Source organism: Nocardiopsis listeri (genome assembly GCF_020741345.1).
Taxonomy (GTDB): domain Bacteria; phylum Actinomycetota; class Actinomycetes; order Streptosporangiales; family Streptosporangiaceae; genus Nocardiopsis; species Nocardiopsis listeri_A.
This window is the reverse complement of record NZ_DYZD01000060.1, coordinates 1-57,671: the sequence shown is the minus strand read 5'-3', so window position 1 is coordinate 57,671 and position 57,671 is coordinate 1. Positions and strand designations below refer to the sequence as shown.

The 57,671-nt window shown below is 70.4% G+C and carries 47 protein-coding genes (1 of these 47 running past the window's edge); 19 read left to right on the top strand and 28 right to left on the bottom strand.

The features are described 5' to 3' along the window. Positions 1–256, top strand: partial view of a winged helix-turn-helix domain-containing protein gene (locus tag K8V84_RS03905; RefSeq protein ID WP_304070449.1) — the final stretch only. Its footprint begins 299 nt before the window's first position; the window shows 256 of its 555 coding nt (coding positions 300–555); its start codon lies beyond the left edge, outside the window; it ends in the stop codon at positions 254–256. Between the two features lie 30 nt (positions 257–286). Here the strand turns inward: K8V84_RS03905 and K8V84_RS03900 are convergent, their stop codons facing one another. The 3 genes from K8V84_RS03900 to K8V84_RS03890 form a co-directional block, all read right to left on the bottom strand. After that, positions 287–1,057, bottom strand: coding sequence for a hypothetical protein (locus K8V84_RS03900; RefSeq protein WP_304070447.1), 771 nt, complete (start codon positions 1,055–1,057; stop codon positions 287–289). 99 nt (positions 1,058–1,156) lie between these two features. Then, complete coding sequence (locus K8V84_RS03895) at positions 1,157–3,415, bottom strand: DUF6351 family protein (RefSeq protein ID WP_304070444.1); 2,259 nt, start codon at positions 3,413–3,415, stop codon at positions 1,157–1,159. A gap of 249 nt (positions 3,416–3,664) precedes the next feature. After that, entirely contained in the window at positions 3,665–4,237 is a 573-nt protein-coding gene (locus tag K8V84_RS03890) for a pyridoxamine 5'-phosphate oxidase family protein (protein WP_304070441.1), read from the bottom strand. Positions 4,238–4,581: 344 nt separating this feature from the next. On the opposite strand from K8V84_RS03890, the gene K8V84_RS03885 reads away from it, so the two are divergent. Then, a complete protein-coding gene (locus K8V84_RS03885) occupies positions 4,582–5,238 on the top strand; it encodes a response regulator transcription factor (RefSeq protein ID WP_304070438.1) in 657 nt (218 codons plus the stop codon). 119 nt (positions 5,239–5,357) lie between these two features. Here the strand turns inward: K8V84_RS03885 and K8V84_RS03880 are convergent, their stop codons facing one another. From K8V84_RS03880 to K8V84_RS03865, 4 genes are all read right to left on the bottom strand, one after another. Then, positions 5,358–7,130, bottom strand: coding sequence for a GAF domain-containing sensor histidine kinase (locus K8V84_RS03880; protein ID WP_304070436.1), 1,773 nt, complete (start codon positions 7,128–7,130; stop codon positions 5,358–5,360). Positions 7,131–7,503: 373 nt separating this feature from the next. Beyond that, positions 7,504–7,827: a hypothetical protein gene (locus tag K8V84_RS03875; protein WP_369696600.1), complete on the bottom strand. Its 324-nt coding sequence runs from the start codon at positions 7,825–7,827 to the stop codon at positions 7,504–7,506. Positions 7,828–7,885: 58 nt separating this feature from the next. Further along, positions 7,886–9,232 (bottom strand): VCBS repeat-containing protein, encoded by a 1,347-nt coding sequence (locus K8V84_RS03870; RefSeq protein WP_304070434.1) that lies wholly within the window; start codon positions 9,230–9,232, stop codon positions 7,886–7,888. A 202-nt stretch (positions 9,233–9,434) separates the two neighbouring features. Then, on the bottom strand, positions 9,435–10,796 hold the full coding sequence (locus tag K8V84_RS03865; protein ID WP_304070431.1) for an MFS transporter: 1,362 nt from the start codon (positions 10,794–10,796) through the stop codon (positions 9,435–9,437). 257 nt (positions 10,797–11,053) lie between these two features. Here K8V84_RS03865 and K8V84_RS03860 point away from each other — a divergent pair, with 257 nt between their 5' ends. Continuing rightward, entirely contained in the window at positions 11,054–12,289 is a 1,236-nt protein-coding gene (locus K8V84_RS03860) for an NAD(P)/FAD-dependent oxidoreductase (protein ID WP_304070429.1), read from the top strand. A 12-nt stretch (positions 12,290–12,301) separates the two neighbouring features. On the opposite strand, the gene K8V84_RS03855 is transcribed toward K8V84_RS03860, so the two are convergent. From K8V84_RS03855 to K8V84_RS03845, 3 genes are all read right to left on the bottom strand, one after another. Next, positions 12,302–12,991, bottom strand: a complete 690-nt coding sequence (locus K8V84_RS03855; RefSeq protein WP_304070427.1) for a nucleoside/nucleotide kinase family protein — start codon at positions 12,989–12,991, stop codon at positions 12,302–12,304. A 10-nt stretch (positions 12,992–13,001) separates the two neighbouring features. Beyond that, positions 13,002–13,559 (bottom strand): TetR family transcriptional regulator C-terminal domain-containing protein, encoded by a 558-nt coding sequence (locus K8V84_RS03850; protein ID WP_304070425.1) that lies wholly within the window; start codon positions 13,557–13,559, stop codon positions 13,002–13,004. A gap of 106 nt (positions 13,560–13,665) precedes the next feature. Then, positions 13,666–14,202, bottom strand: coding sequence for an NUDIX hydrolase family protein (locus K8V84_RS03845; RefSeq protein ID WP_304070422.1), 537 nt, complete (start codon positions 14,200–14,202; stop codon positions 13,666–13,668). Positions 14,203–14,662: 460 nt separating this feature from the next. On the opposite strand from K8V84_RS03845, the gene K8V84_RS03840 reads away from it, so the two are divergent. Beyond that, complete coding sequence (locus tag K8V84_RS03840; RefSeq protein ID WP_304070479.1) at positions 14,663–15,016, top strand: STAS domain-containing protein; 354 nt, start codon at positions 14,663–14,665, stop codon at positions 15,014–15,016. Between the two features lie 127 nt (positions 15,017–15,143). On the opposite strand, the gene K8V84_RS03835 is transcribed toward K8V84_RS03840, so the two are convergent. Both K8V84_RS03835 and K8V84_RS03830 read right to left on the bottom strand, forming a co-directional pair. Beyond that, complete coding sequence (locus tag K8V84_RS03835; RefSeq protein ID WP_304070419.1) at positions 15,144–16,961, bottom strand: PH domain-containing protein; 1,818 nt, start codon at positions 16,959–16,961, stop codon at positions 15,144–15,146. After that, complete coding sequence (locus tag K8V84_RS03830; RefSeq protein ID WP_304070417.1) at positions 16,958–17,455, bottom strand: PH domain-containing protein; 498 nt, start codon at positions 17,453–17,455, stop codon at positions 16,958–16,960. The genes K8V84_RS03835 and K8V84_RS03830 overlap by 4 nt, the downstream gene beginning before the upstream one ends. A gap of 103 nt (positions 17,456–17,558) precedes the next feature. On the opposite strand from K8V84_RS03830, the gene K8V84_RS03825 reads away from it, so the two are divergent. Both K8V84_RS03825 and K8V84_RS03820 read left to right on the top strand, forming a co-directional pair. After that, entirely contained in the window at positions 17,559–18,467 is a 909-nt protein-coding gene (locus tag K8V84_RS03825; protein WP_304070415.1) for an SPFH domain-containing protein, read from the top strand. A 16-nt stretch (positions 18,468–18,483) separates the two neighbouring features. After that, the gene (locus K8V84_RS03820) at positions 18,484–18,732 is read left to right on the top strand and encodes a hypothetical protein (RefSeq protein ID WP_304070413.1); all 249 of its coding nucleotides are present in this window, start codon (positions 18,484–18,486) and stop codon (positions 18,730–18,732) included. A 51-nt stretch (positions 18,733–18,783) separates the two neighbouring features. Here the strand turns inward: K8V84_RS03820 and K8V84_RS03815 are convergent, their stop codons facing one another. Then, entirely contained in the window at positions 18,784–19,443 is a 660-nt protein-coding gene (locus tag K8V84_RS03815; RefSeq protein ID WP_304070411.1) for a Uma2 family endonuclease, read from the bottom strand. Between the two features lie 168 nt (positions 19,444–19,611). Further along, entirely contained in the window at positions 19,612–21,270 is a 1,659-nt protein-coding gene (locus K8V84_RS03810; RefSeq protein WP_304070409.1) for an FAD-binding dehydrogenase, read from the bottom strand. A 451-nt stretch (positions 21,271–21,721) separates the two neighbouring features. On the opposite strand from K8V84_RS03810, the gene K8V84_RS03805 reads away from it, so the two are divergent. The 6 genes from K8V84_RS03805 to K8V84_RS03780 all read left to right on the top strand — a co-directional run bounded on the left by K8V84_RS03805 (position 21,722) and on the right by K8V84_RS03780 (position 28,133). Then, complete coding sequence (locus K8V84_RS03805) at positions 21,722–22,390, top strand: GntR family transcriptional regulator (RefSeq protein ID WP_304070407.1); 669 nt, start codon at positions 21,722–21,724, stop codon at positions 22,388–22,390. A gap of 87 nt (positions 22,391–22,477) precedes the next feature. Next, a complete protein-coding gene (locus K8V84_RS03800) occupies positions 22,478–23,449 on the top strand; it encodes a tripartite tricarboxylate transporter substrate binding protein (protein WP_304070405.1) in 972 nt (323 codons plus the stop codon). A gap of 5 nt (positions 23,450–23,454) precedes the next feature. Continuing rightward, positions 23,455–23,958: a tripartite tricarboxylate transporter TctB family protein gene (locus tag K8V84_RS03795; RefSeq protein WP_304070403.1), complete on the top strand. Its 504-nt coding sequence runs from the start codon at positions 23,455–23,457 to the stop codon at positions 23,956–23,958. Continuing rightward, positions 23,955–25,466 (top strand): tripartite tricarboxylate transporter permease, encoded by a 1,512-nt coding sequence (locus tag K8V84_RS03790; protein WP_304070401.1) that lies wholly within the window; start codon positions 23,955–23,957, stop codon positions 25,464–25,466. The genes K8V84_RS03795 and K8V84_RS03790 overlap by 4 nt, the downstream gene beginning before the upstream one ends. Positions 25,467–25,516: 50 nt before the next feature. Continuing rightward, a complete protein-coding gene (locus tag K8V84_RS03785) occupies positions 25,517–26,386 on the top strand; it encodes a dihydrodipicolinate synthase family protein (RefSeq protein WP_304070399.1) in 870 nt (289 codons plus the stop codon). A 37-nt stretch (positions 26,387–26,423) separates the two neighbouring features. Further along, positions 26,424–28,133: a dihydroxyacetone kinase family protein gene (locus K8V84_RS03780; protein ID WP_304070397.1), complete on the top strand. Its 1,710-nt coding sequence runs from the start codon at positions 26,424–26,426 to the stop codon at positions 28,131–28,133. Between the two features lie 99 nt (positions 28,134–28,232). Here the strand turns inward: K8V84_RS03780 and K8V84_RS03775 are convergent, their stop codons facing one another. Beyond that, the gene (locus K8V84_RS03775) at positions 28,233–29,327 is read right to left on the bottom strand and encodes a zinc-binding dehydrogenase (protein WP_304070395.1); all 1,095 of its coding nucleotides are present in this window, start codon (positions 29,325–29,327) and stop codon (positions 28,233–28,235) included. A gap of 262 nt (positions 29,328–29,589) precedes the next feature. Here K8V84_RS03775 and ddaH point away from each other — a divergent pair, with 262 nt between their 5' ends. Continuing rightward, complete coding sequence (ddaH, locus tag K8V84_RS03770) at positions 29,590–30,426, top strand: dimethylargininase (RefSeq protein ID WP_304070393.1); 837 nt, start codon at positions 29,590–29,592, stop codon at positions 30,424–30,426. A gap of 211 nt (positions 30,427–30,637) precedes the next feature. Then, positions 30,638–31,258, top strand: coding sequence for a TetR/AcrR family transcriptional regulator (locus tag K8V84_RS03765; protein WP_304070392.1), 621 nt, complete (start codon positions 30,638–30,640; stop codon positions 31,256–31,258). 46 nt (positions 31,259–31,304) lie between these two features. Here K8V84_RS03765 and K8V84_RS03760 read toward each other — a convergent pair whose 3' ends face one another. The 5 genes from K8V84_RS03760 to K8V84_RS03740 all read right to left on the bottom strand — a co-directional run bounded on the left by K8V84_RS03760 (position 31,305) and on the right by K8V84_RS03740 (position 38,669). Next, positions 31,305–32,738: an aminobutyraldehyde dehydrogenase gene (locus K8V84_RS03760; RefSeq protein WP_304070390.1), complete on the bottom strand. Its 1,434-nt coding sequence runs from the start codon at positions 32,736–32,738 to the stop codon at positions 31,305–31,307. A gap of 31 nt (positions 32,739–32,769) precedes the next feature. Next, positions 32,770–34,275, bottom strand: coding sequence for a cytosine permease (locus K8V84_RS03755; protein WP_304070387.1), 1,506 nt, complete (start codon positions 34,273–34,275; stop codon positions 32,770–32,772). 237 nt (positions 34,276–34,512) lie between these two features. Next, on the bottom strand, positions 34,513–36,153 hold the full coding sequence (locus tag K8V84_RS03750) for a thiamine pyrophosphate-binding protein (RefSeq protein ID WP_304070384.1): 1,641 nt from the start codon (positions 36,151–36,153) through the stop codon (positions 34,513–34,515). Between the two features lie 4 nt (positions 36,154–36,157). Next, positions 36,158–37,117: an agmatinase gene (speB, locus tag K8V84_RS03745; RefSeq protein WP_304070381.1), complete on the bottom strand. Its 960-nt coding sequence runs from the start codon at positions 37,115–37,117 to the stop codon at positions 36,158–36,160. 37 nt (positions 37,118–37,154) lie between these two features. Continuing rightward, positions 37,155–38,669, bottom strand: a complete 1,515-nt coding sequence (locus tag K8V84_RS03740; protein WP_304070377.1) for a sodium:solute symporter — start codon at positions 38,667–38,669, stop codon at positions 37,155–37,157. Between the two features lie 254 nt (positions 38,670–38,923). Here K8V84_RS03740 and K8V84_RS03735 point away from each other — a divergent pair, with 254 nt between their 5' ends. Next, positions 38,924–40,498 carry a PucR family transcriptional regulator gene (locus tag K8V84_RS03735; RefSeq protein WP_304070374.1) on the top strand — a complete coding sequence of 525 codons (1,575 nt, stop codon included), beginning with the start codon at positions 38,924–38,926 and terminating at the stop codon, positions 40,496–40,498. Between the two features lie 489 nt (positions 40,499–40,987). Next, entirely contained in the window at positions 40,988–42,340 is a 1,353-nt protein-coding gene (locus tag K8V84_RS03730; protein WP_304070477.1) for a helix-turn-helix domain-containing protein, read from the top strand. Between the two features lie 295 nt (positions 42,341–42,635). Here the strand turns inward: K8V84_RS03730 and K8V84_RS03725 are convergent, their stop codons facing one another. Continuing rightward, positions 42,636–43,256: a hypothetical protein gene (locus K8V84_RS03725; protein ID WP_304070372.1), complete on the bottom strand. Its 621-nt coding sequence runs from the start codon at positions 43,254–43,256 to the stop codon at positions 42,636–42,638. A 551-nt stretch (positions 43,257–43,807) separates the two neighbouring features. On the opposite strand from K8V84_RS03725, the gene K8V84_RS03720 reads away from it, so the two are divergent. Next, complete coding sequence (locus K8V84_RS03720) at positions 43,808–45,040, top strand: PLP-dependent aminotransferase family protein (RefSeq protein WP_304070475.1); 1,233 nt, start codon at positions 43,808–43,810, stop codon at positions 45,038–45,040. Positions 45,041–45,065: 25 nt separating this feature from the next. Beyond that, complete coding sequence (locus K8V84_RS03715) at positions 45,066–46,046, top strand: D-alanine--D-alanine ligase (RefSeq protein ID WP_304070370.1); 981 nt, start codon at positions 45,066–45,068, stop codon at positions 46,044–46,046. A gap of 87 nt (positions 46,047–46,133) precedes the next feature. Here the strand turns inward: K8V84_RS03715 and K8V84_RS03710 are convergent, their stop codons facing one another. Next, on the bottom strand, positions 46,134–47,120 hold the full coding sequence (locus K8V84_RS03710) for a xanthine dehydrogenase family protein subunit M (protein ID WP_304070367.1): 987 nt from the start codon (positions 47,118–47,120) through the stop codon (positions 46,134–46,136). Then, on the bottom strand, positions 47,117–49,729 hold the full coding sequence (locus K8V84_RS03705) for a molybdopterin-dependent oxidoreductase (protein WP_304070365.1): 2,613 nt from the start codon (positions 49,727–49,729) through the stop codon (positions 47,117–47,119). Before K8V84_RS03705 ends, K8V84_RS03710 begins: the two co-directional genes overlap by 4 nt. A 197-nt stretch (positions 49,730–49,926) precedes the next feature. Between K8V84_RS03705 and K8V84_RS03700 the strand changes: the two genes are divergently transcribed. Continuing rightward, complete coding sequence (locus tag K8V84_RS03700) at positions 49,927–51,132, top strand: serine hydrolase domain-containing protein (protein WP_304070363.1); 1,206 nt, start codon at positions 49,927–49,929, stop codon at positions 51,130–51,132. Between the two features lie 70 nt (positions 51,133–51,202). Here K8V84_RS03700 and K8V84_RS03695 read toward each other — a convergent pair whose 3' ends face one another. From K8V84_RS03695 to K8V84_RS03675, 5 genes are all read right to left on the bottom strand, one after another. Beyond that, the gene (locus tag K8V84_RS03695; RefSeq protein ID WP_304070360.1) at positions 51,203–52,645 is read right to left on the bottom strand and encodes an NCS2 family permease; all 1,443 of its coding nucleotides are present in this window, start codon (positions 52,643–52,645) and stop codon (positions 51,203–51,205) included. A 225-nt stretch (positions 52,646–52,870) separates the two neighbouring features. Continuing rightward, entirely contained in the window at positions 52,871–55,303 is a 2,433-nt protein-coding gene (locus tag K8V84_RS03690) for a xanthine dehydrogenase family protein molybdopterin-binding subunit (protein WP_304070357.1), read from the bottom strand. Beyond that, positions 55,303–56,661 (bottom strand): 8-oxoguanine deaminase, encoded by a 1,359-nt coding sequence (locus K8V84_RS03685; RefSeq protein WP_304070355.1) that lies wholly within the window; start codon positions 56,659–56,661, stop codon positions 55,303–55,305. Before K8V84_RS03685 ends, K8V84_RS03690 begins: the two co-directional genes overlap by 1 nt. After that, positions 56,658–57,173 carry a (2Fe-2S)-binding protein gene (locus K8V84_RS03680; RefSeq protein WP_304070353.1) on the bottom strand — a complete coding sequence of 172 codons (516 nt, stop codon included), beginning with the start codon at positions 57,171–57,173 and terminating at the stop codon, positions 56,658–56,660. Before K8V84_RS03680 ends, K8V84_RS03685 begins: the two co-directional genes overlap by 4 nt. Next, the coding region (locus K8V84_RS03675) for a xanthine dehydrogenase family protein subunit M (RefSeq protein WP_304070350.1) at positions 57,164–57,671 on the bottom strand (508 nt) is incomplete at its 5' end. The genes K8V84_RS03680 and K8V84_RS03675, both read right to left, overlap by 10 nt.

The following is a 57,671-nucleotide window of genomic DNA, read 5'->3' as shown; positions in this document are numbered from 1 at the left end:
GGACGGTCCGCTCGCGCAGGAGGAACCCGTCGTGCGCGGCGCACCGGTTCAGGCGTTTCAGGAGGAACTCGCCCAGGCCGGACCCGAGTCGCTGCGCACCTACGCCCGCTTCGTCCTACACCTGAGCGACGACCAGATCCAGGAACTGGACCGGCGCATCGTGGCCGTCCTGGACGAGTACGTGGCCACCGACGACGAGCGCCTCGACCAGCCCGCCTACGGTGGCATCTTCGTCCTGCATCGCCCCGCGGACTGACCTCCACGGTCATCCGTCCGGTCCCGTGCCTCAGCCGAAGAACACCTGTCTGGTCAGCTCCGCCAGCGCGACCAGCCCCGCGAAGGCCGCCGCGAGCCTGACCCTGCTGTAGGGGTGCTGGCCCTCCACGCGCCCGGTGCGTCCGTTCACCACCACCGGCCACTCCCGGCCCCGGAACCGGTAGGAGGCCGCCCAGACCGGCATCAAGGCCAGGGTGTGGACCGGGTTCGACAGTGTGGTCTCCACCGTCTCCACCCGCTGTTCGTCCCCGCCGATCTCCTCGGCGCACGCCCACTCGATGGACCGGCGCATCACCTGTTCGGCCCGCTCCCACCCGGCCTCTGCGGAGGCGTCCACCGCGGCGACCTCGACCCCCTGGACCGCCTCGGGTGTGTGGGCCACGACCTTGTTCAACAGCCAGGAGTCCAGCCTGTCGGCCCCCTCGGGTCGAGTGGCCGCGCACACCACCACGTCACCGTAGTGGCGTTCCAACGTGCCCCGTACTCGACGCCAGGAGGTCTCCCGCGTCTCGTGCGAACCGGTCAGGTCCGGTCGTCCGTCGGCGTCATGGACGCCCCGCTCCACCCAGTGGTGCTCTCCGTGCCACCCCTCGTAGTGGGAGACGGTGTCGGCCTCGAACACCCGGTAGGGAACGAACACCGGGCGCAGGTTCTCGAAGGCGCCCGGACGCCGGATCCCGCGGGGCACGAACCACAGCCCTTCGACCCAACGGGACAGGGCCGCCTCGGCGGCGACACGGTCGAGCACGAACGGGATCACGGCCCGGGGGATGTCGGACAAGGGGGCTCCGGGGACAGAAGGGAAGGGAGCGATACACCGGCTAGGACGCGCCCAAGCCCCGGCCGGTTGCCCCGGCCCAGGTCACGGTCGTGGTCACGCTCAGAAGAACTGCCAGGGCCCCTTCGGCGGTCGCTGATCCACCCCCGGAACCGACCAGTCGCACACCCCCGCCGCGAAGACCTCCCCGGCACGCTCGGCCTGCTCGGCGTCGAACTCCGCCGGATGCCCGCCCTCGTCGAAAGGGGTGAGCCGGCACTTGACCACGTCCGAAGCGAGAGGGCCGCCCGCCACCGTCCGAGGCGAACCGTGCACGGGGAACGCGTCCGCGCACCGGTCGCCCTGGCCGGCGGGTAGGGGCAGTTGAGGTGAGACCACACGTTCTCCCTCGATCCAACAGGAATCGGTCAGCCACTCCGGACGGGTCCGCTCCACCCGCTCGATGGCGGTGGAGCGCGGGCGCACCCGCGCGTCGTGGGCGGCCGAGCTCACCCAGGAGTCCAGTTCCACCAGGGCGCGCCCGGCGACCGGGCTTTGCGAGTCGAAGACCCCCGCCCGGTGCGGCTCGACCAGCATCACGTGGTTGGCGTCGGTGCCGTTGGCCTGGACCAACCGTTCCCGGGTGGAGAAGGAGTGGTAGCGCATGTGGATGTCGCCGCCCGGTGCGTCGTCCTGGTAGGGACGGTGGTCCACCACGGGGATGTCGGCCAGCCCGCCGCCCCCGTACAACAACCGGCCGCTGTCGTAGGCCGCCGCGATGGCCTCCGGGTCGCCCTCGGTACGTTCGGTCACCACCCGTCCGTCCGGGTCGAGCCCCCCGATGTGCTCGTTCAGGTGTAGGAAGGCGTCCACGTCGATGTCCCCGGCCATCAGCGCCGACAGGCCGTACTGGACGCCGACGTTGTCCAACGGCCGCCGGGGTGGTCCGGTGCCGGGGCCGGTCCCGTAGACGTTCACGGTGTGCGAGTACAGGTCGCAGCGTGCCCCGTCGGGTTCGCCCTCGGGGTGGTAGCGCTCGGACTCGGGCAGCGCGTCCGGGCACACACCCCGTGGATCGATCCGGGACGCGGCCCCGGCCATCGCCTCCACACCCTCCGGGCCACCGAACCCGGAGACCGCGCCCACCTGCTCGGCGGTGAGCGCCTCGGGATGCCTCTCGGCGTAGGAACGCAGCAACAGGGCGTCGGTCGCCGCCGGAGTGGTCGCAAAACCCACGTCCGGATAGCTCTGCGAGACCAGGATCCCGTCCAACAGACCGGGCTGGTTGTCGGCGATCTGGTGGGCCTGGTACGAACCCCCGGAGGATCCCCAACCCAGGGTGTGGTCGGGGGACCCGTAGGCGAGGACGAAGCGCTCCTTGGTGGCCGCCATGGTCTCGGCGGCGAGGAGATCGTTGCAGTTGTTGCCGAACACGTTCAAGGACGCCGAGGCCACCGCGTACCCCCGGGAGAGCATGCCGTGGTCCACCACCCCGGCGGTGTGGTCGCCCTGTGTGTACCAACCCCCGGGACAGCCGCCGCCGAACTTGTACACCAGGCGCCGGTTCCAGCCCTCGGGGGAGGCCCACGGGTCGGGTTCGGGGTCGCGGGGATCGTGCAGCATGGCCGTCTCGTACACGGAACGATTGGCCGTCCCCGTCTCCACCCGCACCGTGTAGGGCACCTCCGCCCCGGTGGAGGTGGTCGTGGTGGCCACGTCGGACGGCAACCGGTCCAGCTCCGGCAACGCCTTGAACTCCCCGTCGGTGGACCGGTACACGTATCCCACGCGGGTGGTCGCCGAGCAGTCCTCGTCCAGGGCGGCGCCCAACGTCCCACCCCAGGCCAGGGCGAAGTCCTCGGTCCGGCACACGAACGGTTCCTGGTGCGGTCCGGAGAACACCGGTCCCGACAGCGGGTGGGCGGTCACGGTCAGTTCCACCGGCTCGGGTGCGGTGCCACCGTCCCGCGCCGTCTCCTCCTCAGTGGCCTCGACGGAGGCCACCAGGGAGTTGGCCCCCTCGGACAGGTCGGACACCGTCCCCTCCAACACCGGGCCCACCCCGGGCAGATGCACCCGCCCCAGCTCCTCGGTGACGTCCTCGCCATCCGCTTCCAGCCGCACCCGGTGGGGTTGGTGGGGGCGGGGCGGCGTCACCCGAACCAGCACGGTGTCGCCCATGACGGTGTCGGGCCGAGAGGACAGCACCTCGACGGCGAACCCGTCCCGCGAGGTCTTCGGGGGGCGCTCCAGCGGCGCCGCCGAGAGGGGTGTGTTCAGCGCGGTGGCGTGTTCGGGCACCGCGGCGCCGGAGACGGTGCACAACGTCGCGACACCGGCCGCACCCGCGCCCAGGGCCACGCGTCGCCAGGTCGACCTCATCACGACGGCCCCGGGCACGGTGGGGCGGCGGCGAGGGCCGGGGGTCGAAGAGGAACGAACCGGTCGATGGCACATGCCGGCATGGTCTCCGCGCCGCGCCCCCGTGGCAGGGGGGCGCACCGCGGTGGGAACCGGCTTTGCACTCCCATGCCGCCATCGATACCCGGAAAGCCGACAGAACGAACAAAGAGGCCGGGTGGTCGGATCCGTCCGGAACCGGACACCCGGCCCACGTGCGTGTTCGGAGGATCAGGAGCGGTGGATCTCTCGACCGCTGATCCGGGCCGGGACGATCTTCAGGACCTGGTCCCGCGGACCGGCCGCCCATGGCTGCGGCATACGGCCCTGCGGGATGCGTTCCAGCTCCCCATCGTCACGAACCCAACGACAACGCCCCGAACACAGCACGCTCCACCCCTCACGACGTTCCTCGTCGAGGTGGTCGACCTGGAAGGCCGCGTACCCGCGCGCGTAACGCATGATGGTGCCCGCCAACGTCGAGCGGAACACGATCGTGTCGTTGACCAGCGAGTAGTTGACGGGCAGCACCGTCGGTGCGGCGTCCCCGTCGATGGTGAAGGCCACCCGCCCGATGTCCCGTGTGGCCAACAGGTTCAGGCAGGTCTGACGCTCCAGGGTGGTGAACGAGACCTGACCTCCGGTGGCCAGGTCCGCGCCCAGTGACCGCCGCTCGCCCTCCTGCAGACGTTCGGTGCCCGCGAACTCCTCCGACGCCGTGCGTTGTTCCGGTGGCGATCCGGGTCCCGTGACCGAACCACCCCGCCCGCTCGCGGACGCCCCGGCATCGCTTGTTCCAACCATCACAAGCCCCCCGAAATCCGATGCCTTCCGTATATACCCGCCCTCTTCATCGTCGCCTGTCCACGAACACCGGAAAAGGGGCCGGGATCCCCCTGATCCACGGCGAAGGTCCTCCTTCGCGCACTACCCGTCGGGACACAGGCCTCAAACAGAAAGGGACGTTCGCCCCCTCTGGTGACGGACGCCCCCGGATAGGGTGGTCACGCCTGGTCCGAGCTCTCGGGCCGAGGGCGAACACACGGCTGGGAACCGCCCGACGGTGCACCACAACGGACGGTGAAAAGCCCACAACCCAAGGCGGCACCGCCGCCTCGGGTCACCAGTGCTATGGAGGTGCGCACCTGATGGGCGGCGACAGATCGATCCGGGTGTTCCTGGTCGACGACCACGAGATCGTCCGGAGAGGCGTGGGGTCACTCCTCGACGACGAGGAGGGCATCGAGGTGGTCGGCGAGGCCGGCACCGCCGCGCAGGCCCTGGCCAGGGTGCCCGCGCTCCGACCCGACGTGGTCGTACTCGACGTTCGACTCCCCGATGGCGACGGTGTCACCGTCTGCCGGGAGATCCGGTCGATGCTCCCCGACACCCACATGCTCATGCTCACGTCCTACTCCGACGATGAGGCCCTCTACGGGGCGGTCATGGCGGGTGCCTCCGGCTACATCCTCAAGCAGATCCACGGAACCGACCTCGTCGGCGCCGTTCGCACGGTCGCCCAGGGGCGGTCCCTGCTGGACCCGGAGTCGACCGCGCGCATGCTCAAGCGACTGCGCGACGAGGCCGGCCGCAAGGACCCGCTCAGCGAGCTCACCGAACAGGAGCGCCGTGTCCTGGAGCTCATCGGTGAGGGACTCACCAACCGGGAGATCGGCGCCAGGATGTACCTGGCGGAGAAGACCGTGAAGAACTACGTGTCCCGTGTCCTGGCCAAGCTCGGCATGGCCCGCCGTACCCAGGCGGCCGCCTACGCGGTGCGCCTGTCCATGGACCAGACCGCCTGATCCGCGCGGAACGAGAGGGAGCCGGGCCACCCCGAAAGGGGCGGCCCGGCTCCCTCTCGTTCTCAGGGCCGTCGAGGCGTCGGTGCCCGGGAACGCGTCGGCTCCGCCCCCGGACCCGATCAACCCCCCAGGGTCTGTTCCTCACGCTGGACGGGCGCGGACCACTCCACCACCGTGCCCTCGCCGGGACCGGAGGCCACCGCCATCGCACCGCCCAGTTCCTCGGCGCGCGAGGCCAGGTTGCGCAGACCGCTGCGCGCCGACCCCTCGGGGATGCCACGGCCGTTGTCGGAGACCCGCAACACCACCTCACCGTTGTCCACCGACAGCTCCACGTCCACCGTGGTCGCCCCCGAGTGCCGGGCCACGTTGGACAGCAGCTCACGCAGCACCGGAACCAGGTGCTCGCCCACCCGTTCGTCCACGGCGTTGTCCACCGGCCCCTGGGTGAGCAGTCTGGGCGCGAAGCCCAACGTCTCCGCGGCGGTGTTGACCAACTCCAGTACCCGGGAGCGCAACCACGAGGAGTCGTCCTCGGCCGAACTCTGCAGGGCGAAGATGGTCGACCGGATCTGTCGGATGGTGTCGTCCAGGTCGTCCACCGCGCCCTGCACCCGTTTGGCGGAGGTCGCGTCGTCGATCCGCCGCACCGTGCCCATCAACGTGATGGCGGTGGCGTACAGCCGTTGGATGACCGTGTCGTGCAGGTCGCGGGCGATCCGGTCCCGGTCCTCCAACACGCTCAACCGTTCCGAGTCCAGACGGGCCTCGGCCAACTCCAGGGCGACCGCCGCCTGGTTCGCGAACGACGACAGCATGTTCAACCAGCTGCCCTGGAAGTCCTCCCGACCGCGGTCACGGGCCAACACCAGCACGCCCCGGGCCCCGTCGGGCGGACCGAACGGCAGCACCAGCACGGGGCCGACCCCCATCCGGGTGAGGAAACCGACCCCGAGGTGCTCGAACTCGGACACGTTCGTCTGCAACGGGGTGCCGCTCAGGTAGACCCGGCCCAACAAAGTGTCCTCGGCCCGGGTCAGGGTCGCCCCGCGCGCCCCCGCCGCCAGGGATTCGCACTGGTCCTCGGGACCGTCCCACACCCGCACCGTGAGGGTCTCGGGGTCCTCGCCGGGCATGGCGATGATCGCGATGTCGGAGTGCGCCATCACCCGGGCCCGGCGCGCCACCAGGCGCAGTACCTCCTCGGGCGCCGCCCCGGACAGCAACCGGGTGGTGATCTGCCCGGAGGCGTCCAGCCAGGTCTCACGGCTCTGGGTCTGGGCGAACAGCTGGGCGTTCTCGATCGCGGTGCCGGCGGCCGTCGCCAGGGCGCGCATCAGGAGTTCGTCGTCGCCGGTGAACTCCGTGCCGTCGTGCTTGTCGGTCATGTAGAGGTTGCCGAACACCTTGTCGCGGATGCGGATCGGCACACCCAAAAAGGTGTGCATCGGCGGGTGCCCTTCGGGGAACCCACGCGATTCGGGGTGGTCGCTCACCTCTTTGAGCCGCAACGGCTGGGGTTCCTTGATGAGCAGTCCGAGGATGCCCTCGCCCCTGGGCCAGTGGTCGATGCAGGAGATCTCGTGGGGTTCCAGGCCCACCGGGATGAAGCGACTCATGTTCCCGTCGGGGCCGATCACGCCCAGAGCCCCGTAGCGGGCGTTGACCAGCCGGGTCGCGGTCTCGGCGATTCGTAGCAGGAGGGGGTCCAGTTCGAGACCCTCACCGATGGAGATGACGGCTTCCAGGAGGGTGTGGATGCGCTCCTGCTTGCGGGAGATCTCGGTCAACCGGGACCGGACCTCGTCGAGCAGGTCGTCCAGCCGAACCTGGGGCAGGGACAGCCGGTCGTGTTCGTGAGGATCGAAGTGGTCGCCGACCGTCTCGCTCATGGGGACTCTTTTCCGGCTGCTGTCCGAGGTTCCACAACCGAGTCTATGGGCGATCTGTACGGGTTCGACTCGCCCCCACGAACTACGACGTGCGCCAAGTCACCCATCCTGACCTGCCGCTTTCCGGAGCTGCCGCTCCGTCGCGCGCAAGTGCCGAAGGCCCTTCCGCAAAGGGGTCTTCAGGCCATCGTTCACAGTGGTATCGGCCGCGTTGCCCGTCTCCACGAACCCCGCCCGGACAGTGCTCCGTCGACCGTTGGCCCGACCCTGCCGAGACGGTTGTGGCCTCTTCCATTGAGAATTTCTGAACAATTCGGGTGGACGTTCGTGAACCACTCGAGAACCGGGACCGAGAGTCTCGGCCCCGATGACCTCACGGCGCCAGGATCCGGCGACCTCGACGGTGGGGTCGGTCGCCCCGGCCAGATCGGTCAGGTACACCGAACCTGGTCCACGTACTCACGCGTTCCAGTAGTCCGGTGACCGGTTCCTCGCGCTGGACGGGGGCGTGCCCGGCGGCCATGACCACGACCTCGTACCACTGGTCGTCATGGGCGTGCTTGATCAGCGGCGCGAGACCGCCCTCCTCCGGGCCCTGGATGTGGTGCATCGCGCCGGTCAGGAGCCTGCCGATCCGACGCTTGGCGGTGGTGATCGGGGCGTCAGAGCCGCCGTTGAGGATCAGCCACCCGGCCACAGCCCGAACCGGCCCGAGCCCTCGGGGCACCGGCCCCGCGCCGGTGCGCCCGCTCGCTTCAAAGCCCCTCGTTGGTGAAGACCGTGTCCGGTTCGGCGGCGAATCCGTCGGGGCCGCCCAGGAACACCGCGTACGCGTCGGCCTCACGATAGATGGACGGCTCGGCGGTGCTCAGTACCAGGTCGGCGTGCCCGTCACCGTCGTAGTCGGCCAAGGTGTGGTGGCGCAGGTTTCCCAGGTCCGAGGAGGGCACCCGTACGGTGAGCGCGCCCTCACCGGTCGGCCCCTCGGCCCCGCCTCGGAGCAGGGTGGCCTCCGAGTGGCCGAAGAACGGTCCGGTCATGGCGACCACGTCGTCGACACCGTCGCCGTCGACGTCGCCCACCAGCAACCCGTTGCCGAACCCGTCGCCGTCCTCGGCCGTGCCGGGCACACCCTCGGTGTCACGGTCGATGCGTACCGGGTCGGCGTCCAGGTATCCCTGGTCACCGAGGTAGGCGTCCACGTACCCGGAGCGCGGTTCGTGGTCGTGGCCGGGCTCGTTGTTGGGGATCCCGCTCACCCCGACGAGCAGGTCGCTCACGCCGTCGCCGTCGACGTCGGCGGGCACGTGTTCATGCCCTGGCGCGGTGTCGCCCACGATCTCCTGTGCGGGGCCGTCCGGGCCCGAACGCAGCACCACGTGTCGTACGGGCGACTCGTCGGAGCCGCGGACCAGCAGCAGGTCCTCGTAGGTGTCGCCGTCGGCGTCGAACGCCCTGATCGTCGCGTCGTGGGCGTCTTCGGGCAGCGGCAGGTCGTCGGTGGCGGCGGGTACGCCCTCACGGTCGAAGGGGCCGAGGTGGAAGGCGCTCTCCCACTCGTACATGGAGGAGCCCATGAGGCCGTCCAGGACCGCGACGTCGGTTTCGCCGTCGCCGTTCATGTCGCCCACGGCCAGGGAGATCGCGCTCATGCCCGAGGGGTGGTCCACCGAGAGCCAGGGCAGGGGGACCGCGGGGCCGACGGGGCCCTCCGGGCCGCCCCAGACGACGTGACCGCCGTCCTGGGCGTCGACGATGAGGTCGGTGTGGCCATCGCCGTCCAGGTCGCCGCTGTCCATGACCAGTAGGTGTTCCTGCTCCTCGGACAGTCCCAGCTCGGAGCGGGTGAGGACCACCGAGCGTTCGGGGTCGAGGCCGCCCTCACCTCCGAGCAGGACCCCGACGTACGGTTCGCCGGCGAAACCACCACCCCGGTATCCGTGGACGGGCAGGACGGGAAGTCCGCCGGTGTCGTCGATGGCGGGTCCGTCCTCGCTCCGGGTGGGGGCGGCCTCGGACAGGTCGGTGATGGTGTTGCCGCAACCGACGACGGCGAGCAGGAGGAAGGTCAGCAGTGGAGGGAGGGGGGTTCGGTACTTCATCGGGCTCTTCCGACGGGGCGGATGGGTCGTGGGTTGGACGCTCGGGAGTCGACCACCGTTGACGGAACGGTACTCGGGGACGCGGGGCCCGCCGAACCGGGTGTTTCAAGGGGCCCGCCCGAACCTGAGCCACGAAGAAGCGGGCCGGGCGGCGACGCCGCCCGGCCCGCTGAGGGGTGGGGGAGTGGGGGTCTTCGAGGGCCTACCGGGTGACCTTCGCGGAGATCTCGTCCAGGTCGGCGTCGCTGGTCTCCTTGCCGACCAGCAGGGCGCCCAGCGTGATGCACCCGACCAGGACCAGGTAACCGCCGACCCACGCCAGACCGAAGGTGCCGGCCAGCCAGGTCGCGATGTAGGGCGCGAAGGAGGCGCCCAGCAGGCTGGCCAGATTGTAGGCGGCCGAGGCGCCGGTGTAGCGCACCTTGGTCGGGAACAGCTCGGGCAGGACCGCGGCCATGGGGCCGAAGGTCAGACCCATCAGGGACAGCCCGATGATCAGGAAGGCCATCACGCCGAAGGTGCCACCACCGCCCAGCAGCGGGCCCATGGCGAAGCCGAACGCGATGATGGCGACGGTGACCGTGACCAGGGTGGGCTTGCGGCCGAAGCGGTCGGCCAGCAGACCCGAGATCGGGGTGAAGATCCCGAAGAACACCACACCGATGAGCAGGAACACCAGGAACTGCGAACGCTCGTATCCCAGGCCGGTGTCCGGGTCGGTGCCGAAGCCCAGCGAGAACACCGTCATCAGGTAGAACAACACGTAGGTGGCCAGCATGATCAGCGTTCCGATGACAACGGCCGGCCAGTTGCTGCGGAACACCTCGACGATGGGGGTCTTGACGCGCTCACCGGAGGCGACGATCTTGGCGAAGGCCGGGGTCTCGTGCAGGGTCAGGCGCACCCACAGGCCGATGACGATCAGCACGGTGGAGATCAGGAAGGGGATCCGCCAGCCGTAGGCCAGGAACGTCTCGTCGCTCATGGTCTGGCTCAGGATGAGGAAGACCCCGTTGGCCAGGAAGAACCCGATCGGCGCGCCCATCTGGGGGAACGTGCCGTAGAAGCCGCGTTTGCCGGCGGGGGCGTTCTCGGTGGCCAACAGCGCCGCACCGCCCCACTCTCCGCCCAGTCCCAGCCCCTGACCGAATCGGCACAGCGCCAGCAGCAGGGGCGCGGCCACACCGATCTGTGCGTAGGTGGGCAGCAGGCCGATCGCCACGGTCGCGATGCCCATGGTCAGCAGGGAGGCCACGAGGGTGGTCTTGCGGCCGATGCGGTCGCCGAAGTGCCCGAAGAGCCAGGAGCCGATGGGGCGGGCCACGAAGGCGATGGCGAAGGTCGCCAGCGACTGCAGGCGGGCCGCCATCATGTCGCCCTCGGGGAAGAACAGGTAGGGAAAGACCAGGACCGCGGCGGTCGCGTAGACGTAGAAGTCGTAGAACTCGATGGACGTGCCCACGAGGCTCGCCGTGAGGACCTTCCGCTTGGGGTTGGTCGGGGGTTGCGCCGACTCGGCCGGTGGCCGTTGCGGCGACGGTTTCCCTGCGGAGACGTCCGTCATGTGACTTCTTTCCAGGTCAGTGCGGGTTGATGGCTGGATATTAGTCCCCGTGGACACTATGTGGAACATTTGTCTCACCATGTGGGCATGTGGGGGCCGGTGTCCATGTCGGGGCGTGTGGTCTGAATGCGACAACCCCTGCCACCTCGGGCTTCTCGCGTCGTTGGTGATCAGGGCCACTCGGCATGATGTCACGCCCGCCGGTGCCCGTCTCGTCATGTGGATGGAAACCAGCTCTCCAAGCCGAGGAGGATCCCATGGCACACGAACTGCTGGTGCTCGGCGCCGGCTACTCCGGACTCGCCGCCGCCGGACGCGCCGCCCACCACGCCCGCGAACGCTCCCTCGACCTGCGCGTCACCCTGGTCAACGCCGTCCCCGACTTCGTCGAACGCGTCCGCCTGCACCAGGTCGCCGCCGGTCGGGAGGTGGGGGTCCACCCCCTCACCGAATCCCTCGACGGCACCGGGATCGACCTGGTCCTGGGCAGGGTCCGGAATCTGGACGCCGACGCTCGAACCGTCGAAGTCCACACCGAAGGGGAACGGCGCGAGCTGCGCTACGACACGCTCGTCTACGCCCTGGGCAGTGACGCCGCGCCCGCGCCCGTACCCGGGGCCGCCGAACACACGTACAACACCGCCTCGCTCACCGCGGCCCGCCGACTGGCCGACCACGTCCGCCGGAACCCACCGCGCACCCTGGCCGTGGTCGGCGGCGGTCTGACAGGTGTGGAAGTGGCCACCGAATTCGCAGAGAACCACCCCGACCTGCGGGTCGAACTCATCACCAGGGGGCGGATCGGCACCGGGGTCGGTGACCGCGGTCGCGCCCACCTGCGCCGGGTCCTGGACCGTCTCGGGGTGACCGTACGAGAACACACCGGGGTGATCGAAGTGGACACCGCCGGGCTCGACCTGGCCGACGGTGGTCGTGTGGACGCCGACGTGGTGGTGTGGAACACCGGTTTCGATGTCTGCGGCCCCCTGACGACGGCCGGGCCGAGCGTCGACGAGGCCGGACGCGCCCTGGTGGACGCGGACCAACGCTCGGTGTCCCACCCGGAGATCCTCGTGGTGGGCGACGCCGCGCACGCCCGGGCGGTGGACGGCCGGGAACTGCGCATGTCCTGCGCGATGGGTCTGCCCATGGGGTGGAGCGCCGCCGACACGATCGCCGACGCCCTCGGTGGGAGCGTCGCCCGCGGTACCGGGCGGACCCACCAAGGGCCGGGCTTCGGCTACCTGTTCCAGTGCGTGAGTCTGGGCCGACGCGACGGACTCGTCCAGTTCGTGCGCGGCGACGACACCCCCACGGGCTTCGTGCTCACCGGCCGCACGGCCGCCCTGTACAAGGAGTTCATCGTGGCCGGCGCCTACGGCGGATTGCGTGGTGGACAGGCCCGGCCCGACCTGTACCTGAGGCTGGTGCGCTGGTCGGGACGTCGTTTCCAACGCCGTCACCGCGCGCGGGCCGCGGCCCTGACCGCTTGATGGGGCGCAGCGTCAACGGCGGCGGGTGGGGGAGTGCTGCCCCGAACGGATCCGCGGCACCCCGCCGACCCGGACCACCCGGGTGCAGTTGTCCCGGAAACGCTTCACCAGCTCGCCGTTGGGCCGGTCGCTGCGCTCCACCCACTCCCGGGCGGCGCTCGCGCCGGCGCCGCCGGCCCTTTGTCGTCGGTGCAGTCGGCGCTCGCGCACCAGGTCGGTGGCCTCCACGTACCAGAGTTCGGCCAACAGCCCCCGTACCTGGTCCCAGGGGGCATGGTCGGAGGCCAGGTAGTTGCCCTCGGTCACCACCAGGCGGGTGTGCGGTTCGATCACGTGGCGTGCGGCGACCGGCTCGTGCAGCCGACGGTCGTAGTCGGGCACGTAGACCGGGCGGTCGGTCTCCACCGGCAACCGGCGCAGCATCGCCAGGTAGCCGTGGACGTCGAAGGTGTCGGGGGCGCCCTTGCGGTCGCTCCTGCCCAGCCGTTCGAGCTGTGCGTTGGACAAGTGGTAGCCGTCCATGGGCAGGTAGCCGGCGGTACCCGCACCCAGGGTCTCGTTCACCACGTGCACCAGGTAACGGGCCAGGGTGGACTTGCCCGCGGCCGGGGCACCGGCCAACCCGAGCACGATACGGCGGGCGTTCTCCCCGTCGGTCGGGGGAACCATGGCGAGGACGTCGGCCACGAGGGAGTCGAGCATGGACTCCAGCTTATGCCGAACCGGGGCCCCGCGCCCGATCGTCGCGCAGATCGGACAGGCACGCCCCGATGATCGGGGTGGAGAGTTCCGTCAAGGGCACCGACGGATCGATGAGCCACTGCACCAGGCAACCCTCGATGGCGCCGATGAGCACGGCCGCCTCGGCCGGGCCCGCGCCGGGGCGCAGGTCGCCCTCCCGAACGCCTTCGCGCAGCAGTTCGATGACCACGGCCCGGTGGGTGCGGTATACGGCGGTCATGTCCGGGGTACCGGCCGGGGCCGGGGTGCGTTCGGCCGCCCACAGGTCGGTCAGGACCCGGGCGAGGTCGGGCTGTTCGGCCCACAGCTCCACGGTCGATCGCAGCAGTCCGGTCAGCCGCTCCACCGCGGGGCGGTGCGGTTGGAGTGCACTTTGCGACAGGCGATCGGTGCGTTCGGCCATGAGTGCGACCTCGGCGGCCCTGTCCTCGCCCTTGGTGACGGCGAAGCCCTCACGGGACAGCACCCGGATCGCCGAGGAGCGGATCTCCTCGCGCCGTGCCGCCTGGTCGACCCGTTCGGGAACCATCCGCGCCGTCCTCCTCCTGGTGTGCCGGGTGCGTCTTCGGAAGCATAGGGCCCGGTGGAGGCCGGGAAGGGGCGGGGCCGCCGGTCTTCGGCGGCCCCGCGAAGCGTCAGGGGGCGTGCCCGACGAAGGCCAGGGCCTGGCGGACCAGGACACCCTGGCCACCCTGCATCTCCTCGCGCACCTGAGGGCCGGTGGCCTCGTCCGGGGTGAACCACACCAGGTCCAGAGCGTCCTGGCGGGGCTGGCAGTCACCGCTCACCGGAACGACGTAGGCCATGGCCACCGCGTGCTGGCGGGGGTCGTGGAACGGGGTGATCCCGGGGGTGGGGAAGTACTCGGCGACCGTGAACGGCTGTGGGGAGCTGGGGATGCGGGGCAGGGCCACCGGACCCAGGTCCTTCTCCAGGTGGCGCAGGAGCGCGTCGCGCACCCGTTCGTGGTACAGCACCCGGCCCGAGACCACCGAGCGGTTGAAGCTTCCGTCCGAGCCGGCCCGCATGAGCAGGCCCACGTGTGTCACCTCGCCGCTCTCGTCGACTCGGACGGGTACCGCCTGGACGTAGAGCACGGGCATACGGCCACGGACATTCTCCAACTCCTCGGAGGAGAACCAGCCGGGCTGGGTGTCGGCGGTTTCGGTCATGGGGTGCGCGGCCGTCGTCCGCTCGGGACGGTCGATGGGCCGCTCCCTCCCTTCGCTCTGGTCGTGTCCCTCGATGCGGTCATCCTCCCGCGCCCCGAGGGGTTCGGGAGCACCGGCCTCACGCGGGCGTCCAAGTACCGCTTTTACCGCACGGGAGGCGGGAAAGCACGGTGCGGGTCCGTCTTCGGGAGTGTCCGAGAGAGATCTGTGGGGGCTCTGTGGAGCGTGGCCCGGGGCGGAAGGGTCAGGCGAACACGCGGTGAGGTGAGACCGAACTGCCCGCGGAGCCACATCGGCGAGATTTCGGGGGGTTTTCTCATCAAAAGCCTCCCGCAACCTCTCTGGAGAGGTTACGATCTCGTACGCGGTTGCGTAGTGGAAAGGTTACGTCCGGTGAGAGGTGGCCCGAGTGGCGAAGGATGTACCGTTCTCGGCCCGGGAACGTATCTCCTGTACGGGGGTGACGGTGGTGCGCGTCCACGGAGAAGTGGACCTGGCCACCGCCGATCGGCTGCGTGAACGTCTTCTCGACGCGGTCGAGACCTCCCGTTGCAACTGCCTGGTCGTGGACATGTCCGGGCTCGGATTCTTCGACGCCAGTGGCGTGCGCGCCCTGGTCGCCGTCCATCGGGCCCTCAAGGCGCGGGGCGCGCACATGGTCTTGGCCGAGCCGTCCTCCATCGCCGAACGGGTCCTGGAAGCCCTGGGCATGCGGCGCCTGTTCGACATCTATCCGATCGTGGAGATGGCGCTGACCCACACCAGCGGGTTGTGCGCCGACGGTCCTCCCTTCAGGGACAACCCCGTCTCCTGACCTTCGCGACCCGGTGGACGAAGAGGCCCCGTGCCGGGCGCCCGCGGGGAAGCCGGGCGCCCGGCACGGGGCCTCATTCACTTCGTTCGCACACTCGGACCCGGCCTTCAACGCCGCTGTCGCCCGCTCAGGGAAGCAGCGTGGGGCGTGAACCCTCGGTCTCCCCGTTGGCCTCGGGGCGTTCCAGGAAGGGCGCGAGCAGTTCCGGAACCGCCTCGTCCGCCCAGGCCAGCCCCTGCCCCATCCCCACGTCCAGGGCGGAGTACATTCCGGCGCCCGCGGCCGTGGTCGCCGACACGTCGGCCAGCCCCAACCTGCGCTGGAAGGGCGAGCGGGTGATCCGCCAGCCGATCACCGCCGACCGCTCCAGGGTGACCGTGTCCCGCACACCCATGCCCTTGCGCAGCACCAGGTACTCGGGGTGCAGACCGTGCCCCAGGCCTCGGTAGGAACCCACCGCGTACCAGAACGCGAGCACGCCCAGCACGATCGCGAGCGAGAACCAGCCCCACCCGGGGGTGGCCTCCACGCTCTCGACCACCAGCGGGATCGGGATGACGTGCTCCTCGATCGTGCGCGCCAGTTCCCACCAACTCTCGGTGGCGACCATGTGCAGCCACGCCAGTCCACCGGCCAGCGCCACCCCCGCCAGGGTCACGAAGGTCGCCCGGGTGAACCGGCGGCGCAGCGCGGCCCTGGGATGCGTGGCCAACGGAACGTCCAACGGGGACCGCTCCTGGCGCATCAGCGCCGCGCCCAGGGCACGGGCCCGAGAGCGGGGCATGGCCGGGGACAACCGGCTCTTGGCACTGGTCTTCTTGTCGTCGCCGCCCTCCAGCCCGGTCGCGACCGCCTGGATGCTCGCCCCGCGCACCGAGCGCAGCACGAAGGGCTCGTGCAGGACCACACCGTTCAGGCGGCGGCCCTCCACCGACAGGGAGACACTGGTCAGCAGGCCCCGGCGCAACCGCACCGTGCCGTCGGACTCCCGGGTCAGGCGATAGTTCCACCAGGTCTCCACCGCGGCCAACAACAGGATGACCACACCGGACAGCAGAAGACCCACCAAGAACAGGGGAACCACGAGCAACAGACGGGACATCACGAAGTCGGCCATCTGCTGCGAACCGGGCAACCCCGCCTGTTCGGAGATCCACGCCCACCCGTGCCCGCCCGACTGGGCGTTGGCGCCGAGGAGGGCGGCGATGACACCGAGACCGATACCGAAGGTGGCGGTGGTGGCGGGCGCGTAGGCGAACCAGCGCGGATCCAGCCGGGCCAGCTCGGTGCCGTCCTCGTCGACCGGCTCGTCCTCCCCCTCCTCAGGGGCTCGGGAGGTACCGGCGCTCCCGGCCCGCCGTAGCAGCTCGCGGCGCAACCGTTCGCCCTGCTCGGCGGTGACGAACTCCAACTTCAGCTGGTCGGCGCCGGATCCGACCTTCTCACCGGTGCCCACGGTCACCGTGCACAGGCCGAAGACCCGCACGTAGATCGGGGCGGCCACGTCCACACTGCGCACACGTTCACGCGGGATGGAGCGGTAGGCCTTGGCGATGATGCCCGAACGCATCTCCATGCGGTCGGCGGTGACCCGATAGCGCACCGCGCGCAGCCGCAGCATGTCCAGGAAGGTCATCAGGGCGATGAACGCGCCGGTGGCCGGCAGTGGCAGCAACGCCCACAGCGGCTGGTCGGCCACGACCAGGACGACGGTGGCGACGATGGCGGTGGGGACCATGAACAGCGCCACGATCGCCGTGTCGGCCCACACCGAAAGGGGGCTCAGCCCCGGCCAGTCCCCGGTCGGTTCGCCGGTCTCGGCGGGGGCGTCCTGCCCTGGTGGGCTCGGGTCCGGCGCGTGCTGGTCCGCCGTGGTCGGGTCGGCTTCGGGGCGCGCGACGTTCGGGACGGGCTCTTCTGGACGGTGGTCGTCGTGGGAGGTCATGTCGCGTCCCCCGGAACCGCTTCGGTGCTGTCGGTGAGTTGGTCGGCCACTTCGGTGGCGAGGGTGTGGTCGAGCCCGCTGATCTCGATGGGCCCGGCGGCGGAGGCCGTCGTCACGGTCACGCTGGACAGCCCGAAGGCCCTCTGCAGCGGTCCGCGCGCGGTGTCCACGGTCTGGATGCGAGACATCGGCGCGACCCGCCATTCCTGCCACAGCCAACCGCTGGAGGTGTACACGGCGGTGTCGGTGATCTCCCAACGGTGGACGCGGTAGCGCCACTGCGGCATCACCAGGGTGATCAGCAATCCGATCCCGCCCACGACCCCGGCCGCGACGAGGAACCAGAACCGCACGGGCTCCCAGATCAGCGCGGGCACGACGGGGATGGCGGTGAGGACGACCGTCACGGACAGGGCCTGGGTCGTCCACCACCCCACGGCTCGACGGTCCACTCGGTGGTTGGGCGGTCGCAGGCGCAGAGCGTCGTTGCTCATGGCGTGGACGTCTCCTCTCGGTCGGGGGCCGCCGGGGCGGACTTGCCATTAAAAGTGATATCACAATGCTATACTCCAGTCATCACCCAAGGAAGGAACCGAGATGAGCGAGACCCCCGGCGTCACCAGACCCACACCCCAGTACCGCGAACGCGCCGCCTTCGGGTACGGCGGGATCCCCATGTTCGTGGTCGCGATGGTCCTCCTCCTGAGCGGCGTCGGTATCGCCCTGCTGCCGCTGCTCGAGCTGCCCATGTTCCTCATCGCGATCGGCGTGGCCTTGGCGCTGATCGGCGCCGTCCTGTCCTTCGGGCTGACCATGGTCGCCCCCAACGAGGCCCAGGTCGTGCAGTTCTTCGGCCGCTACGTCGGTACCATCCGCACCGACGGCCTGCGCTGGGTCAACCCGCTCACCGTGCGCAACGCGATCTCCACCCGGATCCGTAACCACGAGACCTCCGTCATGAAGGTCAACGACGCCTCCGGCAGTCCCATCGAGATCGCCGCCGTCGTGGTCTGGCAGGTCGAGGACACCGCCCGCGCCTCCTTCGAGGTCGACGACTTCATCCAATTCGTCTCCACCCAGACCGAGGCGGCCGTGCGCCACATCGCCGGCAAGTACCCCTACGACTCCTACGGAGACGGCGACGGCACCTCCCTGCGCGACAGTGCCGACGCCATCACCGAGCAGCTGTCCAAGGAGGTCGCAGAACGCGTGGACGCCGCGGGTGTGAAGATCGTGGAGTCCCGGTTCACCCACCTGGCCTACGCGCCGGAGATCGCTCAGGCCATGCTCCAGCGTCAGCAGGCCAGTGCGATGATCGCCGCCCGCGCCGAGATCGTCGAGGGCGCGGTCAGCCTCGTGGACCGCGCCCTGGAACGCCTGGCCGACGAGGACGTGGTGGACCTGGACGAGGAGCGCAAGGCCGCCATGGTCAGCAACCTGCTCGTGGTGCTGTGCTCCGACCGCCCCGCCAGCCCCGTCGTCAACACCGGGACCCTGTACCAGTAAATCCGGGTGAGGTGCCTTGTCCGAGCGCAAGAAGGTGCTGCTGCGGCTCGATCCCGCCGTCCACGACGCGCTCGCGCGTTGGGCCGGGCAGGAGCTGCGCAGCACCAACGCCCAGATCGAGTTCCTGCTCCGTCGTGCGTTGGACGACGCGGGTCGCATGCCCAAGGAGGCGAGGGACATCCCGCGTCGCGGCAGACCGCGAAAGTCCAAGGCCGCCTCCGAGGAACCCGAAGCGAGGCCCGAGGAGGGGCCGGAGCGGGCATGACGAAGCCGGGTGCCCGAGGGGACACCCGGCTTCGCGTCGACGTGGCGGGGGCTACAAGCCGCTCTCCGGCTTCTCCGTTTCCTGCGCCGTCTTCGCATCCTCCGCCTCCTTCGGTCCACCAACGTGTTGACGCCAGTCACCGTCCAAGCGCAGGAGCCACTGCGGTACGACCCGTACCGGGAAGGGCTGTTCGGTGTCCAGGACGTCCTCACCGAACACCGGGGCCACCTCCGTGTACTCACCGTCCTTCAACCGCAGTTCGATGATGCTCGGCTTGTCGGGATCGGGAGTGAGGACCCAGTACGAAGGAATGCCGAAGGCGGCGTACTCCTGCCGTTTCGTGTAGTGATCACGGAACACGCTCTCGGGTGAGACCACCTCCACCGCCAGCAGCGGAGGTGTGGTCGTGTAGGGCATCTGGAAATCCTCGCTACGAATCACGGCCAAGTCCGGGACTCGGTAACGCGTACGTTCCGCATTGAGAATGACCCCTGGACCGTCCATGATCAGAAGTCCAGACGGGGCGCAGTTGCTGAGGTGGGCGGTAAGACGTGCGGTGGCCAGTGTGTGGAAGCTGACGGGGGCGGGGGACGCGTCAAGCCTCCCGTCGACCAGCTCGTAGCGCCGCCCGTCGTCCGGAATCCTTCGCAGATCCTCCACGGTGAGCGGTGCCGGTTCCGGGTCCGTCTTGCCGATAGTCATGACACTCATAATGCCTCCTTGATCGCATGGAGACCAACGTTGCGGAGTTCTGGGGAGCGTGAGGTGGAAATGGCGAAATTCGCGAATAAGAACCCACATCATTCGGCTCTTGATATCGACCAAAAAAGAAGGGGGTGGGACCGGCCGGTGCCGGTCCCACCCCCTTCCGCGTCGTGCCTAGCCCAGCGCCGCCGCGGCGGCCCTTCCGGCCGTGCGGCCGGAGAAGATGCAGCCGCCCAGGAAGGTGCCCTCCAGGGACCGGTAGCCGTGCACGCCACCGCCGCCGAACCCGGCGACCTCGCCGGCCGCGTACACCCCCGGAAGCGGGGTGCCGTCGGCGCGCAGCACGCGGGCGTCCAGGTCGGTGTGCAGGCCGCCCAGGGTCTTGCGGGTGAGGATGTGCAGTCGCACGGCGATCAGCGGGCCCGCCTTCGGGTCCAGGATCTGGTGCGGGGTCGCCACCCGTGCGAGCTTGTCACCTCGGTAGTTGCGAGCGCTGTGGATCGCCATGACCTGTAGGTCCTTGGTGAAGGTGTTGACCATCTCGCGGTCGCGGGCCACCACCTCGCGGGTCACCGTGCCGGCGTCGAGCACGTCGTCGCCGGCGACCTCCTTCATCTTGCGGATCAGCTCGGGAAGCTTGTCGGCGACCACGAAGTCGGCACCGTTCTGCTTGAACGCCTCCACCGGGCCAGGGGCGCCCGGCAGGACCCGTTGCAGCACCAGCTTGAGGTCCTTGCCGGTCAGGTCGGGGTTCTGCTCCGACCCCGACAGACCGAACTCCTTCTCGATGATCTTCTGGGAGAGCACGAACCACGTGTACTCGTGGCCGCTCCTCATGATGTGGTCCAAGGTCCCCAGGGTGTCGAACCCGGGTAGGTAGGGCGCGGGCAGCCGCTTGCCGGTCGCGTCCAGCCACAGCGAGGAGGGGCCGGGCAGGATGCGGATGCCGTGCTTGTCCCAGATCGGGTCCCAGTTCTTGATTCCCTCGGTGTAGTGCCACATCCGGTCGCGGTTGATGATCTCACCGCCGGCCTTCTCGGTGATGCCGAGCATTCTCCCGTCCACGTGGGCGGGCACCCCCGACAGCATGTGCTCGGGGGCCTTGCCCAGGCGCTCGGGCCAGTTCTGTCGGACCAGGTCGTGGTCGGCGCCGATCCCGCCGGCGGTGACGACGATCGCCTGGGCGCCCACCTCGAACTCGCCCACGGCGTCCCGGTTGCTGGGGCGTCCGCGTTCGACGTCGCTGGGCGCCAGCACCGTGCCACGCACCCCGGTGACCGTCCCGTTGGTCACGACCAGTTCGTCCACCCGGTGGCGGAATCGCAGCTCCACCAGGCCCTTCTCGGCGGCGGCGCGCACCCGGCGCTCGAAGGGGGCGACCACGCCGGGGCCGGTGCCCCACGTGATGTGGAACCGGGGTACCGAGTTGCCGTGCCCGTTGGCCAGGTACCCGCCGCGTTCGGCCCAGCCCACGACGGGGAAGATCTTCAGACCCTGTCGACGCAGCCACGAGTACTTCTCCCCGGCGGCGAAGTCGACGTAGGCCTCGGCCCACCTGCGCGGCCAGGCGTCCTCGGGCCGGTCGAAGTCGGCGGTGCCCATCCAGTCCTGGAGCGCGAGCTCCTTGGAGTCCTTCACGCCCATGCGGCGCTGTTCGGGGGAGTCCACGAAGAACAACCCGCCGAAGGACCAGAACGCCTGGCCGCCCAGGGACTGTTCGGGTTCCTGGTCCAGCAGGATCACCCGCTTGCCCGCGTCGGCCAGCTCGGCGGCCGCGGCCAGTCCGGCCAGCCCTGCCCCGACGACGATCGCGTCGGTCTGGTCGGTGCTCATGGGTGACTCCTCGCCGGTCCTGGTACGTGGTGATGAAGACTGTGCACCGGCCCGGGTCCAACGGCAAGGGGCGTGTGCGCCGGGCACCACATCCTTTGTCAGGTGGTGACAAACCGGCCGTCACCGGGCGTGAGCGCACGGCGTGAATCCGCGAGAAGGGTGAACACCCGAGAGCGCACCCGGCGGTGAGGGCACCCGGTGGGCTCCCTGCGTTCATCCCGCGGACACCTGTTCGTGGCTCTGGGTGTTGGAATGGTCGCCCTCCGGGATTATCCGGGGTCAGGTGCTCCATCTGTTTTTTCGGTCCGCGAGGAGTCCGGAGGTCCGGTGGCGCAAGGGTTTCCGTGGAATCGGGCATCGGGCGCATGGAACACGTTATGGGTCGACAGTTGACACACGTCACACCGTGATCCAATCTGGTTAACCGTTAACAGTTAACCGAAAGGACGACATGTCGGAGATCCTGCCCATCAAGCAACGGGCACTCGGCGAGAAGGTCGCCGGAGAACTCCGGCGCCTGATCATCACCGGGCGCTACGCTCCCGGTGCGTCACTGGTCGAGGGCCACCTGGCCGAGCAGTTCGACCTGAGTCGCGGACCCATCCGCGACGCCCTCAAGATCCTCGCCTCCGAGGGGCTCATCGACACCAACCGCCGCAGCGCCACCGTCGTGGGCCTGGGCGGGGACGACATCGACGAACTCTTCTCGCTGCGCGGATCCCTCGAACGGCTCGCCTTGGAGATCGGGCTGAACAAGGACCGGGACAGGCTCACCGACGGCCTGCGCGCTCCCCTGGAGCGGATGCGCAAGGCCCGAGAGGACCGGGATCCCGACGCCTTCACCGCCGCCGACGTGCACTTCCACTCGGTCTTCTACGACGTCGCCGGACACCGGCGCCTCGCCGACGTGTGGGCGCAGTACCGGCCCACCATCGAGGTGCTCCTGCTGGCCTCCAACGAGCGCTACGAGGACCTGGGCCCCTCCGTCCGCGCGCACGAGATCCTCGCCGACCTGATCGAGTCCGGTGAGCCCGACGCCGTCTTCGACGAGCTCCGCGGCCACCTGGACAACGCCAGGCTCCGGCTCAGGGCCCCTTACACACAGCCCACGTCCAACTGATCCCACGGGACGGCCCGTCCCGAAGACCCTCGGCCCATGTTCCGCGACCCTTCCAGGGAGCCGGTTCCACCGAAATCGGAGAACACCATGCGTTCCACCACCTTCCGCTTGTCCGCGGCCGCACTGGCGATCACCGCTCTCACCGCCGGCTGCGCCGACCGGGGCGGCGTCAACGAGGACGCCTCGGACTACCCCAGCCAGGAACTCACCCTCGTCGTGCCCTACGAGGCCGGAGGCGCCTCCGACCTCGCGGCCCGCACCCTGGCCTCCGAAATGGAGAACACCCTGGGGCAGAGCATCGTCGTGGAGAACCGCAGCGGCGGCGCCGGGTCCGTAGGCCTGGAGAACCTCGCCGGAAAGTCGGCCGACGGTTACACCATCGGCTACCTGCCGGTCGAGAGCGTCATGCTCGGTTACCAGGGCTACGAGGTCGACCCGGCCGACTACGACCTCATCGGCCAGATGGTGTCGGTCCCCGCCACCATCGCCGTCCCCGAGGACAGCCCCTACCAGACCCTGGAGGACCTGGTCGAGGCCGCTCGCTCCGAGCCCGGCTCCATCGCGGTGTCCAACTCGGGCGCGGGTTCCATCTGGGAGGCCGCCACCACCGAGCTGGGCCGGGTCACCGACACCGAGTTCCAGCCGGTGCCCTTCGACGGCGGCGCCCCCGCCGTCACGGCCGCCGTCGGCGGTCAGGTCGACGCCGTGGTCGCGGGCATCTCCGAGACCGCTCCGGCGCACGCCGACGACCAACTCCGTGTCCTGGCCGTCTTCGACGCCGAGCCCTCCGAGTCGCTGCCCGACGTGCAGACCGCCACCGAACAGGGCGTGGACATCGTGATCGGTGGCTGGGGCGGCATCGGCGCGCCGACCGGCCTGCCCGACGGGGTCCGTTCCACGCTGGAGGAGGCGTTCGCCGAGGGGGCCTCCTCCGAGGAGTTCCAGACGATCATCACCGACTCGGGCAACATCCCCGTCAACGTGCCCTCGGACGAGTTCGCCGAGTTCGTCGACGAGGAGTACGCCCGCTTCGGCGAGCTGCTCGAAGGCCAGGACTGAGCCCCGTGAGTGACACGACCACGAACCCGGACGCGCCCGCCACGAGCACGGCGCGTCCGGGACGCAGACTGCGGGACCTGCTTCCCGCCCTGGCCGCCGCGGCCTTCGCCGTGGTCGCCTTCGTCCTCGCCTCGCAGATCCCGGAGGGGGCCCGCCTCACCCAGTTCAGCCCGCGATGGTGGCCGGAGCTGTTGGCCGTATTCATCCTGCTGCTGAGCGTGTGCCTGGCCGCGGGGGTGCTGTTCCGCCCGACCGTCACGGTGGAGGAGGACGTGCCCGAAGAGGCCACCCGCCAGGGTGCGTGGCGACTCACCGCGATGCTCGCCTCGATCGTGGGCTACGGCGTCCTTTGGTACTTCATCGACTTCCGGGTCTCCACGTTGGCGCTGTTCATCGCCCTGACCTGGTTGGGCGGCGGCCGCGGGTGGAAGGCGTTGATCCTCTTCCCGGTCGCCGTGACCGCGATTCTCTACCTTCTGTTCGGCGTCCTCCTGAGAGTGCCACTATGAGTCCGATCGTCGAGGGCTTCAGCGCCCTCCTGGACCCCTTGGTCCTGCTGTGCATCGCCGCGGGCGCCCTGCTGGGCATGCTCGTCGGCGCCTTCCCCGGTGTGACCGCCACCATGGCCGTCGCCCTGGCCAGTGGTTTCACGCTCTCGCTGGATCCGCTTCCGGGCCTGGCGGTCCTGCTGACGATCTACGTGTCGGCGAACTTCGGCGACCGGGTGCCGGCGATCCTCATCAACACCCCTGGCACCCCGGCGTCCATCGCCACCACCTTCGACGGCTACGCCATGGCCCGCAAGGGCCAGGCGGGACTGGCGCTGACCTCGTCCGCCTTCGCCTCGGCGTGGGGAACGCTCGTGGGCATCGTCCTGCTCATGGTCGCCGCGATCCCGCTGTCCAGGCTGGCCCTGAACTTCGGCCCCGCCGAGATGTTCGCGCTGGTCGTGTTCGGTCTGACGATGATGATCGGTGTGTCCGGCGGGCGGATCGTCAAGGGCCTCATCGCGGGCGGATTCGGTCTGCTCCTGGCCACCGTGGGCCGCGACCCCATCACCGGTACGCCTCGGTTCACCTTCGGTGCGTCCGAACTCTCCGACGGCATTCCCTTCATCGCAGCGATCATCGGACTCTTCGGCATCGCCGAGGTGATGAACCAGATCCTCGTGCACCGCAAGGGCCGCGGGGTGGAACCGATCAAGGACTTCGGTCGCTGGTTCCCCACCCGTCGGGACTGGCGCACCATGCTCAAGCCGTTGGCCATCGGCAGCGGCGTGGGCGGCGTGGTCGGCATCGTGCCCGCCACCGGCGGCGACATCGCCGGCATCCTCGGCTGGGATCAGGCACGCCGGCTCTCCAAGCGACCCGAGGAGTTCGGTAAGGGCTCGCTGGAGGGCATCACCGCCGCGGACACCTCGTCCAACTCCACCCTGGGCGGTTCGGTCACCACGACCCTGGCCCTGGGCCTGCCCGGCGACTCCGTGATGGCCGTGATGATCGGCTCCATGGTGGTCTGGGGCATCCAACCGGGCCCGTCCCTGTTCTCCAACCAGCCCGACCTCGTCTACAGCATCGCCGGGATCATGGTCATCGCGACCATCGTCGCGCTCGTGATCAGCGTCCTGCGCATGCGGGGAGTGGCCAAGCTCCTGGAACTGCCGCAGCATTTCCTGTGGGCCGTCATCCTCGTGTTCTGCATGGTCGGCACCTACGCCGTGAACAACAGTGTCTTCGACGTGGCCGTGATGCTCGTCTTCGGTGTCATCGGTCTGTTCCTGAAGCGCTTCGGCATCCCTCCCGGCCCGGTCGTCCTGGGCCTGATCCTCGGTGGTCTGGCCGAGGGCAACCTTCGCCGAGCCCTGGAGATCGGCGGGCCGGCGAACATCCTGACCAGCCCCATCGCCCTCGGTCTGCTGGCCGTGAGCGCGCTCGCCCTCATCGTGCCGCCGATCCGCAACGCCTGGCGCGCACGCCGTGCCCGCTCCGCCGAGAGCGCCACCACTCCAACGTCCTGACCCGGCGGCGGCCACCCTTCCCGCCCCTTCCCACCCGAGGAGAAACACCCATGTCCGTCCACGCGAAGGTGATCACCGCCCTTCCCACCCCGTTCGCCCGTGACGAGGCCCTCGACCCGGGCAGCGCGACGGCGCTGTTCACCGCGGTCCGCGACCGCGGTGTCGACGGTGTGTTCGTCGCCGGCACCACCGGCGAGTTCACCGCCCTCGACGACACCGAGCGCATCGAGGTCATCCGCCTGGCCCTGGACGTCTTCGGACCCGAGGGGGTCTACGCCCACGTCGGCGCGGCGGCGCCTCGTCAGGCCGAGTCCCTGGTCCGCGCCTCCGTGGCCGCCGGGGCGACCCGGCTCGCCGCCATCACCCCCTACTTCCTGCCCTCTCCCGAGGATGCGATGGTGCGCTACTACGAGCGTCTGGTGGCGGCGGCCGGCGACGCCGAGGTGCACGCCTACCTGTTCCGGGCACGTTCCACCACCCCGGCCGAGCCCTCGGTGCTGCGGCGTCTGCGCGACGTCGGCGTTCGCGGCGTGAAGATCAGCGGTGAGAGCGACGAGTCGGTGGCCGCCTACCTCGCGCAGGCCCCCGAAGGGTTCGACGTCCTGTCCGGCAACGACATCGCCTTCGAGGAGTTCGTGCGCGCGGGCGGTCTGGGTGTGGTCTCGGGCGTCTCCTCCGTCTTCCCCCAGCCGTTCGTGGCGCTTCGCGACGCCCTCAACAGCGGTGACACCGAGGGCGTGCGCGCCGCGCAGCCCCTGGTGGAGCGTGCTGTGGCGGCGGTCAAGAGCGGCAGCATCCCGCACCTGAAGGCGGGCCTGGAGGTGCAGGGGATCTCCGCCGGACCCGCCCGCGTGTGCGGTGACGCCGTCTCCGAGGCCGACCTGGAGGTCCTGAAGGAGACCGCGCGGTCCCTGGCCTGAACCCGACGGTGCTAGTGCGAGAGGTGTGTGAGCGCTCATGGCGCTGAAGAAGATCATCAACCGGCCCGAGGACTTCGTCGACGAGGTCACCGAGTCGCTGCTCATGGCGCACCCCGACCGGCTGCGCGCGGCGACCGCCGACCGCAGGGCGCTGGTGCGCGCCGACGCGCCCGTCCGGGGACGCGTCGGCATCGTGACGGGGGGTGGCTCCGGTCACCTCCCCTTGTTCCTCGGCTACGTGGGACAGGGCCTGGCCACCGGGGTGGCCGTGGGCAACGTCTTCTCCTCCCCGTCCGCAGAACAGATCGCCGCCGCCACGCGTGCGAGCCACGGCGGGGCCGGTGTGCTGTACCTGTACGGCAACTACGGCGGCGACGTCTACAACTTCGACCTGGCCGGGGACGTCGTCGCGGCGGAGGGGATCGAGACGGCGACCGTACTGGGCACCGACGACGTGCTCTCCGCCCCCCGTGGCAAGGAAGCGACCAGGCGCGGGGTGGCCGGGTTGTTCTTCGCCTACAAGACGGCGGGTGCCGCCGCCGAACGCGGCGACGATTTGGAGAAGGTGCGGTCGGTGGCCCAGCGCACCGTGGACGCCACCCGCACGATGGGCGTGGGCCTGTCGCCCACCATCCTGCCCGCCGCCGGTGAACCCACCTTCACCCTCGACGAGGGGGAGATGGAGGTCGGGATCGGTATCCACGGCGAACCCGGAAGCCACCGGGGCCCGTTGGAGACCGCCGACCAGATCACCGACCGCTTCCTCACCGAGATCCTCGGCGAACTGGACCCCGAGGCGGGGGACCGGGTCGTGGTCCTGGTGAACGGACTGGGCTCCACCCCGCTGGAGGAGCTCTACCTGATCTACCGCCGGGTCCACCAGGTGCTGGGGGAGCGCGGTGTGGTCATCCATCGGCGCTACATCGGCGAGTTCGCGACGAGCCTGGAGATGGCGGGTGCCTCGGTTTCCGTGCTGCTGCTCGACGACGAACTGGCCGAACTGATCGACGCCCCGGCGGCGTCCCCGTTCTTCGGGCAGGGCAACACGCCCGCGCCGAGCGCGCGTACCGAAGAGGCGGGTGCGCCGGGTGCGGAGTCGGGCGCGGGCGCGGCCCCCGCCGTGCGCCGAACCGGTTCGGTCAGCGCGCTGCGCACCACCCTGATCGCCGCCATGGAGCGCATGCCCTCCCACGCGGAGGAACTGCGCCTGCTGGACTCGCGGCTCGGCGACGGTGACCTGGGGATCACGGTCTCCTCGGGCGCGTCGGCCGTTCGTGAGGTGCTGCTGACGCTGCCCGAGGACGCGCACCACGCCGACGTGCTGCGCGCCGCGGCGACGGCGTTCGCGGCGGCCAATCCCTCCACGTTCGCGGCCTTGACCGGCGCGGGCCTGCTCGCCGCGGCCGCCGAGTGCGAGGAATCCGACTCCATCTCGGTCCGTGACGCCGCGCGTCTCACGGCCGCGGTGTCCCGCAGGGTGCGGGAGCGAGGCGGCGCCGAGCCCGGCGACAAGACGTTCGTGGACGGGCTGCTGTCGGTGGAGGAGGCCTTGAGCGGCGCACAGGACCCGAGGGCGGCCGCGCGGGACGCGGCCTCCGCGGCCGGGCGCGCCGTGGAGGAGACCAGCGGACTGACGTCGGCCAGGGGTCGTGCGGCCTGGGTGGGTGAGCGCGGGGCCGGTGAGCGCGACCCCGGTTCGGTGGCCCTCCTGCGGTTCCTGGAGGAACTGCGCGACGTCCTGTCCTGAGACGGGTCCCCATGGTGTGCCGTGAGGGGACCCCCATGGGGACGCCCCCGTTCGGGGGCCGTGGTGTCCGTCCGACACCACGGCCCCCGAACGCTCTTCTCAAGCCCCGAACCGCACCAGTGACCGCCCGCCCCTGCCCTGACCCATGCGTTCGAAGGCCTCGGGAACACCCTCCAGGGGGATCTCGTCGGTGACCATCGCCGACAGGCGCAGATCGCCGGAGCGCACCGATTCGGCCAGCAGCGGGATGTCCCGGTCCGGGTCGCTGGAGCCGTACACGCATCCCTGCACGGTACGGCCCTGGTGGAACAGTTCCAGGGCGTTGAAGGACACCTCGTCCTTGGCCGAGCCGAGGCCCACCACGGTCACGGTTCCGCCCCGGCGCACACTGTTCCAGGCCGTGCGCACCACCTGGGCCTTGCCCACCACCTCGAAGGCGTGGTCGGCGCCGCGCCCGCCGGTCAGCCCCCGCACGGCCTTGTGGGTGCTTCCGTCGGCGACCAGGAAGTCGGTGGCGCCCAAAGAGCGGGCCAACTCCTCCTTGTCGGGGGAGACGTCCACCGCGATCAGAGGGCCGGCCCCGGCCACCCGGGCCGCCTGGAGCACGGACAGACCGACCCCGCCCAAGCCCAGGACCACCGCGGACTGCCCCTCGCGCAGTCGGGCGGCGTTGTTGACGGCGCCCCATCCGGTGACCACCGCACATCCCAGCACGGCCCCGACCGCCGGGTCGATCCCATCGGGCAGCGGGATCACGGCCTTGGCCGAGACGACGGTGGCCTCGGCGAAGGCGCCCGTGCTCAAGCCGGCGTAGACGGGGGTGCCGTCGGTCAGTTCGGCGTAGGGGGTCAGGGTGCCGTCCAGGGCGTGTTCGCACAGGTAGGGCTCCCCCTGGAGGCAGAACCAGCACTCTCGACAGGCGGGCGCCCAGTTCAGGACGACCTGTTGGCCGGGCGTCAGATGTTCGACTTCGGGGCCGACCTCCTCGACGGTGCCGGCGCCCTCGTGGCCCAGGACGGCGGGCCAGGACTGGGCCAGGGTGCCGTTGGACAGGGACAGGTCGGAGTGACACACACCCGCCGCCGCCAGGCGTACCAGTACCTGCCCGGGGCCGGGGGTGGGCAGGACCAGGGAACGGATCTTCGGGGGTGCACCGGTCTCGTGGAAGACGGCTGCCTTGACGGTCGTGCTCATGATGGGGGTACTCCAATCAGGGAACTGGCGCGACCCTAACAATACCGGCCGGTCGGTCTGTTGGTCGGGGGCGTCCTCGAACGGGATCGCGAGGGGCGGGGCGCGTTGGAACCTTCCGTTTTCGAGTCGTTCGCGGAAAGGTCGATATTGACGCCCTCCCGGTATGGGTATCCAACGAATGTCCGCCCGGAAAAACGCGGTGGTAAAGGCCTGAACCACCGCGGGCCGTTCGGCCTCCGGGGCACCTCGATGGGGAGGTTCCATGGCTCGACCCGCAGACCCGGCGCCGGTGGCGGCGCCCCGGCACTATTTGATGTGCCGTCCCACCTACTTCGCGGTGGAATACGCGATCAACCCCTGGATGAATCCCGCCTTGGGCGTGGACCGCGACCGCGCCGTTCGGCAGTGGGAAGGGCTCCGCGACCTCTACCTGTCCCTGGGGCACCGCGTGAGCGAGATAGCCCCCATCGAAGGCCTGCCCGACATGGTCTTCGCCGCCAACGGTGGCCTGGTCGTGGACGGTCGGGTCTACGGGGCCCGGTTCGCCAGCGCCGAACGCACCCCCGAAGGGCCCGCCTACCTCGACTGGTTCCGCAAGGCCGGCTACGTCGAGACCAACGAACCCAAACACGTCAACGAGGGTGAGGGCGACTTCATCACCCTGGACGACGTCATCCTGGCCGCCACGGGTTTTCGCACCGAGGCCGCCGCCCACCAGGAGGCAGAACGACTCCTGGATCGCCCGGTCGTCACCCTGCAACTGGTCGACCCGCGCTTCTACCACCTGGACACCGCGCTGTTCGCCCTGTCGGGACAGCGGATCGCCTACTACCCGGGCGCGTTCTCCGAGGGCAGCCGTCGGGTGCTGCGCGCCCTGTACCCCGACGCGCTCCTGGCCACCGAGGAGGACGCGGCCGTCCTGGGCCTGAACGCCGTCGGTGACGGCCGCAACGTGGTCATCGCCGCCGAGGCCACCGCGCTCGCCGAGAGGCTCCGGTCCCTGGGATACACGGTCCATCCGATCGAACTCGACGAACTCCGCAAGGCCGGGGGCGGCGCCAAGTGCTGCACCCTGGAACTGCGCGACTCCCCTTCCTGACGGCCGAACGAAAGAGGCGGGTTCCGCGCACGTCCGTGCGGAATCCGCCCACTCGAACGTCTCGGAATGTGGGATGCGCCACCCCCGGGATTCAATGCGGCCGCGGCCCCACAGGTCACACGCGCGAGGCCGACCGGTCCCGGCTCGGGCGGCCCGCCACGCCCACGGTCTCCCCTGGCCACCTCCACCGATCCCGTTAGGGTCGGTTCACGTGAAGACCAAACAACGCAGGCTCCCGCGCGGGGTCAGGGAACAACAGCTGATCGACGCCGCCGTTTCCGCGTTCTCCCGGGGCGACTACCACACCGTCAGCGTGGAGGAGATCGCGACGGCCGCCGGGACCTCCAAACCCACCGCGTACCACTACCTGGGTTCCAAGGAGGGTATTTTCACCGCCTGCGTGCGCCGGGAGATGGAACGCCTCATCGAGGCCATCCGTAGCGCCGTGCACGCACCCAGTCCCATCGACGACGACCCGCTGCGCCGTGGCATGCGCGCCTTCTTCGCGTTCGTGGTCGACAACCGCGAGAGCTGGACCGTGCTCTACCGGCGCGCCGCCGCGCAGGGGCGGCCCTTCGAGGCCGAGACCGCCCGTATGCGCGACCGTGTCACCGCGGAGATGGCCGATCTCATCACCGCCTGCACCCGCGACGACTACGGCGACATGGACGTCCGCGACGCCCAACTGTTGGCCCGGGTGGCGGTGAGCACCGCCGACGCCTTCGCGGACTGGCTCCTGGACCACCCGGACGAGACCCCCGACACGATGGCCGGACACGTCGCCGAGCTCACCTGGTCCCACCTGCGCACACGCGGACCCGCCAGGGTCTAGAGGAAGGCCCCTGGGCGGGTCCGCGCGCGGCGGTCCACGAACGGCGTCAGTCCAGGGCGCTCATCACGTGCTTGACGCGGGTGTAGTCCTCCAGGCTGTAGGCCGACAGGTCCTTGCCGTACCCGGACCGCTTGAAGCCCCCGTGCGGCATCTCCGAGAGCAGGTCGCCGTGGGTGTTGAGCCACACCGCGCCGAAGTCCAGCTCGGCGCAGACCCGCATCGCCCGCGCGTGGTCACGGGTCCACACCGACGAGGCGAGTCCCTGCTCGACCCCGTTGGCCAGTTCGACCGCCTCGCTCTCGTCCGCGAAGCGCTGCACGGTCACCACCGGGCCGAACACCTCCTCCAGCACGATCTCGTCATCGGCGCGCAGAGCGGAGACCACGGTGGGCGCGAGGAAGAACCCGGCCTCGCCCACCCGATGTCCGCCCGTCTCCACCCTGGCGTGCGCGGGCAGGCGTTCCAAGAGCCCGGTGACCCGGGCGAACTGGTCGGCGTTGTTGAGCGGCCCGAAGTCGCTCTCCTGGTCCGAGGGCAGGCCGGTGACCTGCGCCGACGCCAGACGGGTCAGCTCGGCGACGAACTCGTCGTGCACCCCCTCCTGGACGATGACCCGGGTGGCGGCGGTGCAGTCCTGTCCGGCGTTGAGGAAACCGCCCGCGACCACACCGGCCGCGGCGCCGGCCACGTCGGCGTCGTCGAAGACCACCGCCGGGGCGTTGCCGCCGAGCTCCAGGTGCACGCGCTTGATGTCGTCGGCGGCCGCCTTGGCCACCTGTGCCCCCGCCCTGGTCGAACCGGTGACCGACACCAGGCGCGTGGCCGGGTGCTCCACCAACAGGCGGCCGGTGTCACGGTCGCCCACCACCGCGTTGACCACACCGGCGGGGAGCGCCCGTGCGGCGATCTCGGCGAGCAGGACCGTGGTGCTCGGGGTGGACTCGGCGGGCTTGAGCACCACCGTGTTGCCCGCGGCCAGCGCCGGGCCGATCTTCCACACCGCCATCATCAGCGGGTAGTTCCACGGAGTGATGCCCACGCACACGCCCACCGGTTCGCGGCGGATCCAGGAGGTGCGATCGGTGGCGTACTCGGCCGCGGCCTTGCCCTCCAGGTGTCGGGCTGACCCGGCGAAGAATCGCAGGGTGTCCACGCAGAACGGGATCTCCTCGTCCAGGAACGACGCGCGCGGCTTGCCGGTCTCGCGGCACTCGGCGTCGGCGAACTCCTCGGCGTGTTCGACCAGGGCGTCGGCGATCGCCAGCAGGGCGTCCTGGCGCTGCGCGGGTGTGGCTCGGCGCCAGGACCGGAAGGCGCGGGCCGCGGAGTCCATGGCGGACTCCACCTCGGCGGGGCCGCAGACCCCGGCCCGGCCGGTCACCTGTCCGGTGACGGGGTCGACCAGGTCCAGGGTCGCCCCGCCCCTGGGGTGCAGGGGCTCACCGTCGACCAGGCTGTACAGGGGATCGTGGCTGCTCATGGTGGTCCTTCGATCGAAGTCGTGGGTGGTCTCAGTGCGCCGCGATGGTCGGCGCGTCCTCGGTGGTGGCTGCGGGGGCCGGTTCGCTGTCCTCGCGTGCCGGCACCAGGCGCGGGCCCTTGGGGCCGAACACCGAGCGCGGTTCGGGGAAGAGGAACAGCGCCGTGGGGTAGACGATCGCGGCGGTCGCCAGCGCCACCGGAAGGCTGATGTCGATGCCGGCGGCCAGGTTCCCCAACGGGCCGACCAACAGCGGGGTGTTGGCGAACAGCAGGGCGGCCAGAGCGGACAGCAGCCACGCGGTCATCGCGCGCCAGTTGACGCCCGAGCGGAACCAGTACCTGCCGCCCCGGCGTCCCTCGTTGAACACCTGTAGGTCCTCGACCAGGTAGTGGCCGCGCCGGAACACGTAGCCCAGCATCATGATCACCATCCAGGGGGAGGTGAGCAGGACGATGAGGATCGCGAAGGCGTTGATCGTTTCGACGAAGTCGAACAGGAACGTGCCCACGAACACCAGCGCCAGGGCCAGGAAACCCACCACGACGGTGCCCTGTACCCGGTTCAGGCGAGGGACCAGCGAGGAGAAGTCCAGCCCGGTGCCGTACAGCGCCGTGGTGCCGGTGGACAGTCCCCCCACCAGCGCCACCAACAGCAGCGGAAGCGCGTACCAGAAGGGGGAGACGGCGGCCAGCCCGGACACGTAGCGGTCGGGGTCGGCGACCAGGGTGGCGGTGAACAGCCCGAACCCGAACGGCAGCAGGGTGCACAGCTGGGCCATGAACGGGGCCACCAACTGTCGGCGGGTGGAGGTCGTGGCCGGGATGTAACGCGACCAGTCGCCCAGGAACCCGCCGAAGGAGACCGGGTTGGCCATCACCGTCAGCACGGCCAGCACCCAGGTGGGCCAGAATCCGCCCAGGATGTGGTCGCCGCTGCCGGCGAAGGAGGGGTCGAACGCGCCCCCATAGGCCACGAAGCCCAGCAACATCAGGGCGCTGCCGGCCACCACGGCGATCTTGTTGATGAGCAACATGAACTGGTAGCCGTACACGCACACCACGAACACCGCCACGGCGATCACACCGTAGGAGACCGCGCGCAGCGCGTCGCCGCCGGGCAACCCCAGCCGGTGCGCGGCGCCGACGATGGCGTCACCGCTCACCCACACCGAGATCGAGAAGAACGTGACGGCGGTGAGCAACGACAGCAGGGAGCCCAGGGCACGCCCCACCACGCCGAAGTGCGCTCCGGAGGAGACGGCGTTGTTGGTGCGCGTCCGGGGACCGAACAGTGCCATGGGGGAGAGGATGAGCGCCCCGAGCACCACACCGACCACGGTGGCGGCGGCCGCCGCGGCGAACCCCAGACCGTAGGCGATGGGCAGGGTGCCCAGGATGATCGTGGCGAAGGTGTTGGCGCCGCCGAAGGTGAGACGGAACAGGTCGAAGGGGCGTGAGGACTGGTCGGAGACCGGGATCGGTGCGACCCCGTGGGTCTCCACCACCGTCACGGGGGCGGGTCGGGACTGGGACACGGCTGTACTCCTGAGGGCTGCACTGCTGAGGGATGAAAGGAGCGGGGATTCAACGAGCAGGGACGGGCGCGCGGCGTCGTCGACGCGTGCCGTCTCGGGAACGGAACACCGGTGTCCCATCGGGGACTCGGATGTTCGGGTGTCCTCGGGGCACGCGGCGCCGTTGACGCGTGCCCCGAGGGCGGGTCGACCGTCCGGTGCGGACGGCGGATGTTCGGGACCTGACCCGGGTCCTGGTCAGGGCATGGGGTCGTCCAGGTGGGTGGGGGCGAACATGTTCACGTGCATGGGAAGCACCACCACGCTCGGTCCCGGGACGGCCAGCGCGGCGGCCAGATCGACCTTCACCGTCTCCGGTGAGGTGAGGGTCGCGGGCACCCCGAACGAGGCGGCCAGGGCCACGAAGTCGGGTCGGGTCAGCTCCGTGTGGGTGGCCTCCCCGAAGGCGCCCTCCATGTACTCGCGCAGGATCCCGTAGCCGCCGTCGTCGACGATCAACCACGTCACGTCCAGGTCGTGCTGGCGCGCGGTGGCCAGCTCCGCGATCGAGTACATGGCGCCGCCGTCACCGGAGACCGCCAGCACCGGACCCCTTCCGGTCGAGGCGGCGCCCAGCGCGGCGGGGAACCCGTAGCCGAGTCCACCGGAGCCCTGCGCCGAGTGCATCGCGCCCTCGCGCGGGTCCCACGCCGACCACGCCCAGTACGCCAACACGGTCATGTCCCAAAAGCTCGGAGCGTCATCGGGGAGTGCCGCGCGCACCGCCGCCAGAACGGTCTGTTCGGCGGCCAGATCCTGCCCGGCCAGCCGTTCGGCCACACTGGCCAGAACCCGGGCGACCTCGGCCTCGACCTCCGGATCCTTCACGCGGGGCCGCACCTTCGCGGCCAGTGCCGCCAGGGTCGTGGCCGCGTCGCCGTGGATCCCCAGCGCCGCAACGTTGGACTCCAGCTTGCCGAGGTCGGCCTCCACCTGCACCACCCGTCCTCGCGGCGCCATGGTGTGGTAGTTACTGGACAACTCGCCCAGCCCCGAACCCACCACCAGGAGCACGTCGGCCTCCTCCAGATACGCGGTGGTGTACCGGTCCTCGATCCACGACCGCAGCGAGAGCGGATGGTCCCAAGGGAAGGCGTCCTTGCCGCCGAAGGTGGTGGCCACCGGTGCCCGAAGGGCCTCGGCCAGCTCCAGCAGCGCCTTCCGGCCGCCCGCACGGCTCACGCCGCCACCGGCCAGCACCACCGGACGTCGCGCCCCGTCCAACAGGCGGACCGCCTCGTCCACCACCTCCGCGCGCGGAACCAGCGGGGTCGGTGCAGCGGACACGTCCCTCACCGGAGGCACGACGGTCGGTTCCAGCAGCACGTCCTGCGGGATCTCCACCAGCACCGGGCCGGCGGGCGCCCGGGCGGCGGTCCGCCAGGCCTCGACCAGCGCCGAGGGAATCTGCGAGGCGTGCCGGACCGTGAACGTCGACTTGGTGACGTTGTCGAAGGAGGCCGCCTGTTCGGGCAGCTCGTGCAGGTAGCCGTGGCGGCCACCGCCCAGCCCCGCCCGCGGCACCTGGCCGCTGATCACCAGCACCGGAGCCGAGGCCGCCCGGGACTCCTGCAACGAGGCCAGGGTGAGCAGCGCGCCGGGCCCGGTGGAGACCAACAACGGGGTGACCTCACCGGTGGCCCGGGCGTGCCCGTCCGCGGCGAAGGCCGCGTTGTTCTCCACCCTGGCCGACACGAACCGCAGCCCGGGGGCTCGACGCAGCGCGTCGAACAGCCCCAGCGCGTGCTGGCCGGGGATGCCGAAGCACACCCGGGACCCCAACGCGGTCAGGGTCTCGGTGACCAGGTCGCCACCGTTGCGCGGCGCGCTCCCACCCATGTGATCAGGCCTCCGTCTTGCGCTGGTGGTTCAGGGCCAGCAGGCTCACCAGGTCGTAGGCCACGTGCGAGGCAGCGGTGGAGGTGATCTGGGCGTGGTCGTAGGCCGGGGCGACCTCCACCACGTCGGCGCCCACCAGGTTCAGGTCGGCCAACCCGCGCAGGATCTCCAGCAGCTCCCTGCTCGTGATCCCGCCGGCCTCCGGGGTGCCGGTGCCCGGGGCGTGCGCCGGGTCCAGGACGTCGATGTCCACCGACACGTACAGCGGCCGGTTCCCGATGCGCTGACGCAGCGCGTCGGCGATCTCGTCCACGCCCTTGCGCAGCACGTCGGCGGCGGTGACGATGCCGAACCCGAAGCGACGGTCGTCCTCCAGGTCGCGCTTGCCGTACAGGGGGCCACGGGTGCCCACGTGGGCGATCGCCTCGGTGTCGAGGATGCCCTCCTCCACCGCGCGTCGGAACGGGGTGCCGTGCGTGTAGGGCTCACCGAAGTAGGTGTCCCAGGTGTCCAGGTGGGCGTCGAAGTGCAGCATGGCGATCGGGCCGTGCACGCGGTACAGGGACCTGAGCAGGGGCAGCGCGATCGTGTGGTCGCCGCCCAGGGTCACCAGGCGGGTCCCGGCGCGCACGAACTCGGAGGCGCCCTGGTCCAGGGTCTCCACGGCGTCCCCGACCGAGTACGGGTTCACCGCGATGTCGCCACCGTCCACCACCTGGAGGCGCTCGAATGGGGACACGTCCAGGCCGGGGTTGTAGGGACGCAGCAGCCGGCTGGCCTCACGGATCGCCGAGGGGCCGAAACGGGCCCCGGGACGGTAGGAGACACCGGTGTCGAAGGGCACCCCGATCACGGCGATGTCGGCCCGTTCCACCTGGTCGATGCGGGGCAGCCGGGCGAAGGTCGCCGGGCCGGCGAAACGCGGTACGAGGCTGGAGTCGGTGGGTCCGATCGGTGCGTTCATTTGATCCATTCCTGTGTCGTCGGTTCCGTGGTGGGTGTCAGCGGTCCCGGGGCGGGTCGGTGGACGCGACGCTTGTGGCGTCCTCGTCGGTTTCCGTCGCGGTCTCGGAGCCGATGTCCTGGCCGCGCAGACGGCGCTGCCACAGCTCCAGTACCGCGGGGTCGGTGGGCGGGGTGAGCAGGCTGACGGCCACGTAGACCACCAGCGCGGTGCCCAGCCCCACGTAGATGGGTTCGTTGGCGAGCAGTCCGGTGATCGCCATGGTCACGATGACGGCCACGGAACCGGCCAGCATCGAGGCCAGGGCGCCCACGCGGGTTCCCCGACGCCATACCAGGCCACCGAGGATCGCGACGAGCAGGCCGCCGACCAGGATGTTGTAGGCCAGCGTGAGCGCGGCGACCACGTTGTCCACGGCCAACGCCACGCAGATGCTCGCCACCCCCAGGAGCAGCGTGAACACCCGGCCGGCGGCCACCTCGTCACCGTCCTGGTCGCCCTCCGCGGACCTCTTCGCGCCGAACAGGGCGCGCACACGCGGCCACAGGTCGGTGGAGGTCACCGTGGAGCAGGCGATGAGGGCGCCGCTGGCGGTGGACATCACCGCGGACAGGGCGGCGGCCAGGACCAGGCCGGCCACACCCGTGGGCAGGGTCGCCTCCACCATGAGGGTGAAGGAGTGGTCGGGGTCGGCCAGGTTCGGGAACATCACCGCGGCGGCCGTGCCGATGAGCGCGCCGCACACGCCGTAGATCAGGCAGTACACGCCCGCGCCGATGCCGCCCACCTTGGCGACCTTGTCGTCGCGGCCGGTGAAGACGCGCTGCCAGATGTCCTGGCCGATGAGCAGGCCCAGCGAGTAGATGACGAAGTAGGTGAGTACGGTCTGCCCGCCGATGGCGGTGGGGTCGAAGTAGGAGGGGTCCAACGACTCGCGCATCCCGGAGAAACCGCCGGCCGACCACACCGCCACCGGGGTCAGGATGAACAGGAGCCCGATCGTCTTGATCGCGAACTGGGCCATGTCGGTCATCGTCACCGACCACATGCCGCCCATCGTGGAGTACAGCACCACGATGGAGCCGCCCAGGATGATCGCGACCACGCGCGGCAGTTCGAACAGACCGCTGAAGATGGTGGAGAAGGCCAGGGTCGAGGGCACCGTCAGAACGAAGGTGTAACCCCACATGACCAGGGCCGACACGATTCGGGAGTCCCCGCCGTAGCGCAGGTCCAGCATCTCGGAGACGGTGAAGACCCTCAGCCGCGAGATGCGCTCGGCGAAGAACAGGTGCAGGGCCAGGATGCCGACACCGATGGCCACGACCAGCCAGGCTCCGGAGATCCCGTAGGTGTAGCCAAGGCCGATCCCGCCGACGGTGGAGGCGCCGCCCAGGACCACGGCGGCCATGGTGCCCGCGTACATCAGCGGGCCCAGGCGGCGGCCGGCGACCAGGTAGTCGGACTTGCTCTTGGCGCGGCGCATGCCCCACCAGCCCAGGCCGACCATGCCCAGGAGGTAGGCGGCGATCACCGCGGTGTCGATGAGCATGAAGCTCCTTTGCGGGGAGTGGTTCGGGGGGCAGGGGTGGTGCGCAGGGTCGGGCCATGGGGATGTTGACGCAGGTCACATCGCTTCGGTCAGCGTAGGTAGTCGGTAGGCTCCACTCCAGTGGCCGAACCGCACCACTCCTCGGTTGACTTTGGATGAATCGTCCAGTCGGATCGGAAGGCGTCCTCGTGTACGTCATGTCCAGGACACGGGGATCGGCTCGGACGGGCCGGGGAACGAGGGGGACGAGGAACATGGCGAAGAAGGGGATCGACGCCCACCACGTGCCCTTGAGCGTGGTGGTGGCCCGCCGCGATCTGGGCCTGACCACGGTGGTCGAGGTCGGTGACCCGCCGATCACCTGGGCGGTGGCGAGCGAACTCGTCGTGGCCGCCGACTACCTGCGTGGCGGAGAACTCCTCCTCACCTCCGGGGCCAACCTGCCCACCGACACCCAGGAGGTGCGCACCTACGTGGCCTCACTGGTGCGCGCGGGGGTCGGGGCCCTCGGCTTCGGAGTGGCGCCCGTACACCAGACCGTCCCCGCCGACCTCGTCGAACAGTGTCGGCTGCAGGGTCTTGCGCTGTTGGAGGTGCCGCAGAACTCTCCCTTCGCCGCGGTCAGCCGCGCCGTGGGGGAGGAACTGGAGGAGCGCCACCTGCGCGACCTGCGTCGTCTGGGCGAGTCCCACCAGGCCCTGGCCCGCGCCGTCACCGCGCCCACCCCAGTCGAACGGCTGCCCGCGGTGCTGGCCGACGCACTCGGAGCCTGGGTCGCCCTCGTCCCCGCCGACCCCGACGCGCGAGTGCGGCGCACCGTGGGGGCGCCGACCGACCTCGATCCCGAACTGCGCACCCTGATCACCAAACTCACCTCCCCCACGGGGCCGCGCAGCGCCAAGGCCGACAGCGGTCCCGACGAGGTCTTCCTGCACACCGTGGGCACCCCGCCCGAACATCAGGGCGTGGTCCTGGTGGGCCGCCCCGAACCCCTGGGCATCACCGACAGGGAGGTGTTGCGCACCGCCACAGCCCTGCTCGATCTGCTGCTGCGCGCCGAGGGCGAGGAGCCGCCCGCTCCCGGCCTGCCGCTCACCGCGCTGCTGTTGGACGGTGAACTGAACCCCCGCGCCATCGCGGCCCTGACCGAACTCACCGACACCCGCACCCCCGAGCCTCGCGCCGCAACCCCGGGCGGCGCCCGCGAGGACGGATACCGGGTCCTGCGGGCGGTGCCCGCCTCCCGAGGGCACCGCACCGCCGCCGCGGCCCTGCCCTTGGGCACCCACCTGAGCGATCTGGCCCCCGGCTCCGAGGAAGGCGGCGGTGTCGTGCGCGCGGTCCTCGCCGACCGGGGGGAACAGGCCCATCACGACCACCTCGAGCTCCTGCGCTCCCATGGGTGGATCGGCGCCCTGAGCGAGGCCACCACGCCCGACGACCTGCCCGCCGCCGATCGCCGGGCCGCCGCTCTGTTGGTGCGCGCCCGCGCCGTGGACGAACCACGGCTGTGGTCGCCGGCCACCGACCCCTTCGACGCGCTCATCGACCCCGGCGGCGCCGGCCGGGGCGCCCGGGACATCCTCGGCCCGTTGGACGAGGCAACCTCGGCCGCGCACACCCTTCGCGCGACCCTGCACACCTGGCTGGCCAGGCACGGTAACTGGGATCGGGCCGCCACCGACCTCGGCGTGCACCGCAACAGCGTCCGCTACCGGATCGGGCGGATCGAACGGGACCTGGGCGTGGACCTGGCCGATCCCGAACAGCGCATGCGTCTGTGGTTCGCCCTCACCCGCCGTCCTTGTGATGCACAGGAACCTTCATGAGACCCCGCACGGGCCGATGCACGTGCGGGTACCCGACCGAAAACCCGCGATAACCCGGCTCACCTGTGTGAACGGGCGAAGAACAGGGGGAATTAGGGACTCGCCGTTTGGCCGCATCCGGCCATTTTCGTCGACGTTTCGTGAGTTGCTTCGAATCTGGGGATGTTATCCGTTTCGACCCCCATCCGTATGACCTGCACACCCCCGTGCCGAAACCCCCACCAGTGGCTCGAACCAGGGCACTACCCCGGAAAACCCGCACGAGCGTGTTCGGTATGACCCAAGGATAATTCGAGCAGGAAACGGAAGGATCGAACCGAAATGACTTCCGAAACAAGGGACTCTCCCGGTTCTCTCGGCCCCGCCGCAGTCGAACCAGGAAACTGACGCCTAACTCGAACCCCGGTCTTTCGGGGCCTGGCCACGTAGAAGGAGGAAGGGGCGAGTCCTCCCGTCTTCCGGGCGGGGGAACGTGCCCCGATGACCCACATGACGTTTCCATCGCTGGACACGGCGCTACCCTCCGGGGTGGACGCGCGCGAGCACGCCGACCTGCTCCGCCGATCCCACGACGCGCTGCTCGCAGGGCGCCCAACGCCCGCGCCGTTGCGTCCGGTGATCGAGGACTCCTGGGAACGTATGCGTGGATTCGGCATCGATCCCGATTGCGGACCCCCGCCACGGGTGGCCCGCCTGGACGAACTCCAACGCCAACGGGACGCCTCGCCCATCGCCGAGGTGATGCCGCTCATCCGTCGTTCCCTGGTCTCGGTGGCCGACCAGGCCGACCACATCATGCTGGTCACCGACTCCTCGGGGCAGGTGCTCTGGCGCGAGGGGTCCCATAGGATGCGCTCGGTCGGTGACCGGGTCGGGCTGGTGGAGGGTTCCTTCTGGAACGAGGGCAGCATAGGCACCAACGCCATCGGCACCGCGCTGGTGGTCGGTCGCCCCGTGCAGGTCTACTCCGCCGAACACTTCGTGCGCAACCTGCACACCCTCACCTGCGCCTGCGCCCCCGTGTACGACCCCCGGGACGGGCGACTGCTGGGCGCCATCGACGTCACCGGTCCGGTGTCCACCATCCACCCCTCCACCCTGGCCCTGGTCAACGCGGTCGCCCAACTGGCCCAGGCGCACCTGCAAGGGTTGCACCACACCCACCTGGAACGGTTGCGCTCGGTGGCCGCGCCCCTGTTGGCCGGGCTGACCCGACCCGCCCTGGTGGTGGACGACAGCGGCTGGACCGCCGCCGCGGTGCACATGGAACCGGTCCGCCGGGTGTTGTTGCCCAAGCACTGCGAGAGCGGCACGGCCTGGATCCCCGCCCTGGGGGAGTGCGGTCTGGAACCCCTGCCGGGCGGTTGGCTCATCCGCCCGCGCCCCGGGGAACGGGCCGGTTCCACCTCGGTCACCCTGGACCTGCGCAAACCCGGGGCGTCCACGGTGACGGTGGCCGGCCCGAGCGGAGAGTGGGTGCACAACCTGACCCCGCGCCACACCGAACTCCTGCTCCTGTTGGCGGTGCACCGGGCGGGGCGTTCGGGCGCCGAGTTGTCCAAGGACGTGTTCGGCGCCGACGCCCACGTGGTCACCGTGCGCGCGGAACTGTCCAGGATCAGGCGCAACCTGGGCGGAGTGATCGAGAGTCGCCCCTACCGCTTCGCGGACGAGGTCACGGTTCGGGTGATCGGTTCACAGACCTCGGTGAACCTGCTCCCCGATTCGTTGGCACCGGGGGTGCGGGCACTTTTGGATCGCGATGGGGGACACCCCTGTTCGACCGGCCGGGGCGAGACGACCCGACGTCCGGACGCGTCGTCGTGTGGTCACCCTGGGTGATTGGCCCGCAACCTGTTGCAACCGTTGCCGAGTGCGGGCCGATGAGATCAACTTGGAGGTGCGCGGCCCGCCCACCGGTGGAGACCTTCGGGCAAGAGAGGGCACGGAGGGGTTCACCGGTGCGGGGCGCGTCCGTGTCCTGCGGACCTTGAGGGGGGTTACGGGGGCAAGGACGGACGCGTTTTTGGGGAGTGCTCCACAGGAGGTTCGGGGGAATCCTCCGGGAGCGAGCGCGTACGATGCGGTGCGGCCTGGACCGTCGTGTGAGTTACCGGGCCGCACCGCCATCGAGTCTTCACCCGGTCCCGGGGGCGGCGGGTTCCTCTTCGCCGGCGAGTTCGTCCGACTCCGACTCGTCCTCTTGCGGTTCCTGCGGCGCGCACTGGAAGCAGTCCATCGTGAACACCTCCTCGCCGTCGACGGCCCCGGTGAAGGAGCCGGGCAGACTGTCGTCGCCCGCGGTGCGTTCGGCCAGGGCCTCGGACGAGAGTCGGCCCTCGAAACGCAACGCGGCCCCGTCACGGTCCGACCCCTCGCAGACCACCTCCAGACCGCCGCTGACGGGTTCCTCGTCCTCGTCTGCGGTCCCGCTCCGGACACCGTCGGCGGTGACCGTGTCCTGCTCGTCCCGTGTCGGCCCGGACGAGGGGGACGGGGAGCCGGAGGCCTCCGGTTCCCCGGTGGCCGCGGGGGAGGCGCAGGTGAGCGTGCCGTCGACGGGATGGCCCTTGCGGGCGAAGGCGCGTTCGACGCCCGGTCGCAGCACCGAAGCCGACAGGGCGTCGGCGGCCCGAGCCAGTTCCAGTCGCTCGGCGTCGATCTCCTGTTCGGTGGGTGCGGGGTCGGTGCACGAGGTCAGCGCGCCGCACAGCAGCAGCGTCGCGGAGATGCTGATGGTGGTCGAGCGGACGCCCATGGTCTCCTCCGGTTCTCGGGTGGCGCACCCGTCTCACCGGGAGCGATGGCCCACCGCACCAATGTCCTCGAAAACCCAGAAAGCACCCATGTCCGACTCGGGTGGCAGGGGTGAAAAGTGCGTCATGTTCTGGTCATTCGCGTGTGAGTCGGATCGCCTACCCGGGTACCGTCACCGACGCGGCGCTCGAACGCCCGCGACCATGTGCGTCAGAGCACAGGAACACCCTGATGGGGGGTGCCCGCACGACCGCTGGGCTAGACTTCCGGATATTTCCCGAACCGTGTTCCACGGTTCAACATGACCCGACCGACTCACCGAAAGCCACCCGCGGCCCGGCCGTCACCGGTGGCCTCGCGTGAACCAAGGGGACCCGCGCGGCGTCGAACCAGGAATCAACGAAGATCTCCCGGAACGACCCGGCAGACCCCACAAGACCGTCCTTCCTTCGGAGGTGGACCGTGTCCGCTGACCACCGAGAGCAGCAGCCCGGCCAACAGGGCTCGCGTATCGACCCGCACGTCGGCCGCTACGCACATCGAGCACAGGGCATGGTCGCATCGGAGGTCAGGGCACTCTTCGCCGTCGCGTCCCGCCCCGAGATCGTCTCCCTTGCGGGCGGCATGCCCAACGTCGCCGCCCTGCCGCTCGACCAGATCGGCGACCTGGCCAAGGACGTGATCTCCGAGGAGGGCGCCGCCGCCCTGCAGTACGGCTCCGCCCAGGGCGACCCCGTCCTGCGCGAGCAGATCTGCGACTACATGACCTTGGAAGGGGTCCGGTCCGTCCCCGACGACGTCATCGTCACCGTCGGATCCCAGCAGGCCCTGGACCTGATCACCCGCGTCTTCGTCGACCCCGGCGACATCGTGTTGACCGAGGCGCCCACCTACGTCACCGCGATCAACACCTTCGCCGCGTTCCAGGCCGACATCCGCCACGTGAGCATGGACGACGAGGGCGTCGACGCCGACGAACTCGACCGCGCCCTCACCGAGGCGGCCAAGGCCGGTCGCACCGTCAAGTTCTTCTACACGATCCCCAACTTCCAGAACCCCGCCGGCATCACCATGTCCGCCGAGCGCCGCGCACGGGTGATGGAGGTCTGCGAGCGCCACGACGTCCTGATCGTCGAGGACAACCCCTACGGTCTGCTCCGCTACGACGGCGAACCACAGCCCACCCTGTACTCGCAGGGCGAGGGCAACGTCATCTACCTGGGGTCGCTGTCCAAGACGCTCTCGCCGGGCCTGCGCATCGGCTGGGCCCTGGCGCCCTCGGCGGTGCGCGCCAAACTCGTGCTGGCGGCGGAGTCGGCGATGCTCAGCCACTCCACGTTCAACCAGCTCGTGGTGCGCCGCTACCTCAACACCTTCCCCTGGCGCGAGCAGATCAAGACGTTCAACAGCATGTACGGCGAGCGGCGCGACGCCCTGCTCGGCGCGCTCAACACGATGATGCCGGACGGCTGTACCTGGACCCGGCCCGAGGGCGGGTTCTTCGTCTGGGCCACCCTTCCCGAGGGCATCGACGCCAAGGCGATGCTGCCGCGCGCGGTCAATCACCGTGTCGCCTACGTTCCCGGCACCGGCTTCTTCGCCGACGGTCGCGGTCGTGACAGCATGCGGTTGAGCTTTTGCTACCCCACACCCGAACAGATCCGGGAGGGCGTACGCAGGCTCGTCGGAGCCATCGAGGGCGAGATGGACCTGCGTGACACGTTCGGGCCCGCCATGGCCACGCCCACCGAGGGCAGCCAGGCACCCACCCCCGACCTTCCCTGACCACCCGTTAGGGGAACCAGCCACCATGACAGCAGCACAGAAGGAGGTCCGCGCCGTGGCCGACCTTGACCGGGTCCTCGTCCTCGCCGGGGGACTGTCCCCCGAACACGAGGTGAGCGTCCAATCCGGCCGCAGCGTGGCCGAGGCCCTACGCCGACTCGACGTCGAAGTGCAGGTCGCCGACGTCGGCTCCGGGCTTCTCCAGCGCCTGGCCGACGACCCGCCCCAGGTGGTCTTTCCCGTCCTGCACGGCTCCGCCGGTGAGGACGGCGCGATCCGCGAGGTCCTGGAACTGGCCGGGGTGCCCTACGTGGGCGCCCGCCCCCAGGCCTGTCGGCTCGCCTACGCCAAGCCCGCGGCCAAGGCCCTGCTGGCCGAGAAGGGCGTTCGGGTTCCGCGTGGCGCCACCCTGCCCAAGTCCGCCTTCCACGACCTGGGCGCACCCGCGCTCCTGGACAAACTCGTCGAACGACTCGGGCTGCCGCTGTTCGTCAAGCCCGACCGTGGCGGTTCGGCGTTCGGCGCCACCCCCGTGGCCTCGGTCAAGGACCTGTCCACCGCGCTGATGTCCTGCTTCGCCTATAGCGACTCCGCTCTGGTCGAGGAGCAGGTCCAGGGCACCGAACTGGCCGTGGGCGTCCTGGACACCGGTGAGGGGCCCGTGGCCCTGCCCCCGGTGGAGATCGTCCCCGACGGCGGGGTCTACGACTACGCGGCCCGCTACACCGCCGGCCGCACCGAGTTCTTCTGCCCGGCCCGTCTGGACGGGTCGGTGCTGGCCGCCGCCACCGAGGTGGCGCTGACCGCGCACCGCACCCTGGGCCTTCGCGACCTGTCGCGCACCGACCTCATGGTCGCCCCGGACGGCGAGGTCGTCTTCTTGGAGACCAACGTCGCCCCGGGCCTGACCGAGACGTCCACCTTCCCGATGGCGGCCGCGGCCCAAGGGCTGGACTTCGCGGTGCTGTGCCGCGAACTCGCCCACCAGGCGCACCTGCGCGGCTGAACCGACACCGACGGGCGAAGAATCGGGTGGGCCGCCACGCCACGGCGGCCCACCCGAAGGTGGTCCCTTGAGGGGCCCGAACCCGTGTCACCGGCTCGGTACCCCCAGGGCCGCCTCGATCGCATCACGGACCGCGCCCTGGAGCAAGGGGACCTTGTACCCGGTGGCGGGCAGGGGGGAACACCGATCGGCCAGGGCGCTCAACGCCTCCTCCACCCGACCGGACACGTTCCCACCGGGTGCCGCATCCACCAAGGCGCTCTCCACCTCGGGTAGCCGCAAGGGGGTGCGCGCCACCGCGCCCACCGCCACCGCGGCCCTTCGCACCGGGCCGCGGCCCCCGTCGGCGCACTCCAATCGGACGACCACCTCCACCAGCGGCCACTCCGCCCTGGAACGCCCGGTCGCCCTTCGGTGGGCGGAGCGCTCACCCGGGGACGGGACCGGCAAGGACACATCCGTCAACAACGCGCCCGGACCCAACGTGTGGTCACGTGTGGGGTCGGTGCCCTCGTACAGGTCGACGATCGCCATTTCGGAGACCGGTCCGCCCTCCAGGCGCACGCTCGCCTCGTAGGCGAGCAGCGCCACCGCCAACGTCGACGGGTGCGGGGCCACGCACGGTCCCTGGTCGATCACCACCCCGCGCAGGTGGTCGCCCTCCCGGGCCGGGCAGGAGTCCCCGCCGGTCTGGAAGCAGTCGAAGGCCGGGTTGCGCAGGTAGGCGCAACGATTGCGCTGGAGCAGGTTGCCGCCCACGGTGGCGGTGCCCCGGATCTGCGGGGTGGCCAGGGCCCGGGCGGTGGCTGCCAGCGCCGGATAGGCCGTGGCCAGAGCGGGGTCGGCTCCCAACGCGGCGACGGTGGTCATCGCGCCCACCCGGGCCGAACCGTCGGCGTTCCAGCCCACCTCGTCCAGGCCGGACACCCCCAGCAGATCCACCAGCGGTCCCGGGGCGATCACCCCCGCCTCCAGGCAGGAGGTCAGGTCGGTGCCCCCGGCGCGCGGGCGTACCCCCCGCCTGGCCAGGTCCGCCGACACCTCGGCCACACTCGTGGGTCGGGTCACGGTCATCGCGTCGCTCCGATCAGTCGGTCCGGTCGCAGGGGCAGGTCGTGGTGGCGGACGCCGGTGGCGTCGAAGACGGCGTTGCCGAGCGCGGCGGCCACCCCCACCACCGACACCTCGCCGAGTCCGATCCCGCCGCCGGGCACGTGCTCGAAACCCTCCTGGTGGAAGTACACCTCGGTCTCGGGAACGTCGCCCATGCCGGGCAGCCGGTACTCCTCCAGGTCGTCGGAGAGCACCACCCCTGTGCGCGGGTCGTCGCGCCGCTCCTCGAACAGCGCGTAGCCCACGCCCTGGACGACGGCGCCCTCGCACTGGTTGCGGGCCATGCGTTCGTTGTAGACGCGCCCGGCGGCGATCCCCGCCCAGCACCGGGTGGGGCGCACCCTGCCCAGCAGGGTGTCCACCTCCACCTCCATCACGTGTACGGCCCCGCTCATCCCGCGCCCCACCGCCAGGTCGCCGGCCATGTTCGGGGTGAGTCGCCCCCAACGGTCCAGGCCGCGTTCGCCCACCACCCGCAGCCCCTCGGCCTGGGACAGGGCCTCCTTGAAGGTGTGCTCGGGGATGGGGCCCGACGCCGGCACGGCGGGGGAGTGCTCGCGAAGGGCATCGCGCAACCGGTCGGCGGCGTCGGCCGCGGCCGGTCCCATCGAGGTGGTGGTGCGGCTGCCGAAGGAGCCGGTGCCGTGCACCGAGGACCCGTGCCCGATCTCCACGGTCAGGCCGTCGGCGCCGATCCCCAGCCGCTCGGCGACCACGTCGCCCAACACCGTTCGGATGCCCGTGCCGATGTCCTGGGTGCTCGAACGCACCACCAGGTCACCGCCGCGCACGGTCAGTTCCACCTGCGCCTGCGGTCCCAGCAGGTAGGGCCAGCCCGCGGCGGCCAACCCGACGCCGCGTCGGAACCGGCCGGTGCGCTCACCGCGAGGACGGTCCCGCCACAGCCGCAGCTGAGCCACCCGTTCGTACAGTGCCCGACGCTTGGGGTTGCCGTCCCACCGTCGCCGCAGCGACAGCGGGTCCTCACCCAGCCGCAGCGCCATGGTGTCCACGGCCTGCTCCAGCGCCCACGCCATCGGCGGGCCGCCGGGTCCGCGCATGGGCGCGCCCGGGGGCCGGTTGGTGACCACGTCGAAGTCGCGGACCCGTCGGGGCGAACGCCCGTACATCAGCGCGGCCAGGGTGGCGACGTTGGAACCGACGGACACCCCGCCGTCGCCCACCGAGTCCATGGCCAGCGCCCGCAGGTCGCCCTTGGAGTCGGCCAGCAGTGCCACGCGAGTGCGGTTGCCGGGTCGATGGCCGGCGTCGACGAGTTCCTCGGAGCGCTCCAACGACACCCGCACCGGGGCGCCCACCAGCCGGGCCAGTTCCACCGCGGCCACCGTGTCCGGGGACAAGGCGCCCTTGGCGCCGAACCCGCCGCCCACGTACTCGGTCACCACGTGCACCCGCTCCCGGGGCAGGTCCCAACGGTCGGCGACCTTGGCGGTCATCTTGCTCAACGCCTGGGTGGACACGTGCAGGTGCAGGTGCCCGTTCTCCCAGGAGGCCACGCTCACGTGCGGTTCCAAGGGGGAGTGCACCTGGGTGGCGGTGGTGTACTCCTGGGCCACCAGCAAGGGGTCCTCACGCAGCCGGGCGGCGCGCAGGCGGGACACGGCCGTGGGGCCGCGCCAGCTCAGCACCCCCGGCCCGCGCACGTTGCCGTTCCAGGGCGCGCCGGGGGTGGGCGCCTCGCCGTATGAGGGCGCCGAGGCGCGCTCGGTCCTGGTCGGGTACACCAGTGGTGCCTCTGGCGCGCGGGCGGCGTCGACGGTGGTCACCGAGGGCAACGGCTCCAGGTCCACCCGTACGGCCGCGGCCAGCCGACGGGCCTCGGCACGGGTGGGCGCGGCCACGGCGGCGATCGCCCTTCCCACGTGGCGGACGGTGCGGTCCTCGCCCAACAGGTCCACCAGGGGAGCCTGACCGCCGTCGCCGTCGGGGGCGGGGTGCACTTTCAGGACCCGGGCGTGCGGCACCGTGGAGCGTACGATCACCCCGGTCCAGGTGCCCGGCGGGGCGTGGTCACCGCTGAAACGGGCGCGTCCGGTCACCTTGGCCGGGGCGTCCGCGCGCGGCGGCGCCTCGACGGGGTCGGTGTCGAACTCACCGGCGCAGGCGGCGGCCACGGCGGCGAAGATCCCCTCGTAGGCCCCGCACCGACACAGGTGTCCGGCCAAGGCGTCGGCGATCGCCTCACGGTCCGGTGCCGTGTCGCCGTGCTCGGCCCGCCAGGCGTCCACGAACACGGAGGCCTCCACCACGAAGCCGGGGGTGCAGTAGCCGCACTGGAGGCCGTCGTGCGCGGCGAAGGCGCGCTGAACGGGGTGGTCGCCGCCCAGTCCTTCCACGGTGGTGACCGAACGTCCGGCCAGATGGGCGCCGGGAAGCAGACAGGAGGCGGTGGGGGAGCCGTCGACCAGGATGGTGCAGGCACCGCACACCCCGCTTCCGCAGGCGATCTTGGTGCCGGTCAGGCCGAGCGTGTCGCGCAGGTGCTCGGCGGCGTTGACCTCGGGTTCGTCGGGGGTGGGCGTGGGGGCGCCGTTGACGGTGGTGTCCATGGGGCGACTTCCCGGGCAGACGAAAGTTGTCACTGTCAACTTAGGTGGCGGTTTCCTCCACTGTCAAAGGCTTTTCCGTCCGAAACGCCGGCCCGAGCCCGTCCCGGTGCTCGGTTCGACCGTGTAGCCGGCTCGGGCTTCGCATACTGTGGCGGGCGACGAAAGTACACGTCATCCCCCTCTCGAGGAAACCCTTCATGCACCTCACCCCGCCCCCTCGTATCCACGGCTGGGTCGAGTCCGGTTTCGAGCCGGTCCGCGAGGCCTTCCGGAACAACTTCGCCGAACACGAGGAGACCGGCGCCGCCGTGGCCGTCCACCACGCCGGCCGCCCGGTGGTCGACCTGTGGGCGGGAACGCGCGACCCCGAGACCGGGGCCCCCTGGGAGTCCGACACCCTCACCCTCGTCTTCTCGGCCACCAAGGGCGTGACCTCCCTGGTCCTGGCGCACGCCCACTCACGGGGCCTGTTCGAGTACGACCGACCGATGGCCCACTACTGGCCCGATTTCGCCCGTCACGGCAAGGGACACGTCACCGTCGGCGAACTGCTCTCCCACCGGGCAGGTCTGCCCTACCTGGACACCGAACTCACCCCCGACCTGCTGGCCGACCACGACCGGCTCGCCCGGGCCCTGGCCGACCAGGCACCCGCCTGGAGGCCCGGCACGCGACACGGCTACCACAGCGTCACCATCGGCCTCTACGTCAACGAGCTGCTACGCCGGGTGGACGGGCGCACCGTCGGCGCGTACCTGGCGGAGGAACTCGCGGGCCCCCTGGGCCTGGACCTGTACGTGGGACTTCCCGCGCGGATCGGCGAGGAACGGTTGGCCCGCCTGACCGGAGGGTCCTGGCGCGACCTGGTCGCCGACCCCACCGCCGTCCCCCTCGGCCACGTACTCGCGCGCTGCCTGCCCTGGAGCATCGCCGCGCGCACCTTCGCCAACCCACCGCTGCGCACCGCCGACCAACTCGCCGGCCCCGCCTACCGTTCGGTGGAACTGCCGCACGGCAACGGCTTCGCCACCGCCCGCTCGCTGGCCGCGCTCTACGGCGAGTTCGCACAGGGCGCGCCGATACTGGGCGTGCGCGACGAAAGCCTGCGGGCCCTGGAGGAACAGCCCGCACCGCCCTCCGGGGGGGAACGCGACATCAACCTCAAGGTCCGCACCCGATACTCGTCAGGGCTGTGGAAACCCTTCCCCGAATGGCGGTTCGGCACCGACCACCGCGCCTACGGCAGCCCGGGGGCCGGCGGCTCCTTCGGCTTCGCCGACCCGGCCACCGGCACCGGCTACGGCTACGTTCCCAACCGGATGGGTCTGCGGATCTGGAACGACCCGCGCGACGTGGCCCTGCGCGGCGCTTTGGACCGCTGCCTGGCCACGGCCGCCCCCTGAGCCCGCGGCCCACCTCCGAACACACTCGTGGCCGGGGCGCGAAGCCCCGGCCACGGACGAGCGGAGCTCCCTACAGGCCCATCGCGTGCATGGCGAAGTGGAAGGAGAACACCGCGGTCAGGATCCACATCAGCCAACCGACCTCGCGGAAGCGACCCTGACCGGACTTGATCACCGTGTACGCGATGATCCCGATCCCGATCCCGCTGGCGATGTCGTAGGCGAACGGCATCATCACGATCGTCAGGAACGCGGGGATGGCCACCGAGAAGTCGTTCCAGGCGATCTGCCCCACGTGCATCATCATCATGGCGCCCACCAGCACCATCGCCACCGAGGCCGCCTCGGCCGGCACCATGCCGAAGACCGGGGCGAAGAAGATCGCGCTGAGGAAGAACAGCCCGGTGACGATGCTGGCCAGACCGGTGCGCGCCCCCTCGCTCACCCCCACGGTGGACTCCACGAACACCAACGTCGCCGAGGAACTGGTCAGGCCACCGGCCACAGCGCCGGCGCCGTCGGTGATGAGGATCTGGTTGACCCGCGGCATCTGCCCGTTCTCGTCGGCGATGTTGGCCTTGGTGCCGATGGCGAGGATGGTGCCCAGGGCGTCGAAGAACCCGGCCAACACCAGGGTGAACAGGATGACCCCGGCGGTGGTCGGCCCGGCCGTGCTCCAGGCGCCGAACAGGTCCACCTGGAACAGCAACCCGAAGTCGGGCGCCGCGAACGGGCCGGCGGGCGCTTCGGGCACGCCGCCGCCCCAGGACTCGGGGTCCAGGCCCAGCACGTGGTGCAGGACCACCGCGAGGACGGTGGCGCCGATGATCCCGTAGAAGATCGCACCGGGGACCCGGCGGGCCAGCAGCACCGAGGCCAGGATCAGACCGGCCACGAACACCAGGATCGGCCATCCGTTCAGGTATCCACCGCCGCCCGCGGCGCCGATCTGCAGGAGGCTGTCGCCGTCACCGGCACTGACGAAGCCGACGTTGGCCAGACCGATCAGGGACACGAACAGGCCGATACCCACGCCGATGGCGAGCTTGAGGTTGTGCGGCAGCGCGTTCATCACCGCGGTGCGCACCCCGGTGAGGACCATGAGGATGATGGCGATGCCCTGCCACACGACCAGGCCCATCACCTCAGGCCAGGCCATCACGGGCGCCGCCTGGTAGGCGACCACCGCCATCACGCCGAGGGCCGCGGCGCAGGCGATGGGGGCGCGGCCCACCACGCCCATCATGATGGTGACCAGCCCGGCTGCCAGGGCGGTCATGGTGGTCAGCTGGCCGGCCGAGAGCTGGTCACCGTTCACGTCGGTGACGCCGCTGAGGATGAGCGGGTTCAGGACGATGATGTAGGCCATCGCCATGAACGTCGTCAGTCCTCCGCGGACCTCCTGACCGAAGGTCGACCCCCGTTCGCTGACGAGGAAGAAGCGGTCGAGCCAGGATCGATCCGTTGCGGAGCGCTCTGCGGAACGCGCTCCGGAGTCGTCGAGTCGGGTCATGTCCCCTCCTGGAGGGATATGAGCACGGACTAGCCGTGTTTTAAGGGGGGTTGACTACTCTGTGTAGTCGTATTCGGGCACGGTGGGACGGCGTTGTCCCTCCGGCCGCCCACCCCGGGACCGAGGGCGTCGGCCGAGTCCGGGGCGGGCGGGTCTTGGAGGGGAGGGGCGACGGGGACGCCGCCCCTCCCGATTCGATGGATGCCTCACGGCACTCCGGGCGACCTACAGGTCGATGCCGACGATGTCCTCCGGACGCACCGGCGCGTGGGTGAGCGGACGCCTGGTCGCGTCGCGCACCGCGGCGACGATCGCCGGGGTGGACGACAGCGTCGGCGGCTCGCCCGCACCCCGCAGCCCGTACGGAGCGTGCGGGTCGGGGCGCTCCAGCACGTCGATGCGCATCGGCGGGGTGTCGAGGATGGTCGGGATGAGGTAGTCGGTGAAGGACGGGTTGCGGATCTCGCTGTCCTTGACCTGGATCTCCTCCATCAGCGCCAACCCCAGACCCTGGGCGGAGCCACCCTGGATCTGACCGGCCAGCTGCTGTGGGTGCAGGATCTTGCCCACGTCCTGGACCGCGTCCAGGGCCACGACCTTCACCAGACCCAGCTCCACGTCGACGTCCACCACGGCGCGGTGCACGCACATGCCGAACTGGTTGTGCGAGTCGCCCTGCCCCAGCTCCGGGTCGATCATCTCGGTGGGCCGGTGGTGGTACTCGCGGGTGTGCTCCACGACCTTGCCGCCCTGGGCGGACTCTCCGAGGAGGTCGGCCAGCGACACCAGCACACCGTCGGTGGCGGAGACGATCTTGCCGCCGTCCAACGCCAACTCGGTGTCCTCGGCCCCGGCCGGCACCAGACCCTTGCTCCGGGCCAGTTCGAACACCTCTGCGCGCACCGACGCGCACGCCGTGCGCACCGCGCCTCCGGTCATGTACGACTGACGCGAGGCCGACGAGGAACCGGCCGATCCCACCTGGGTGTCGGAGGGTGCGATGACGACCTTCTCCACACCCAGTTCGGTGCGGGCGATCTGGCCCTTGACGGTCACCAGCCCCTGGCCGACCTCCGCGGCCGCCGTGTGCACCAGCACCACCGGTTCGCCGTTGACCACCTCCAAGCGGACACGGGCGGTGGAGTAGTCGTCGAAGCCCTCGGAGAAGCACAGGTTCTTGAGACCCACCCCGTAGCCCACGCCGCGCACCACCCCCTCGCCGCGGGTGGTTCCGGCCACGCCGCCGGGCAGGGTGCGCTGGTCGGTGGGATCATCCAGCTCGGTGCGCTCCACCGGCATCGGCAGGTCACGGCATCGCTCCAACATCTCCGCCATGGGCAGAGGCATGTCGATCTCCTGGCCGGTGATGATCCGGGAGCCCTGCGACATGGCGTTCTTGAGCCGAAGGTCCACCGGGTGCATGCCCAGCTTCTCCGCGAGCTTGTCCATCTGCGACTCGTAGCCGAAGCAGGCCTGCACCGCGCCGAAGCCGCGCATCGCCCCGCACGGCGGGTTCGTGGTGTAGACCCCGTAGGCGTCCACCAGCACGTTCGGCACCTCATAGGGGCCGATGCCCAGGGAGGAGGCCACACCCACCACCGCGGGGGTGGCCGACGCGTACGCGCCGCCGTCCACGATGATCTCCAAGGTGGCGTACAACAGGGTGCCGTCCGCCTTGGCGCCGTGCTCGTAACGCATCTTGGCCGGGTGGCGGTGCACGTGTCCGTAGAAGGACTCCTCCCGGTTGTAGACGAACTTGACCGGCTTGCCGGTGTGCAGCGCCAGCATGCACGCGTGGATCTGCATCGACAGGTCCTCACGGGCTCCGAACGCGCCGCCCACGCCCGCCAGGGTCAACCGCACCTTGTCCTGGGACAGTCCCAGGGCCGGCGCGATCTGACGCTGGTCCACGTGCAGCCACTGGGTGGCCACGTACAGGTCCACCCCGCCGTCCTCGGCCGGGACCGCCAGGCCCGACTCCGGACCCAGGAACGCCTGGTCCTGCATGCCCACCTCGTACTCGGTGGCCACCACGGCGTCGGCCTCGGCGCGCAGCCGCTCCAGGGTCTTCTCCTGACCCTCCTTGGAGCCGGCCACGTCCACGAACGAACCGGTGCGGATGGGCTGGTAGCGCAGCCGGTTGCCGCTCTGGTTGATCTCGGGGTGCTCGGGCAGCTCACCCTTGTCGTGCACCAGCGGATAGTCGGGATCCAGGGCCGCGCGCCGGGAGTCGCTCACCGGGGCCAGCACCTCGTACTCGACCTTGATGCGCTCCATCGCCCGCCGGGCGGTCTCGGGATGATCGGCGGCTACGATCGCCACCGACTCGCCCTTGTATCGCACCTTGTCGAAGGCCAGCACCGGCTGGTCCTGGTGTTCCAGGCCGTAGCGCTTGGCGCCGGGGACGTCCTCGTGGGTCAGCACCGCCTGCACACCGGGCACCTTGAGCGCCTCGGTGATGTCGATGCCGAGGATCCTCGCGTGCGGGTGGGGGCTGCGCAGGGTGGCGCCCCACAACATGTCCTCCATCCACATGTCCGACGAGTAGGCGAATTCGCCGGTCACCTTCAGCGTGCCGTCCGGGCGGCGCGGGCTGGCGCCCACGCCGTCCTTGGTCGTGCTGGAAAGGTCCGTGACGGTACGGGTCGTCGCCGCCATCAGCGGCTCACCTCCTGGGTCAGACTCCGGTGTGCGGCGCGGCCGCGCGCGGCGGCGGTCTGGGCCGACAAAGTGCGCATTTCGCCGTGGTCGACGACGGTGTCACCGCCGACGAGCAGGCGCTCCAGGGGCGGCGTGGGGCCGAACACCATCGCCACCACCGGGTCGTCGATGACGTCGTGGCCGAACCCGTCCACCCGCCACAGGGCCAGGTCGGCGAGCTTGCCCACCGACAACGACCCCAGTTCGCGGTCGCGGCCCAACACCCGGGCGCCACCCAGCGTGGCCATCTCCAGGGACTGTCGGGCGGTGAGAGCCTGCGGGCCCTTGCGCGCCCGCGCCATCAACAAAGCCTGGTGCATCTCGCCGGCCATCGAGGTCAGCTCGCTGGAGGCCGGGCCGTCCACGCCCAGACCGACCTTGGCGCCGGCCTCGAGCAGTTCGGTCACCCGGCAGATGCCCGCGCCCAGGCGGGCGTTGGAGGTGGGGCAGTGTGCCACACCGGTACCGGTGGCCGCGATCCGACCGATCGCGGAGTCCGACAGGTGCACCGCGTGCGCGAACCACACGTCATCGCCCAGCCAGCCCAGCTTCTCGGCGTACTCCACGGGGGTGCACCCGAACTCGGCCAGGCACTTCTCCTCCTCGTCGAGGGTCTCGGCCAGGTGGGTGTGCAGCCGCACCCCCTTGTGGCGGGCCAACGTCGCGGCGTCGACCATCAACTCCCGAGAGACCGAGAACGGGGAGCAGGGGGCCACCGCGATCCGGGTCATGGAGTCGAAGGAGGCGTCATGGTGGGTGTCGATCGCCGCGGCGGTACCCGACAGGGCCCCCTCCAGGGACTCCACGACACTGTCCGGGGGAAGACCGCCCTGGCTGTGGCCGCGATCCATCGAACCGCGCGCCAGGTCCAGACGAATGCCCACCTCACGGGCGGCCTCGACCTCGGCGGCCACGATGTCGCCGCGCCCGGCCGGGTAGATGTAGTGGTGGTCCGATGCGGTCGTGCAGCCCGACAGCGCCAGGTGCGCCAGCCCGGCCGACGTCGTCCCCGACACCACCTCGGCGTCCAGACGGTGCCAGATCTCGTAGGAACCCACCAACCACTCGAAGAGGGTGCCGTCGGCGAACAGGCCCTGCGTCGCCCACTGGTAGAGGTGGTTGTGCGTGTTGACCAGACCGGGGGTGACCAGGCATCCTCGGCCGTCGATCCGCTCGAAGTCACCCTCCACGGTGGGGGCGGGGCCCGCGCCCACCGCGGCGATACGCCCGTCGCGCACCACGACGTGACCGTCGGCGTACTCGGGGCCGTCCACCGTCACCACGTGGGCGCCCTCGATCACGATGACCTTGCTCATGAGGCGCTCCCGGCCTCGGCGCGGCGCTCGGCGGCCAGGTGCACCGCGTCGATGATCTTCTCGTACCCGGTGCAACGGCACAGGTTGCCGGCCAGGGCCTCACGGATCTCGGCGTCGGCCGGGGCGTCCTTACCGGCGCCCACCGTGCGCTCCAGCAGGTCGTCGGTCTGCACCAGCAGGCCGGGGGTGCAAAAGCCGCACTGCACGGCGCCCGCCTCCACGAACGCCTCCTGAACATCGCCCAGGGTACGGTCACCGCCCTTGCCCGGCTCCTTGGCCAGGCCCTCCACGGTGCCGACCTCGCGGCCCTCGGCCTGCCCTGCGGCGATCATGCACGAACACGCGGTCACACCGTCGAAGTAGACCGTGCACGACCCGCATTCACCCTGCTCACAGGCGTTCTTGCTGCCGGGTAGGCCCAGGCGCTCCCGCAGTACGTACAACAGACTCTCGCCCGGCCAGACGTTGTCGGCGGTGACGTCCTCACCGTTGACCTTGAAATTCACGCGCATCGTGAGGACTCCTTCCGGTAGTCGGTGACGGACCAGCTCAGGGCACGGCGAGCCATGACCGACAGGGCGTGCTTGCGGTAGTCGGCGCTGCCGCGCTGGTCGTCGATGGGACGGGCGGCCGCGGCCACCAGATCGCCGAAGCGACGCACCACGGACTCGGCCAGGGGACGACCGTCCTCCCAGTCGAACTCGGCCTCCAAGAACTCCTCTGCGGCCTCGGCGCGCAGCGGAGTCGGCCCGGCCGAGCCCACCCCCGTGCCCACCTTCCGGTTGTCGGTGTCCAATGCCAGGGAGAAGGAGGTCACGGCGATGACCATGGCGTTGCGGGTACCGATCTTGGAGAACTGCTGCGGCCCGGTGGCGTGGGGGAGCAGGATCGCGGTGATCAGCTCGTCCTCGGCCAGGGCCGTCTTGCGAAACGACAGGTAGAAGTCGCGCGCCTTGACCCTGCGGGTGCCGCGCACCGACGCCACCTCGATCTCGGCGTCGGTGGCCAGC

Excerpts from the sequence above, each read along its gene's own strand:
- K8V84_RS03720 (WP_304070475.1), top strand. The coding sequence starts at position 43,808 with ATGGTCGCATCGGAGGTCAGGGCACTCTTCGCCGTCGCGTCCCGCCCC.
- K8V84_RS03785 (WP_304070399.1), top strand. The coding sequence starts at position 25,517 with ATGTCCGTCCACGCGAAGGTGATCACCGCCCTTCCCACCCCGTTCGCC.
- K8V84_RS03895 (WP_304070444.1), bottom strand. The coding sequence starts at position 3,415 with ATGAGGTCGACCTGGCGACGCGTGGCCCTGGGCGCGGGTGCGGCCGGT.
- K8V84_RS03880 (WP_304070436.1), bottom strand. The coding sequence starts at position 7,130 with ATGAGCGAGACGGTCGGCGACCACTTCGATCCTCACGAACACGACCGG.
- K8V84_RS03810 (WP_304070409.1), bottom strand. The coding sequence starts at position 21,270 with ATGAGCACCGACCAGACCGACGCGATCGTCGTCGGGGCAGGGCTGGCC.
- K8V84_RS03725 (WP_304070372.1), bottom strand. The coding sequence starts at position 43,256 with ATGGGCGTCCGCTCGACCACCATCAGCATCTCCGCGACGCTGCTGCTG.
- speB (WP_304070381.1), bottom strand. The coding sequence starts at position 37,117 with ATGAACGCACCGATCGGACCCACCGACTCCAGCCTCGTACCGCGTTTC.
- K8V84_RS03865 (WP_304070431.1), bottom strand. The coding sequence starts at position 10,796 with ATGACGGACGTCTCCGCAGGGAAACCGTCGCCGCAACGGCCACCGGCC.
- K8V84_RS03780 (WP_304070397.1), top strand. The coding sequence starts at position 26,424 with ATGGCGCTGAAGAAGATCATCAACCGGCCCGAGGACTTCGTCGACGAG.
- K8V84_RS03835 (WP_304070419.1), bottom strand. The coding sequence starts at position 16,961 with ATGACCTCCCACGACGACCACCGTCCAGAAGAGCCCGTCCCGAACGTC.
- K8V84_RS03685 (WP_304070355.1), bottom strand. The coding sequence starts at position 56,661 with ATGAGCAAGGTCATCGTGATCGAGGGCGCCCACGTGGTGACGGTGGAC.
- K8V84_RS03790 (WP_304070401.1), top strand. The coding sequence starts at position 23,955 with ATGAGTCCGATCGTCGAGGGCTTCAGCGCCCTCCTGGACCCCTTGGTC.
- K8V84_RS03885 (WP_304070438.1), top strand. The coding sequence starts at position 4,582 with ATGGGCGGCGACAGATCGATCCGGGTGTTCCTGGTCGACGACCACGAG.
- ddaH (WP_304070393.1), top strand. The coding sequence starts at position 29,590 with ATGGCTCGACCCGCAGACCCGGCGCCGGTGGCGGCGCCCCGGCACTAT.
- K8V84_RS03845 (WP_304070422.1), bottom strand. The coding sequence starts at position 14,202 with ATGACCGAAACCGCCGACACCCAGCCCGGCTGGTTCTCCTCCGAGGAG.
- K8V84_RS03700 (WP_304070363.1), top strand. The coding sequence starts at position 49,927 with ATGCACCTCACCCCGCCCCCTCGTATCCACGGCTGGGTCGAGTCCGGT.
- K8V84_RS03760 (WP_304070390.1), bottom strand. The coding sequence starts at position 32,738 with ATGAGCAGCCACGATCCCCTGTACAGCCTGGTCGACGGTGAGCCCCTG.
- K8V84_RS03855 (WP_304070427.1), bottom strand. The coding sequence starts at position 12,991 with ATGCTCGACTCCCTCGTGGCCGACGTCCTCGCCATGGTTCCCCCGACC.
- K8V84_RS03730 (WP_304070477.1), top strand. The coding sequence starts at position 40,988 with ATGACGTTTCCATCGCTGGACACGGCGCTACCCTCCGGGGTGGACGCG.
- K8V84_RS03775 (WP_304070395.1), bottom strand. The coding sequence starts at position 29,327 with ATGAGCACGACCGTCAAGGCAGCCGTCTTCCACGAGACCGGTGCACCC.
- K8V84_RS03860 (WP_304070429.1), top strand. The coding sequence starts at position 11,054 with ATGGCACACGAACTGCTGGTGCTCGGCGCCGGCTACTCCGGACTCGCC.
- K8V84_RS03750 (WP_304070384.1), bottom strand. The coding sequence starts at position 36,153 with ATGGGTGGGAGCGCGCCGCGCAACGGTGGCGACCTGGTCACCGAGACC.
- K8V84_RS03815 (WP_304070411.1), bottom strand. The coding sequence starts at position 19,443 with ATGAGTGTCATGACTATCGGCAAGACGGACCCGGAACCGGCACCGCTC.
- K8V84_RS03680 (WP_304070353.1), bottom strand. The coding sequence starts at position 57,173 with ATGCGCGTGAATTTCAAGGTCAACGGTGAGGACGTCACCGCCGACAAC.
- K8V84_RS03850 (WP_304070425.1), bottom strand. The coding sequence starts at position 13,559 with ATGGTTCCCGAACGGGTCGACCAGGCGGCACGGCGCGAGGAGATCCGC.
- K8V84_RS03715 (WP_304070370.1), top strand. The coding sequence starts at position 45,066 with ATGACAGCAGCACAGAAGGAGGTCCGCGCCGTGGCCGACCTTGACCGG.
- K8V84_RS03805 (WP_304070407.1), top strand. The coding sequence starts at position 21,722 with ATGTCGGAGATCCTGCCCATCAAGCAACGGGCACTCGGCGAGAAGGTC.
- K8V84_RS03710 (WP_304070367.1), bottom strand. The coding sequence starts at position 47,120 with ATGACCGTGACCCGACCCACGAGTGTGGCCGAGGTGTCGGCGGACCTG.
- K8V84_RS03870 (WP_304070434.1), bottom strand. The coding sequence starts at position 9,232 with ATGAAGTACCGAACCCCCCTCCCTCCACTGCTGACCTTCCTCCTGCTC.
- K8V84_RS03695 (WP_304070360.1), bottom strand. The coding sequence starts at position 52,645 with ATGACCCGACTCGACGACTCCGGAGCGCGTTCCGCAGAGCGCTCCGCA.
- K8V84_RS03890 (WP_304070441.1), bottom strand. The coding sequence starts at position 4,237 with ATGGTTGGAACAAGCGATGCCGGGGCGTCCGCGAGCGGGCGGGGTGGT.
- K8V84_RS03690 (WP_304070357.1), bottom strand. The coding sequence starts at position 55,303 with ATGGCGGCGACGACCCGTACCGTCACGGACCTTTCCAGCACGACCAAG.
- K8V84_RS03705 (WP_304070365.1), bottom strand. The coding sequence starts at position 49,729 with ATGGACACCACCGTCAACGGCGCCCCCACGCCCACCCCCGACGAACCC.
- K8V84_RS03735 (WP_304070374.1), top strand. The coding sequence starts at position 38,924 with ATGGCGAAGAAGGGGATCGACGCCCACCACGTGCCCTTGAGCGTGGTG.
- K8V84_RS03830 (WP_304070417.1), bottom strand. The coding sequence starts at position 17,455 with ATGAGCAACGACGCTCTGCGCCTGCGACCGCCCAACCACCGAGTGGAC.
- K8V84_RS03825 (WP_304070415.1), top strand. The coding sequence starts at position 17,559 with ATGAGCGAGACCCCCGGCGTCACCAGACCCACACCCCAGTACCGCGAA.
- K8V84_RS03740 (WP_304070377.1), bottom strand. The coding sequence starts at position 38,669 with ATGCTCATCGACACCGCGGTGATCGCCGCCTACCTCCTGGGCATGGTC.
- K8V84_RS03800 (WP_304070405.1), top strand. The coding sequence starts at position 22,478 with ATGCGTTCCACCACCTTCCGCTTGTCCGCGGCCGCACTGGCGATCACC.